A 55,074-nucleotide genomic window follows, 5' to 3' on the forward strand; every position below is an offset into this window, starting at 1 on the left:
GACCATGCCCGCCGGATGCGCCTCGGCGGCATAGGTGGCGCGGCCGGTGACCTTCAGCGGCCCTTCCAGCCGGTTCAGGGGCTGGCCCAGGACGCCCTGGGCCATCATGTCCAGCCGGTCATCGTGGTTGGGTCCATCGACCCTCAGGTGACGTGTCAGGGTCATGCCTTGGCCTCCAGTCCGGTCGCATCGCGCAGCGTCGCCACAAGACTGCGGCGCAGCAGGGGAATCTTGAAGGCATGATCGCCTTCCGCACGGGCCTGGCGCAACAGGATGTCGGCGGCCTCGTTGAACAGCGCATCCGAGGGTTCCCGGCCCAGCAGCACCGCCTCGGCCTCGCGGTCGCGCCAGGGCTTGGCCGCGACGCCGCCGAAGGCCAAGGCGGCATGGCTGATGCGCCCGCCCTCGGTGCGGATCACGGCGGCCACCGAGACCAGGGCAAAGGCATAGGACGCCCGGTCGCGCACCTTGCGATAGCGGTGCTGGCCACCGACGGGGGCGGGCAGGATCACGGCGGTGATGATCTCGCCGGGTTTCAGGACCGTCTCGATATGCGGCGTGTCGCCGGGCAGCAGGTGGAAATCGGCCAGAGGCACCTGGCGGGGCGAGGGCCCGTCGATCTGGATCACCGCGTCAAGCGCCAGAAGGCCAACCGCCATGTCGCCGGGATAGGTGGCGATGCAATGCTCGGACTGGCCCAGGATCGCATGGTGCCGGGTCACCCCGCCCTGGGCCGCGCAACTGGTGCCGGGCTCGCGCTTGTTGCAGGCCATGCGGCGGTCGTAGAAATAGGGGCAGCGCGTGCGCTGCATCAGGTTGCCGCCGGTGGTCGCCATGTTGCGCAACTGCCCGCTGGCGCCGGCCAGAAGGGCGCGCGACAGGACCGGATAATCCCGCCGGATCACCGGATCCGCCGCCAGATCGCTGTTCCTGACAAGCGCCCCGATGCGCAGCCCGCCCTCGTAGGGTTCGATCCGGTCCAGATCCAGGTGGGTGATGTCCACCAGGGCATCCGGGGCCATCACCTCGAGCTTCATCAGATCCAGCAGGTTGGTGCCGCCGGCGATGATGGTGGCGCCCGCCGGCAGGTCGGCCACCGATGCGGCGCGATGATAGGTGAACTCTCTCATGCCGCGTCCTCGCGCCGGTCGTCCGCGCGGGCGGCCTGCCGGATCGCCGCGGCGATGTGGGTATAGGCGGCGCAGCGGCACAGGTTGCCGCTCATCCGCTCGGCGATCTCGGCATGGGTCAGCTCGAAGGGGCCTTCCAGGCTGTCCGAGACGTGGCTGGGCCAGCCGGCCGCGATCTCTTCCAGCATCCCCGTGGCCGAACAGATCTGCCCCGGCGTGCAATAGCCGCACTGGAAGCCGTCATGGTCCAGGAATTGCTGCTGCAGGGGCGACAGCCGGTCGGGCGTGCCCAGGCCCTCGATGGTGGTGATCTGCGCGTCATCGGCCATGCAGGCCAGCGTCAGGCAGGCATTGATCCGGCGGCCGTCCATCAGAACCGTGCAGGCGCCGCACTGGCCGTGGTCGCAGCCCTTCTTGGTTCCGGTCAGCCGGATGTGGTGACGCAGCGCGTCCAGAAGCGTCGTGCGCGGGTCCAGGTCAAGGTCATGGACTGCGCCGTTCACGTGAAGTCTGATCTGCATGGGGTCCCCGGATGCTGGCCTTGATGCTGGCAGGTGGCAGGCATTAACCACTGGGGCGGCGCCGCGTTCCATCGGCCTGCCCCGTTTGCCCCGACGACACGGCCGGCGGAACAGGCACCGGGCCGCGGCGTTTGGCCGGGGAAACACCATCGGAGCCTGTCATGTCCCAATCCCAAACCACCCGCGATCACGACACCATCCGCGCCTGGGCCGAGGCCCGCGACGGTCATCCCGCCAAGGTCGATACCGGCGGCAAGGGCGGCATCCTGCGCATCGACTTCGGCGAGCCCGAGGAGAACCTGACCCGCATCGACTGGGACGAGTTCTTCCGGATCTTCGACGACAATGGCCTGAGTTTTCTCTATCAGGACAAGACGGCCGGTGGGGACACCAGCCGCTTCAACAAGTTCGTGTCCGGCGAATGATCCCCTGGCTAGGAAGCGCCCGGCCAAGGACCGGCTAGCGCGCGTCGATGTCCTGGCCGCCCATCTCCTGGAAGGTGGCCCGGACCGCCTCGGCCTGGTCCTGCACGGCGTCCACCGACACCCGGACCGCGCCGTTCAGGGCCGGATCGGACGGGGTGTCCCCCTTGTTCGCATCCCCGCCCGAGGGGCTGCTGCCGGCGGTATTCCGATCGCCCTGCGGCTCGGCGAAGATGTCGGCACGGTTCAGACCATGCTGCTGGACCAGATGCTCGATGGCATAATCCGCGGCCTCGCGCGTCTCGAACACGGCCGAGAGGGTCCTGGTGGCGTTATCCGACATGGTCGTTCTCCTTGGGATGGGGTTCTTGAAGAGGGGGAAGCAGCAGGTTGACCAGCCCGGCGGCGGCAAGGCCAGGCGCCGCCCCGGCCGCGACGTCGCTGGGGTACTGCCTGGCGCGCGGCACCTGAATCCCCGACATCAGGATGGCGGTGGCGATGGCGGGCGCGGCCAGCACGGGCTGGTCGCGCGCGACGATGGCCGCGCCCAGGGCCCTGACGACCGGGTGGCGGCGATGCCGGGCCGCGGATGCCGCGGCCTCGATGTCCAGGCGCTCGAGCCCCTCGGTCAGGGGGGCGGGATGGGACAGGGGATCAGCGGGTTGTGACATGCTTGGTAACGGCGGTCGGCAAGCCCGGTTCCCTGACATTCGCGGCAACGGATACCGGCCCGCCGGCCCCGGGAAGACGGCGCGCGCGCCTCAGAAACTGGGGGGCGTGCAGGCGCTCACGACCTCGCAGACGGCGGTGCCGATGTTGCGGAACCGGTGGGGCAGGCTGCTACTGAAGTAATACCCGTCCCCCGCGTTCAGCACATGCACCTCGTCCCCGATGGTGACCTCCAGCGTTCCGCGGATGACGATGCCGCATTCCTCGCCGGCATGGGACAGGACATGGCGGCCCGAAGTGGTCTGGGGCTCGTAGAACTCGTGCAGCATCTGGATGGCGCGGCCGGGACGCTGCGCGGCCAGCAGCATATACCTGATGCCCGGCGCGCCGATGTTCACGTGGTCCGCGCGCCGGAAGACCTGGGCCTGATCGGCCGTCAGATTGAAGCTGAAGAAGGTCCCCAGATCCATCGGCACCGCGTCCAGGATCCGCTTCAGCACCGAGACCGAGGCTTCAGCGACAGCGACTCGATCTGCGAGATCGTGCCGCTGCCGACGCCCGCCCGGCGCGCCAGTTCGCGCTGCGACAGGCCCACCGACCGCCGCACGACGCGCAGGCGCATCGCCACCAGCCGGTCTGCGTCCTCGTCCTGCCGGGCCATCGCTCGCCTGCTTCCGATCCGAAGCGGATGCTGCCAGAACCCTGCCGGATCAACAAGCTGGCCGTGGGGCGAAAATCACCATTGCCCAAACGGCGGGATCGCCCGACACTGGCGCCGATCTTGTCGCCATCCGCGGCCCTGGCGCCGCCTGGCCTTGCCGGAGCCTGCCCCATGTCCCTCGACCATCCCGTGAACGACCTGTCCCATGTGGTCGCCGCCGACCGCGCCCATGTCTGGCACCACCTCAGCCAGCACAAGCCCTACGAGACCGCCGATCCGCGCGTCTTCGTGGAAGGCAAGGGGATGCGGCTGTGGGACACCAACGGCCGGGAATACCTGGACGGGGTGTCGGGCGGCGTCTGGACCGTCAACGTGGGCTACGGCCGCGAAAGCATCGCCAACGCCATCCGCGACCAGCTGGTGAAGCTGAACTATTACGCGGGGGCGGCAGGCAACGTGCCGGCGGCGCTGTTTGCGGAACGGCTGATCCAGAAGATGCCGGGGATGAGCCGGGTCTATTACTCGAACTCGGGGTCCGAGGCCAACGAGAAGGTCTACAAGATGGTCCGCCAGATCGCCGCGCGCCGGCATGGCGGCCGCAAGTGGAAGATCCTCTATCGCGACCGCGACTATCACGGCACCACCATCGGCACGCTGGCGACCAGCGGCCAGGACCAGCGGGCGGCGCAATACGGACCCTATCCCGACGGCTTCGTGCGCGTGCCCCATTGCCTGGAATACCGGGCGCAGTGGGATGTCCAGAATTATGGCGAACGCGCCGCCGACGCCATCGAGGAGGTCATCCTGCGCGAAGGCCCCGACACGGTGGGCGCGATCGTTCTGGAACCCGTCACCGCCGGGGGCGGCGTCATCACGCCCCCCAAGGGATACTGGCCGCGCGTGCAGGAGATCTGCCGCAAGTACGGGATCCTGCTGCACATCGACGAGGTGGTCTGCGGCCTGGGCCGCACCGGCACCTGGTTCGGCTACCAGAACTACGGGATCGAGCCCGATTTCGTGACCATGGCCAAGGGGGTCGCCTCGGGATACGCAGCGATTTCCTGCACCGTCACGACGGAAGCCGTGTTCGAGATGTTCAAGGACGACGCCTCCGATCCGCTGGGCTATTTCCGCGACATCTCGACCTTCGGGGGCTGCACGGCGGGACCGGTGGCCGCGCTGGAAAACATGCGCATCATCGAGGACGAGGGGCTTCTGGACAACACCCTGGCCATGGGCGCGCGGCTGATGGCGAACCTGCGCGCGCTGCAGGATCGTCACGCGGTCATCGGCGACGTGCGCGGCAAGGGCCTGTTCTGCGGGGCCGAACTGGTGGCCGATCGCGCCACCCGCGAACCGCTGGACGAAAAGCGCGTGCAGGCCGTTGTGGCCGACTGCCTGAGCCAGGGTGTCATCATCGGCGCGACCAACCGCTCGCTGCCCGGGCTCAACAACACGCTCTGCCTGTCACCGGCGCTGATCGCCACGGAAGGCGACATCGACCGCCTCACCGACGCCATCGACGCCGCGCTGACGCGGGTGATGGCCTAGGCGGCCTGCGGGGGGAACGGCCGGCTGAGGCCCCTTGCCCCGGCCAGCCCGAACCGCCAGGGCAGGTCCCGCGCGCGGCTGATGCCGATGCGCGGTCCCGTCAGCAGGTCATCGCGGCTTGCGCCAAGCGCGATCGTCAGGTCGGGCCCGTCGAAAGGCGCGCCGTCGTCATCGGGGCGGATGCCAAGCGCCTGGGTCAGCCGCCCGGGGCCGTTGCACAGCAGCGGGCTGTTGCGGCGCGCTGCCATCGCCTCGATCCCCGTGGTGGGCTGCAGGGCGCGGATCAGCACCGCTTCGCCGGGGCGGGCCACGACGTTCAGGCACAGGTGGATGCCGTAGGAGCGATAGACATAGGCATGTCCCGCCGGCCCGAACATCGAGGCGTTGCGCGCTGTCGGGCCGCGAAAGCTGTGGGACGCGGGATCCTCGCGCCCGTAAGCCTCGGTCTCGATGACGATGCCGCCCGCGCCGCGCACCAGAAGGACGGCCCCGATCAGCCGGCGCGCCAGATCGACGGCATCCAGACCGGCGATCCGGTCGCGGAAGCCCGCGCCGGTCATGTCAGTGTTCCGGCCGGGTCACGAGATAGGCCCCGACCGCCGTGCAGATCATCGCCTGCGTGGTGACGACCCACAGCGGCATCCCGGCGATCAGGCTGAAGCCCACGCCGCAGGCCATCGCCAGGGTGGCCCAGATCTTGGCCAGGCGGCTGACCGCCCCGCGTTCGCGCCAGGCGCGCACCGGCGGCCCATAGGTGGGATGGTTCAGGATCCGCCGCTCCAGGCTTGGGCTGCTGCGTGCAAAGGCCGCCGCCGCCAGCAGCAGGAAGGGCACGGTGGGCACCACCGGCAGGACGACGCCGACAAGGCCGATCGCCAGCGACACAATGCCAAGGGCATACCACAGGGAACGCATCTCAGGCCGCCAGTTCGCGCAGGATGGCGTTCAAAAGGGGGCGGCCCCGGCGCGTCGTGCGCAACCGGCCGCCCTGGCGCCCGACCATGCCCAGGTCGGTCAGGCGCCGGATGGCGCCATCGTCCAGCGGCGCGCCGGCCAGCCGCGCATAGCGGGCTTCGTCCAGTCCCTCGGCCAGTCGCAGCGCCATCAGAAGATACTCGGTTGCCTGTTCATCCCCGCGCACCAACGCGCGCAGGGATTCGCCCGTTCCCGCGGTCTCGACCGCGTGAAGCCAGGCGCCGGGGGCAACGTGTGCCTCGGTCGCGAAGCGCCCGCCGGATCCCGCCGGGGATGGCGGCAGCGTGATGCGGCCATGCGCGCCCGGACCCACCGCCGCCCAGTCTCCCTGCCGCCAGTAGACCAGGTTGTGGCGGCTTTCCGCCCCCGGCCGGGCGTGGTTCGACGTCTCGTAGCCCGCCATGCCCGCCGCCTCGCAGAGATCCTGGGTGTCCAGATACATGTCCGCGGCCAGATCGTCGTCGGGCAGGTCGCGCAGCTTGCCCGCCGCCGCCCGCGCGCCGAAGGCGGTTCCGGGTTCGATGGTCAGCTGATACAGCGACAGGTGATCCACGGCCATCGACAGGGCCTCGGTCAGTTCCGCGCGCCAGGCCGCGCGCGTCTGGCCCTGCCGGGCATAGATCAGGTCGAAGCTGACGCGGTCGAAGCAGGACCGGGCCACGTCGAAGGCGGCCCGCGCCTCGGCCACGGAATGCAGGCGGCCCAGGGCGCGCAGGTCGGCGTCGTTCAGCGCCTGGATGCCCATGGACAGCCGGTTCACGCCCGCCTGGGCAAAGCCCAGGAAGCGGCCGCGTTCGACGCTGGTGGGGTTGGCCTCCAGCGTGATCTCGATGTCGTTGGCGAAACCCCAGGCGGCGCGGGCGGCGCGCAGGACCGTGTCCACCGTCTCGGGTTCCATCAGCGAAGGGGTGCCGCCGCCCAGGAAGATGCTGCCCAGGTGGCGACCCGGCAGTTCGGCGCCAAGCCGGGCGATCTCGGACGACAGCGCGGCGGCCCAGCGGGCCTGATCCACGACCGAGGCCACATGGCTGTTGAAATCGCAATAGGGGCACTTGGCCGCGCAGAAGGGCCAGTGGACGTAAAGGCCGAAACCCCCGGCCCGCCAGTCTTCCGCGAAGCTGTCCGGCCCCGGCATCATCATGCGCGCATCGCCGTGACTTCGACCTCGACCTTCATCTCGGGCCGGATCAGGCCGGCGATGACCATGGTCGCGGCCGGGCGGATGTCGCCCAGGGCCTCGACCAGGGCAGGGGCAATGGCGTCGATCAGGGCCGCCTCGGTCAGGGTGTATTGCACCCGCACGATGTCGCCCGGGGCAAAGCCCGCCTCGACCAGGGTCGCGAAGATGGTGTGAAAGCAGTTGCGCGCCTGCTGGCAGGGATCGTCGGGCATGGTCATGGTGGCATAGTCGTATCCGGTGGTGCCCGACACGAAGCACCAGTCGCCCTTCACCACCGCGCGGCTATAGGCCAGGGCCGCCTCGAAGGGCGATCCGGTCGAGATCCTATGCAAAGCTGCCCCTTATCATCTGCTCTACCGCCCGCGCGCGATGGCTGAGGCTGTTCTTAATCGCCGGCGACATTTCCCCCAGGGTCACGTCATGCCCGTCCGGCATGAAGATGGGGTCGTAGCCGTGGCCTTCAACCCCGCGCGGCGGCCAGACGACCTGGCCGGGCAGCACGCCCTCGAACACCTCGTCATGGCCGTCGGGCCACATCAGCACCAGCGTGCAGCGGAACTGGGCGGTCCGTGGGGCAGGGGCATTGCGCGATTCCAGTTCGTCCCAGGTGCGCTGCATGGCCATGCGGAAGTCGCGCCCCTGGCCGGTTTCGGCCCAGTCGGCGGTGTGGACGCCCGGCGCGCCGCCCAAGGCATCGACGCAGATGCCGCTGTCGTCGGACAGGGCGGGCAGGCCGGTGGCCTGCACGGCGGCGCGCGCCTTGATGCGGGCATTGCCGACGAAGCTGGTCTCGGTTTCCTCGGGCTCGGGCAGGCCGGCCTCGGCCGCGCCGACCACCGTAACGCCGTAGGGCGCCAGCAGGGCGCGCATCTCCTCCAGCTTGCCGGCGTTGTGGGTGGCGACCAGCAGTCGGGTGCCGTCGAAGCGCCTCATGCCAGGGCGGCCTTCTGGGCGGCGACCAGTTCGGCCATGCCTGCCTCGGCCAGATCCAGCAACTGCCCCATCTGATCGCGCGAGAAGGTCGCGCCCTCGGCCGACATCTGCACCTCGATCAGCCGGCCCGCGCCGGTCAGCACGAAATTGCCGTCCGTGCCCGCCTCGCTGTCCTCGGCATAGTCCAGATCCAGCACCGCCTGGCCGGCATAGATGCCGCAGCTGACGGCCGCCACATGGTCCATGATCGGGTCGCTGGTGATCGCGCCCGCCTTCAACAGCCTGTTCACCGCCAGCCGCAGCGCTACCCAGCCGCCGGTGATCGACGCGCAGCGGGTGCCGCCGTCGGCCTGGATCACGTCGCAGTCGATGGTGATCTGGCGTTCGCCCAGGGCGACCCGGTCCACGCCTGCGCGCAGGCTGCGGCCGATCAGGCGCTGGATTTCCTGGGTGCGGCCCGACTGCTTGCCGGTGGCGGCCTCGCGCCGGTTGCGGGTGTTGGTGGCGCGCGGCAGCATCCCGTATTCCGCCGTCACCCAGCCCAGCCCGGTGCTCTTCAGAAACCGCGGCGGCGTTTCCTCCAGCGTCGCGCTGCACAGCACATGGGTGTTGCCGACCCGGATCAGGCACGACCCCTCGGCATGGGCCATCACGCCGGTTTCGATTGAAATCGGACGCATTTGGCTTAAATTCCGGCCAGACGGGCGCATCGTTCGTTCCTTTCGCGAAGATGCCGCCCCATACCGCCCCACCGGCCCTTCACGCAACCCCGCGAGGGACATGGACCAGAAGACGCCTCTGCAGGACATGAACGACCGATCGCGCGAGATCTTCCGCCGCGTGGTCGAGATCTATCTGCAGACCGGCGAGCCGGTGGGATCGCGCACCCTGACGCGCGAGCTGTCCGAGAAGCTGAGCGCGGCGACCATCCGCAACGTCATGCAGGATCTGGAATACATGGGGCTTCTGGACAGCCCGCATGTCTCGGCCGGGCGGATGCCCTCGCAGCAGGGGCTGCGGCTGTTCGTGGACGGCATGTTGGAGGTGGACACCGTCAACGCCACCGACCGCGCCGCCATCGACCAGACGCTGGGCAACGACGATCCCGACACCGGCGTGCTGCTGGACCGGGTCAGCACGGCGCTGTCCTCGATCACCCGGGGCGCGTCGCTGGTGCTGATGCCCAAGCACGAGGCGCCGATCCGCCATATCGAGTTCATCAGCCTGGGCCCCGACCGGGCGCTGGTGGTGCTGGTCTTTGCCGACGGGCACGTGGAAAACCGCCTGTTCACCCCGCCGGCGGGGCAGACGCCCTCCTCGATGCGCGAGGCGGGGAATTTCCTGAACGCCATGGCCGAGGGCAAGACGCTGTCGGAACTGCGCGGCCAGATCGGCGGCGAGATCGCCGCGCGGCGGCAGGAACTGGACGTGCTGGCCGCCGAACTGGTCCAGTCGGGGCTGGCGCTGTGGGACGGCGGGTCCAGCGATCCGCGGCTGATCGTGCGGGGCCGGTCCAACCTTCTGGACCAGGAGGCGGCGGATCTGGACCGCATCCGGGTTCTGTTCGACGACCTGGAACGCAAGCGCGACATCGTCGAGTTCCTGGAACTGGCCGAGAAGGGCGAGGGCGTGCGGATCTTCATCGGGTCGGAAAACAAGCTTTTTTCGCTTTCGGGTTCCGCTCTGGTCGTTTCACCCTATATGAATGCCGACCGAAAGATTGTAGGCGCGGTGGGCGTCATCGGACCGACCCGGCTGAACTATGGCCGCATCGTGCCGATCGTCGACTATACCGCGCAACTGGTCGGGCGGGTGCTGTCCGGCCGGAAAGGATGAAGGACGATGAACGAGCAGAACGAACAGCCCATTGACGACATCCTGGCGGATCCCCTGGCCGATCCCTCGGAGGAGATCGCCGCCCTGAAGGCCGAGCGCGACGAACTGCGCGACAAGTGGATGCGCGCCCTGGCCGATGCCGAGAACGCGCGCAAGCGCGCCGACAAGGACCGCCGCGACGCCGAACAATACGGCGGCTCGCGCCTGGCCCGCGACCTGCTGCCGGTCCACGATGCGCTGACCCGGGCGCTGGACGCCGCCACCGACGAACAGCGCGCCGCCGCCTCGGCCCTGATCGAGGGGGTGGAACTGACGCTGCGCGAACTCTCGAACGTCTTTGCCAAGCACGGCATCGCCGTCATCACGCCCAAGCCGGGCGACAGGTTCGACCCGGCCGAACACGAGGCCATGTTCGAGGCCGCCGTTCCCGGCACCACCGCCGGAGAGATCATCCAGGTCATGGACAACGGCTTCCGCCTGCATGACCGGCTGCTTCGCCCGGCCAAGGTCGGCGTCTCGTCCACCCCGGCTAGCTGACCCGGGCCGCTGGCCGGCGGCCTGCGGGAACGCCGCGGTCGCGCCCCGGCCGCCGGGGCGCTACAACCTTCCTCCGACTTGCCGAACCTTCCCGATGGCGCGACGGTTGCAGGACGTTCGGTTCATCGGGAGGAAGAACCATGGCCAGCACTGAAGGGGTGAAGATCCACCCTGCCGTCGATCGGGGCATTGCCCCGGCCACCGCCAGTTTTTCGGGCGGGGTTCTGACCTGCCATTGCGCGACCGATCCGGTTCGGGTCCGGGTCGGGGCGCAGACGGCCCACAACCACGTCTGCGGCTGCACCAAGTGCTGGAAGCCCGACGGGGCGATCTTCAGCATGGTGGCGGTGGTGTCGCGCGACGCGGTCGAGGTTCTGGAGAACGGCGACAAGCTTGAGGTCGTCAACAGGGACGCGCCGATCCAGCGTTACGCCTGCCGGGACTGCGGCGTGCACATGTATGGCCGGATCGAGAACAAGGACCACCCGTTCTACGGCCTGGACTTCGTGCATACCGAACTGTCGGACGAGGAAGGCTGGGCGGCGCCGGAATTTGCGGCCTTCGTCAGCAGCGTCATCGAATCGGGCGTCGATCCGGCGCGGATGGACGGCATCCGGGCGCGGCTGCGCGAACTGGGTCTGGAACCCTACGACGCGCTGTCCCCGCCGCTGATGGACGCCATCGCCACCCATGTCGCCAGGCGCTCGGGCAAGCTGGCGGCTTGACGGCCCCGGCAGAGCCCACGCACAACCACGGGGCCGCGACGCGGCCCCTGTGGCTTTGAGAAGAATGCCCGAACCGAGAGGAGACAAGCGATGAGAACCCGTGCCGCCGTAGCCCTGGAGGCTGGCCGTCCGCTGGAAGTGATGGAGGTCAACCTGGAAGGCCCGAAACAGGGCGAGGTGATGATCGAGATCAAGGCCACCGGCATCTGCCACACCGACGAATTCACCCGCTCGGGCGACGACCCCGAAGGGATCTTCCCGGCGATCCTGGGCCACGAGGGTGCGGGCATCGTGGTCGAGGTCGGGCCGGGCGTGACCTCGGTCAAGCCGGGCGATCACGTCATCCCGCTCTATACGCCGGAATGCCGCCAGTGCCCGTCCTGCCTGTCGGGCAAGACCAACCTCTGCACGGCGATCCGGGGAACCCAGGGCCAGGGCCTGATGCCTGACGGGACCAGCCGGTTCTCGATGCTGGATGGCACGCCGATCCGGCACTACATGGGCTGCTCGACCTTTTCCAACTACACGGTGCTGCCGGAAATCGCCGTGGCCAAGGTCCGCGAGGACGCGCCCTTCGACAAGATCTGCTACATCGGCTGCGGCGTCACCACGGGCATCGGCGCCGTCATCAACACCGCCAAGGTGGAGATCGGCGCCAAGGCGGTGGTCTTCGGCCTGGGCGGCATCGGTCTGAACGTGATCCAGGGCCTGCGGCTGGCGGGCGCGGACATGATCATCGGCGTCGATCTGAACAACGACCGCAAGCCGATGGCCGAACGCTTCGGCATGACGCATTTCGTCAATCCGAAGGAGATCGACGGCAACATCGTCCAGCACATCGTCGAGATGACCAAGACGCCCTTCGACCAGATCGGCGGGGCGGATTACAGCTTCGACGCCACAGGCAACGTCAAGGTGATGCGCGATGCGCTGGAATGCACCCATCGCGGCTGGGGCCAGTCGATCATCATCGGCGTGGCGCCCGCCGGCGCGGAAATCAGCACCCGCCCGTTCCAGCTTGTCACCGGCCGCGTCTGGAAGGGCACCGCCTTCGGCGGCGCCCGGGGCCGCACCGACGTGCCCAGGATCGTCGACTGGTACATGGACGGCAAGATCGAGATCGACCCGATGATCACCCACACCCTGCCGCTGGACGACATCAACAGGGGCTTCGACCTGATGCACAAGGGCGAGTCGATCCGCTCGGTCGTCCTTTACTGATCCTTCATCCCTGCATAGGTAAAGAAACGGCGGGGCCATGGTCCCGCCGTCGCCATGAGGAAAAGAAGGAGCAGGCCGATGCGTCACCAGTGGCTGGACGATGACGACGACGACGAACCCGAGGAGGACGACCGGCGCCACGAGGGCGAAAAGGACGGCGGCCTGGGGCTTCCCGAAGGCGACAAGATCGGCAAGCTGTATTTCAAGTCGCGCACGGTGATCGTCGCCGGCACGATCAACGACAAGCTGGCGCAGCGCACCGTGGCCCATCTGCTGGCCCTGGCCGAGGACAGCGACAAGCCCATCAACATGCTGATCTCCTCGCCTGGGGGGCATGTGGAATCGGGCGACATGATCCACGACGTGATCAAGTTCATCCGCCCCACCGTGCGCACCATCGGCTCGGGCTGGGTGGCGTCGGCGGGCGCGCTGATCTTCGTGGCCGCCAAGAAGGAAAACCGCTTCTGCCTGCCCAACACGCGCTTCCTGATCCACCAGCCCTCGGGCGGGATCGGCGGCACCTCGTCGGACATGATGATCCAGGCCGAACAGGTGCGTCTGATGCGCGACCGGCTGAACCAGATCTTCGCCGAGGCTACCGGCCAGACGGTCGAACGCATCGAACAGGACACGCAGCGCGATTTCTGGCTGAACACGCAGGAAGCCCTGGACTATGGCCTGCTGGGCAAGGTCATCCGCAGCGTGGACGAACTGGAAATGACGGCCGGCGGGGTGGCGATCCGCCCCGCCACCGACGCCGACCGGGGCGCCATCTGGGCGATCCTGAAGCCGGTCTATCGCGCGGGCGAAACCTATTGCATCCCGCGCGACATCACCCCCGAGGACGCGCTGGGGGACTGGTTCGCCGCGCCGTTCACCGTGTTCGTGGCCGAAGCCGGGGGCCGCATCCTGGGCACCAGCCATGTCGGGCGCAACCGGCCGGGCCCGGGCGCGCATGTCGCCAATGCCAGCTTCGCCACCCATCCCGAGGCGCGGGGCCGGGGGATCGCGGCCACCTTGGTGACCCATGCAAAGTCCTGGGCAAGGGACCAGGGGTTCCGGGCGATGCAGTTCAACTTCGTCGTCTCGATCAATGCCGATGCCGTTCATTCGTGGCAGAAGGCGGGATTTGCCATTGTCGGGCGCCTTCCCGGCGCGTTTCTTCACCCCCGGCATGGCTACGTCGATGCGCTGGTCATGTTCCACGATCTGACAGGAGCAGCCGATGAGCCTTGAAACCCTTTCCGAAAACCGCAGCTTCGGCGGCACGCAGGGCGTATATCGCCACCGCTCGCAGGCGACCGGCACCGACATGACCTTCGCGGTCTTCATGCCGGAACTGGTGGCCCACGAACGCGTGCCCGTCCTGTGGTATCTGTCCGGCCTGACCTGCACGCACGAAAACGCCATGACCAAGGCCGCGGCCCAGGCATCCTGCGCCGAGGCCGGCATCGCCATCGTCTTCCCCGACACCTCGCCGCGCGGCGATGATGTCGCCGACGACGAGGCCTATGACCTGGGCCAGGGCGCGGGCTTCTATGTGGACGCCACCCAGGATCCCTGGGCGCCGCATTACCGGATGTGGCACTATGTGGTCCATGAGCTGCCCGAACTGGTGGCCGGCAGCTTCGCCATCGACCCCGAGGCGATGGGCATCACCGGCCATTCGATGGGCGGGCACGGCGCGCTGACCATCGCCATGACCCACCCCGACCGCTTCCGGTCGGTATCGGCCTTCGCGCCCATCGCCAACCCCACCGAATCCGACTGGGGCCGCAAGCAGCTGACCGCCTATCTGGGCCAGGACCGCAGCACCTGGCGCGCCCACGACGCCACCATCCTGATGGCCGAGAGGGGCTATCCCGGCGAGGTTCTGATCGACCAGGGCAGCGCCGACCAGTTCCTGGACAAGCTGCGCCCCGAGGCGCTGGCCCAGGCGATGATGGCCCGCCGCCAGCCGGGGCAGTTCCGCATGCAGCCGGGCTATGACCACAGCTACTTCTTCGTGCAGTCCTTCATGGCCGACCACGTGATGTGGCACGCCGAACGGCTGCTGTGACCCTTGCCGAACCTTCCCGGCATTTTTGGCAAATGGCCTAAGACTTTAGGGGCATTTGCCGGAAGGGCTGATTGACGCAGGGCATGGCCGGCCCAAGACTGCCTCCAGGACGGCGACGGGAGGAGGGAACCTGTCGCACGCTTCCAACAGCGGAGGAACTTTCATGAAAAGATTGCTGAACAGCACGGTCGCCGTGCTGCTTCTGACGGGCACGGCCGGCTGGGCCAACGAAAGCGTGCTGGCCGAAACCGCCAAGCCCGAACAATGGGCGATCCAGACCGGCAACTATGCCAACCATCGCTATTCCGAACTGGACCAGATCAACCGCGACAACGTGGGCGATCTGCGGGTGGCCTGGACCTTCTCGACCGGCGTGCTGCGCGGGCATGAGGGCAGCCCCCTGGTGATCGGCGACATCATGTATGTCCACACGCCGTTCCCCAACAACATCTTCGCCCTGGACCTGGCCAATGACGGCCGGATCCTGTGGCGCTACGAGCCGCAGCAGGACCCCGAGGTGATCGCGGTGATGTGCTGCGACACGGTCTATCGCGGCGTGGCCTATGCCGACGGGATGATCATCAGCCACCAGGCCGACACCACGCTGGTGGCCCTGGATGCCAAGACCGGCGAGGTGAAGTGGTCCGTCAAGACCGGCGATCCCGCCATCGGCGAGACCAACACCGCCACCGTCCTGCCGGTGAAGGACAAGGTCATCGTCGGCGTGTCGGGCGGCGAATACGGCGTGCGCGGCCGCGTCACCGCCTATAACCTGGCCGACGGCACCGAGGTCTGGAAGGCCTATTCCACCGGCCCCGACGAGGAGATGCTGGTCGATCCCGAAAACACCACCCATCTGGGCAAGCCGATCGGCGCCGACAGCAGCCTCAACAGCTGGGAAGGCGACCAGTGGAAGATCGGCGGCGGCACCACCTGGGGCTGGTATTCCTATGACCCGGACCTGAACCTGATCTATTACGGCACCGGCAACCCGTCCACCTGGAACCCCGCGCAGCGGCCGGGCGACAACAAGTGGTCGATGACCATCATGGCCCGCGATGCCGACACCGGCATGGCCAAGTGGTTCTATCAGATGACGCCCCACGACGAATGGGACTACGACGGCGTCAACGAGATGATCCTGACGGATCAGGAGATCGACGGCCAACAGCGCAAGCTGCTGACCCATTTCGACCGCAACGGCCTGGCCTACACCCTCGACCGCGAGACGGGCGAACTGCTGGTGGCCGAGAAATACGACCCTGCGGTGAACTGGACCACCGGCGTGGACATGGATCCGAATTCGGAAACCTATGGCCGCCCGCAGGTCGTGGCGGAATATTCTACCTCGCAGGGCGGCGAGGACAACAACGTCACCGGCATCTGCCCCGCGGCCCTCGGTTCCAAGGACCAGCAGCCGGCGGCCTATTCGCCCAAGACGCAGACCTTCTACGTGCCGACGAACCACGTCTGCATGGATTACGAACCCTTCCGCGTCGCCTACACGGCCGGGCAGCCCTATGTCGGCGCCACCCTGTCCATGTATCCCGCCCCCGAAAGCCACGGCGGCATGGGCAACTTCATCGCCTGGGACAACGTCAACGGCGAGATCAAGTGGTCCCTGCCCGAGCAGTTCTCGGTCTGGTCGGGCGCCCTGGCGACGGCTGGCGACGTGGTCTTCTACGGCACGCTGGAAGGCTTCCTGAAGGCGGTCGATGCGGACACCGGCGAGGAGCTTTACCGCTTCAAGACCCCGTCGGGGATCATCGGCAACGTGATGACCTATGAACACGGCGGCAAGCAGTATATCGGCATCCTGTCCGGGGTCGGCGGCTGGGCGGGCATCGGCCTTGCGGCGGGGCTGACCAACCCGAACGACGGCCTGGGCGCGGTGGGCGGCTATGCCGCGCTGTCGGATTACACCGAACTGGGCGGCCAGCTGACCGTGTTCGAACTGCCGGGCGAGGCCTCGGCCGCGGCCGAGCCCGCTGCGGAACCGGCGCCCGCCGAAGGCGGCACCAGCGGCTAATACTTTCGGCCTGACAAGGCGAGGTTGCGCTATCCAACGCTCCCCCCGAAGTTAATCTCGGGGGGAGTTTTACCTGGGGAGGACGGGTATATTGGCCTTTGGGAGGAATGACAGCATGAACGCCATCACCAGCCTTGCGTCGCTGGTTCTTGCCGCCACCGTGGCAACGACCGCCGCGGCGCAGGACGCGGAAAGCCAGACCCCGCCGCCCGCTGCGGCCGGGGCAGGCGCGGCTGCCGCGACCTCTGGCGCCACGGCGGCGGCGGAACCCGCGGCCGGGGACGCGGCGGAAGGGGGCGCCCCCGCCGAGGCCGCCGGAACCGCGACGGTCCTGCCCAACGGCATGGACATCACGCCCGTCGCGCAGGAAAACGGCCGCTGGTACAACGCCGAGGGCATCCCGACCTTCAAGGTCGAGAACGGCGTCGTCGATTTCGCGACCTTCAACGGCTTCCGCCGCTATCATGCGGAATGCCATGTCTGCCACGGCCCCGATGGCGAGGGCTCGACCTACGCCCCGGCCCTGAAGGATTCGGTGCTGCGCATGGATTATTACGACTTCCAGCAGGTCGTGGCCTCGGGGCGCCAGGGCACCAATTCCGTCATGCCGGCCTTCGGGACCAACAAGAACGTCTGGTGCTACATCGACGACATCTACGTGTATCTGCTGGCCCACGGCACCGGGGCGATCCCGCGGGGCCGTCCCGCCGAACGCGCCGACAAGTCCGAGGAATACACGGCGCAGGAAGATTCCTGCATGTCGATGTAAGATGCGCGGGTTTCGCTGGCTGATCGTCCTGCTGTCGCTGGGGGGCCTGCCTGCCGCGGCCCAGGTCGCGGATCTGCGCTCGACCACGCAGTTCCGGGTCTGCGCCGATCCGGCCAACGCCCCGATGTCGTCGCGCGACGGATCGGGGTTCGAGAACAGGCTGGCCGAGGCCTTCGGGGAATGGCTGGGCCTGCCCGTGACCTATACCTGGTTCCCCTCGGGCACGGGCTTCATCGCCAAGACGCTGCGGGCGGGGGAATGCGACGTGGTGATGGGTTACGCCCAGGGCGATGAACTGGTCCAGAACACCAACCACTACTATACCTCGGTCTTCGGCATCGTCACCCGCAAGGACAGCGATCTGGCCCGCGTCGATCGGCTGACCGATCCGGCGCTGAAGGGTCATCCGATCGGGGTGATCGCCGGATCTCCGCCCGCCACGATCATGGCGCAGGCGGGACTGGCCAAGGACATGCGGGGCGCCGACCTGTTCGTGGACCGCCGCGTGAAGGATCCGGTGGGCGACCTGATCGCGGGCGTCAAGGACGGCACGCTGGACGCGGCCGTGTTGTGGGGACCGCTGGCGGGGCCGCGGGTCAAGGACGACCCGGACCTGCAGTTCACGCCGCTGCTGAAGGAAACCGGCGGCCCCAGGATGTTCTATCGCATCACGATGGGGGTGCGGCTGCCGGAACAGGAATGGAAGCGGGAACTCAACAGCCTGATCCGCCGCAACCAGCCCGAAATCCACGCCATCCTGCGCGAGGCCGGCGTACCCTTGGTCGATGACTACGGCAAGGAACTGATCCAATGATCCGCGTGATCCTGCTGGCCCTGCTGCTGGCGGGATCTCGCCGCCGCCCAGGTTCCCGAACCCGACAGCTATCGCGGCGAACCCTACCGCGCCCCCGTTCCCGCCACCCTGCAGGGCGCGACGGTCGTCGATGCGGCCGGAGCGATCCGCCTTCATGCCGAAGGGGTGCCGTTCCTGGACGTCCTGCCCCGCAAGAAGCGGCCCGAGGGCCTGCCCGATGGCACGATCTGGCGCGAACCCCTGCACGAGACCATTCCGGGCGCGGTGTGGCTGCCGGACACCGGCTGGGAAAATCTGGCCCCCGAGGAGCAGGCCCGCCTTGAACGAGGGCTGGAACAGGCCACCGCCGGCGACCGCGCGGCGCCGGTGGTGATCTTCTGCCGCATCGATTGCTGGATGAGCTGGAACGCCGCCCGGCGCGCGGTCGCCCTGGGCTATACCGCGGTCCACTGGTTTCCCGGTGGGATCGAGGGCTGGCAGCAGGCGGGCGGCGCGCCGCTGGTCAGGGCGACGCCTGCCGACCGGTGAACTGCCCGAAGGCGCGCGGGCCGGACGGCATCGGCATCTCGGCCATGATGGTCAGGCTTCGGGCATCGACAACCACCAGAGTGTCGGAATCCCAGTTTGCGACGGCCACCGCATCGCCGTCGGGCAGGGCGCTGATGCCTTCGGGATAGTCGCCGACCGGGATCTCGTCCAGCACGGCAAGGCTTTCGGGGTCGAAGACCGTCAGCGTGCCGTCGTACTGGTTGGTCACGAAGCCGCGCCCTGCGGCGAAGGCCACGGCATAGGGGTGGCTTCCGGTCGCAACGCTGCCGGCCAGCCTGCCCGCCACCGGGTCGATCACCGATACCGTGTCGCCCTGCACATCGGCCGTCCAGAACCGCCCGTCGTGCCAGGTGATGCCGAAGGGATGCGGCCCCGCCGTGCCGACCCGGTGAAGCAGGGTCCCTGTCCCGGCGTCGAAGATGCTGACCCCATCGGCGTCGCGGTCCGCCGTCGCGACCAGCCTGCCGTCCCCGCTGACGGCGACCCCGGCCGGGGCGGCGCCGGTCGGAACCTCCCAGACCGTGCGCAGGTCGCCGTCCAGGCGCATCAGCCGCGCCCCGAACCAGTCGGTCACGAACAGCCCGCCCTGTGCTGCCACGGCCAGGCCGAAGGCGCCTTCGGCCAGATCGCGGCTGGCGGCGATCCGGCCCGTCTCGTCCAGAACATGAAGCCGGCCGGTCTGCGCGGCCACCACATAGGCCCGCCCCGAAGCCGGATCATAGGCCACGGGCGCGGGCTTGCCCGCCATCGGCGTCTGCGCCAGCACCTGCCCCGAACCCAGATCCACCAGCGTCACCATCCCGGCGTTCTGGCTGGTCACGAAGGCCAGATCCCCTGCAAGCGCAGGGGATGCCGACAGCATCACGGCAAGCGCGACGCGCCTCACTCGGCGGTGCCGAAACGCTCGGCCAGGGCGTCCAGACCCGCCTGGTAGATGCCGTTCACGGCGGCCATGGCGGCATCGTCGTTCAGCTCGGCAGGGGGATCGTTGTTGGGATAGCCCCGATAGAAGCCGCCCTTCCAGATCACCTCGGCGCGGCCGCCGCTGTCCTTGACCTGAAGGGTCGAGGAATAGTTCGTCACCGGCAGGACCTCGATCGCGACATCGGTGATCATGTACTTGTATTGCCGCTTGTCGGGGTCGATCGACATCAGCGTTTCGGTGATGGTGGGATCGCCGCTTTCCGCCTTCAGGTGCAGGACGCGGGTCGATTCCTCGGGGATGTCGGCGGGGGCGCCTTCGGGGGTCATCTCGGTGCGCGCGACGGCGGGATGCCAGCCCATGTCGTCGAACCGGCCGATGACCTGCCAGACCTCGTCGGGGGTGGCGTCAAGGACCACCGACTTCTCGGCCTTCAGTCGCGAGGGGCCATGCGCCTCGGCCCCGGCGCTCAGGGCCAGCATCGCGGCGACGGCCAGGCCCAGGATCTTGTGCATCATCTGTTGCGCTTTCCTTCCACTGCCCTGCGACCATGCGACGACCGCTCTCGGCCCGTCCATAAGACCTAAGACTGATCCGAAACTTCCCGGCCGCGCCGGGAACAAAAACCGTCTTGCCGCAACGCCGCCCAAGCCCGAACATCGGGTCAGGGAGACGGAAAATGTTCAAGGGAATCATCGGACTTTTGGCGGGTGCCGCGGTGCTGGCGGGGTCGGTTCAGGCCCAGCAGCCGCAGCCGCAGATGCAGGTGATCCGCACCGCCGTCCTGCGCGTGGACGCGGAACGGCTGCCGCCCATCTCGCGGCTGGATCTGCCGGTCGAGGACCAGGGATTCGCCGGCGCCCGGCTGGCGATCGACGACAACGACACCACCGGCCGCTTCATGGGCCAGGACTTCGAGGCGATCGAGGTCGTCGCGACCCCGGAAACCGCCGCCGCCGAACTGGACCGGATCCTGGCACAGGGCATCCAGTTCGTCGTTCTTCTGGCCGACGACCCGACGACCCTGGCCCTGGCCGACCAGGCCGGCGACCGGGCGATGCTGCTGAACGCCCGGGCGCGGGGCGACAACCTGCGCGGGGCGGACTGCCGTTTCAACACCATCCATGTCGCGCCCAGCCATGCCATGCTGGCCGATGCCCTGGCGCAGTTCCTGATGTGGAAGAACTGGCCCGACTGGCTTCTGGTCCACGGCAGCCACCCCGAGGATCTGGCCCTAGGGTCAGGACCCATTAATCGGCTTGCGGTCGCCTTGGCTGCGTGATTCACGCTCCCGAACTGATGGGGGCAATGATGAGCAATCTTTTCTGGCTGACCGACGAGCAGATGGAGCGTTTGAAGCCGTTCTTTCCGAGGAGTCATGGCAAGCCGCGGGTTGATGATCGTCGGGTCTTGAGCGGCATAATCTTCATCAATCGTAATGGGTTGAGATGGTGCGATGCGCCGCGTGAATATGGACCTCCGAAGACGCTCTACAACCGATGGAAGCGGTGGGGCGACATGGGAGTCTTCGCCAGGATGATGGAAGGACTGGCCTCCGAGGGTGCCGAGCAGAAGACCATCATGATCGATGCGACCTACCTGAAAGCGCACCGCACGGCTTCGAGCCTGCGGGCGAAAAAGGGGGCCCGACGACCAGCGCGGACGTTTGATTGGCAGAACGAAGGGCGGGCTCAATACCAAGCTACATGCCGTTACCGACGCCAAGGGACGGCCCCTGAAGTTCTTCATGACCGCGGGCCAAGTGAGTGACTACACCGGAGCCGCCGCCCTGCTGGGCAGCTTGCCCGCTGCCGAGTGGATGATCGCGGATCGCGGTTACGACGCCGACTGGTTCCGGGAAGCGTTGAAAGACAAGGGGATACGCCCTTGCATCCCGGGGCGGAAGTCGCGCGGCAAGGCGGTCCGCTACGACAAGCGGCGCTATCGCCGCCGCAACCGCATCGAGATCATGTTCGGTCGCCTGAAAGACTGGCGCAGGGTCGCAACCCGCTATGACAGATGCGCCAAGACCTTCCTGTCCGCTGTCGCACTCGCGGCAACCGTCATGTTCTGGCTTTGAAGATCAATGAGTCTGGACCCTAGCCGCGGCCTGGCGCCGTTCGGCCGCCAAGTTCGGCGCCCAGATCGTCGAGGAGCGCGTGTTCGAGGACACCGGCGGCGCCCGCAGCACTGATTCGGGCCATGTCCAGGTTCAGGCGCAGATGCCGGTCTTCACGCAGCGCGCGCCCGATTACGACGTGCTGATCGCCGCCGACGATAGCGATGTCTTCGCCCCCTACCTGCCCTATCTGACATGGGATCCGCGCCCGGTCGCCGGATCCGCCGGGCTGGTCCCGCGCAGCTGGCATCCGGCGATGGAGGCCTGGGGCGCCACGCAGTTCCAGAACCGCTTCGAGCGGCTGGCGAACCGCCCGATGCGCGAGGACGACTATCAGGCCTGGCTGGCGCTGCGCATCGTCGGCGAGGCCGCCACCCGCACCCGGTCCGCCGACCCCGCCGCGCTGCGCGAGTTCATCCTGTCGCCGGGCTTCGACGTGGCGGGCTTCAAGGGCCAGAAGCTGACCGTGCGCGACTGGGATCATCAGGTGCGCCAGCCGATCCTGCTGACCACCGGGCTTCTGACCACCTCGGTCAGCCCGCAGGGCCAGTATCTGCACCAGACCAGTGCGCTGGACACCCTGGGGATCGACCGTCCCGAAACCGAATGTTCATTCTGAGAGGTTCCATGCGCCCCATGAAGCGACTTCTGGTCCTGGCCCCGGCGATGGCCCTGCTGGCCGGACCCGCGCTTGCCAACCGCGTCTTCGTCACCAACGAGAAGGGCAACGACGTCACCGTGCTGGACAGCGAGACGCTGGAGGTGATCGGCAGCTATCCGGTCGGCAACCGCCCCCGCGGCATCACCATTTCCCCCGACGGCACCGAACTTTACGTCTGCGCGTCCGACGACAACCTGGTGCGGGTCTTCGATCCCGCCACGATGGAGGAGATGCACACCCTGCCGTCGGGCCCCGACCCGGAACTGTTCGTGCTGCACCCCTCGGGCAATCCGCTCTACATCGCCAACGAGGACGACAACCTGGTGACCGTGGTCGACGTCAAGACCCATCAGGTTCTGGCCGAGATCCCAGTGGGGGTGGAACCCGAAGGCATGGGCGTCAGCCCCGACGGGCAGATCGTCATCAACACCTCCGAAACCACGAACATGGCGCATTTCATCGACACCGACAGCTTCGAGATCGTCGCCAACGTCCTGGTCGATTCCCGCCCCCGCTTCGCCGAGTTCAACCACGACGGCACCAAGCTGTATGTCAGCGCCGAGATCGGCGGCACGGTCAGCGTGATCGACCCCGCCACGCAGGAGATCATCAGGAAGATCACCTTCGAGGTGCCGGGCGTCCTGCCCGAGGCGATCCAGCCCGTCGGCGTGCGGGTGACGAACGACGGCAAGAAGGTGTTCGTGGCGCTCGGGCCGTCGAACCGGGTGGCCGTGATCGACGGCGAGACCGACGAGGTCAAGGACTACCTGCTGGTCGGCCAGCGGGTCTGGCAGATGGCCTTCACCCCGGACGAACGATACCTGTTCACCACCAACGGCAACTCGAACGACGTGTCGGTGATCGATGTCGCCGCCGAGGAGGTCATCAAGTCCGTCCCGGTGGGCCAGCAGCCCTGGGGCGTGGTGGTGGCGCCGGACTGACGCCAAGCACACCGAAGAATCAAGAAAGGACAATCCATGTTCCGTTTGCCGACCGTTCTGATGATCCTGGCCGCCCTGGCCCTTCCCGCCGCAGCCCAGGACGCCGCGGCCCCGGCCGAAGGCGCCGCCGCGACCGGCGCCGCGCCCGACGATGCCGCGGCCGCCGCCGAGGACGAGGACGACGAGGAGGAGGATACGGAGGGCGAAGCCGCCGTCTATGACGCGCAGGGCAAGTTCGACTACGGCTTTTCCGGTATCATGGCGCGCGACAACCGCACCGATCTGGCGCCGCTGACGCTGGCATCGGGGCAGCCGGTCGCGGGGGGCGAATACAGCCTCAAGTCGGGCGGCTTCTACCGCATCGCCATCAACGCCGACGGCAGCCAGGAACTGGCGCTGTCGGGCGGCGACTTCTTCCGCGCCATCTGGATCAACGAAATCGTCATCAACGACATCGAGATCCGCCCGATGGGCGTCCACAGCATCGAATTCGACAACGCCGGAACGGCCGTCATCAGCTTCGTGGCGATCACGCCGGGCCGCTATGCGCTGTCGATCCCCGGATCCGCGGGCGAAAGCCAGCAGGCCGTCTTCACCATCCAGTAGGGGGCAAGGCGCGGCTTGACAGCGCGCCGCCCGGCTGTCGAGGTGCAGAAAAAGGGGCAAAGGCCGGATCCGTCCGGCCGCAGCAATGCAGGATCCTCATGGACGCGCTTCGCATCACCGCCCTGTCGCACAATTTCGGCAGCGTCCAGGCCCTGTCGGATGTCTCGCTCAGCGTGCCGCGCGGCAGCTTCACCGCGCTACTGGGCGTCAACGGCGCGGGCAAGACGACGCTGTTCTCGCTGGTGACGCGGCTCTACAGCAACGTCTCGGGGGTGATCGAGGTGGCGGGCCATGACCTGCGGCGCCAGCCCGCGCAGGCGATGGCGCGGCTTGGCGTGGTGTTCCAGAGCCGCGCGCTGGACACGGATCTGACCGTGGCGCAGAACCTGGACTATCATGCGGCGCTGCACGGGATCGGCCGCCGCGCCGCGCGGGACCGCACCCGGCAGGTGCTGGCCCAGGTCGGGCTGGAAAGCCGGGCGGGGGACCGCGTGTCGGCGCTGTCGGGGGGCCAGCAGCGCCGCGCCGAGATTGCCCGCGCCCTGATCCACCGCCCCGATCTTCTGCTTCTGGACGAAGCGACGGTCGGCCTGGACGTGAAGGCGCGGGCCGAGGTCCTGGCCCTGACCCGGCGCCTGATCGCGGCCGAGGGGGTTTCGGCGCTGTGGGCCACGCACATCCTGGACGAGATCCAGCCCGACGACGACCTGGTGATCCTGCACCGGGGCCGCGTGCTGCAGGCGGGCAAGGCTGCGGCGATCGCCGGAACCGAAGGGCTGACCCGCACCTTCCTGAGCCTGACCGGTGCCGCCGCATGACCGAACGGACCTTTCCGGCCCGCGCCTGGGCCACCGCCTTCGCCGGCATCGCCCGCCGCGAGACGCTGCGCTTCGTCCAGCAGCGCGGGCGCTTTCTGGCGGCGCTGGTGCGACCGCTGGTCTGGCTGTTCATCTTCGCCGCGGGCTTTCGCGCCGTGCTGGGCCTGTCGATCACGCCGCCCTACCAGACCTATGTCCTCTACGAGGTCTACGTGACCCCCGGCCTGGTGGCGATGATCCAGCTGTTCAACGGGATGCAGTCGTCGCTGTCGATGGTCTATGACCGGGAAACCGGCGCCATGCGCACGCTGCTGGTCAGCCCCTTTCCCCGCTGGTTCCTGCTGGGATCCAAGCTGATGGCCGGCGTGATCGTGTCGATCATCCAGGCCTATGCCTTCCTGGCGATCGCGTGGTTCTGGGACATCCGCCCGCCCGCCTGGGGCTATGTCGCGGTGCTGCCCGCGCTGGTCCTGTCGGGGCTGATGCTGGGCGCCTTGGGGCTGTTCCTGTCATCGGCGATCCGGCAGCTTGAAAACTTCGCCGGGGTCATGAACTTCGTGATCTTCCCGATGTTCTTCGCCTCGTCGGCGCTCTATCCGCTGTGGCGGATGCGCGAAAGCTCGCCCCTGCTGCACGACATCTGCGCGGCGAACCCCTTTACCTACGCGGTCGAACTGATCCGCTTCGCGCTTTACCTGGAAATGAACTGGCAGGCCCTGGGCATCGTCGCGGGCTGCCTGGCGGCCTTCTTCGGGGCGGCCGTCTTCATGTATGATCCCGCCAAGGGCCTGTGGGCCAGAAGGAAGGAGAGGGGATGAAACACCTTGTCGTCGCACTGGCGGCCCTTGCCGCGGCGCCCGCTTTCGCGGCCACCGGGACCGACCCCGACTGGCCCTGCATCCAGCGCAAGCAGCCGCATCTGTCGCTGGGACAGGTCTGGACGGGGCCGGTGCCGGACGACAGCATCGCCGAACTGGCCCGCGACCCGCAGATCGAGGCCCTGGCCGCCCGGCTGGAGCAGCGCCGCCTGCCCATCGAGGAGGCCGAGGCCGCCATCGCCGAGTTTGCCGCCGGGGCCGACAACGCCCGGCTGACCGCGCTGATGGTCGCGATCTTCAACAAGATCGAGCCCGACCGGTCCGCCCTGATCGACGGGATCGCCCGCTACGGCCGCAGCCAGGTGACCCTTGCCGAACGGATCGAGGAACGGCGGGCGCAGATGGCCGCCCTGGAAGCCGCCGCCGATCCCGACTTCGACGCCATCGACGCGGCCGAGGAGGCGCTGGACTGGGATGAGCGCGTCTTTACCGAACGCCAGCAGTCGCTGACCTATGTCTGCGAGACGCCGGTGATCCTAGAACAGCGCGCCTTCGCGCTGGGCCGGGCGATCGCCGGGCATCTGGATGCCGACTAGCGCGGCTTCGGCGCCTGCCAAGGACGCAGTTCTGCCTCCATCCAGGTGCCGTGGGCGGCGTTCGGAAAGACGATCCAATCCTCGCCGAAGCGGTCGGCATGGTGGTTGGCCAGCCGGTGCTGTTCCTCGAGCGGGACGCCCGCGAAGCAGCCGTGGAAATCGTGCAGCGTGTCGCCCAGTTGCAGGATGATGCGGTGGTCGCGTTCCACGGTGGCGCGGCGTTCGGCCTTGGGCGGGCCGAACAGCAGCACCTGCGAGGCCTGGACCTGCGGCAGGCCAAGCCGCGACAGCGTGGCGATGGTGGCCAGCTTGTTTTCCTCGAACCGGTCCGAGACATAGAAGATCGTCACCCCCAGCCTGTCGGCCAGGTGGAAGAAGTCGGCCGCGCCGGGCAGAAGATGCGGCGTGCCCTCGCGTTCCCACAGCTTCCAGGTCTCGAAGGCGTCCAGATGTTCGTCCAGGGTCATGGCGTGGGCCATGACCGCGGTGTTGTCCAGGATCGTCTCGTCGATGTCGCTGACCACGGCCAGGCCCTTGCCCGTGCCGTTGGCCTCGACCGCCGCCTTCAGCCGCAGCGTCGCCAGGGCATAGCATTGCCGCTGCAGCGCCTTCACCTCGGCAGACATCTGCTGGTAGCGGATCGCGATGGCGCGTTCCGAGGGGTGGTGGCGGGGCGGGCTGGTCATGGGCGAATCCTGTCAGGGGCGGGCCGGACCCTAGAACCCCCGATGCGCCCCGTCAAACCGCCGCGGCCGCGGCGGGCAGGCGCGAGGGCGCCTCGCGCACCGGAAGGTGGATCAGCGCGCTGAGCGCGCCCACCCCCACGCCCACCCACCAGACCACCGTGTAGTCGCCGTGAAGGTCATAGAGCCTGCCGCCCAGCCAGACGCCCAGGAAGGATCCGATCTGGTGGGACAGGAACACGAAGCCGTAAAGCGTGCCCATGTAGCGCAGCCCGTAGATATAGGCGATCAGCCCCGAGGTCAGCGGCACCGTGGCCAGCCACAGCGCCCCCATCACCAGCGAAAAGACCACCACGCTGGCCGGCGTGATCGGCAGCAGGATGAAGGCGGCCGCGGCGATGGTGCGCAGGGTATAGATGCCGGCCAGCAGGTACTTCCGGGTATAGCGCTTGCCCAGCCAGCCCGACAGGATCGAGCCCGCGATGTTGGCCAGCCCGATCAGGCTAATGGCCGCCGCCCCCAGGGCCGAGGTGGTGGTGATCCCCAGGCTGGCCAGGGTGCCCACCGGGCTGATCGGGCCGCACATCTCGGTGACCATCGCGGGAAAATGGGCGGTGATGAAGCCAAGCTGGTAGCCGCAGGAAAAGAAGCCCGCGAAGATCATCAGATAGGACGGATCGCGGAAGGCCCGGCCCAGGACGCTGCCCAGGCTTTCTTCCAGCTGGCTGCGGCTGGCGGGCCTGCCCTCGCCCAGCATCGGCAGGAAGGCCATGCAGGCCAGCACGATCACGCCGAAGATGATGAACACCGTCTGCCAGCTGTAGGCGGCCAGCAGCAGTTCGGCCAGGGGGGCGCCGAAGACCTGCCCCGCCGATCCGGCGGCGGTCGCGATCCCCAGGGCAAGGCTGCGGTTGTCGTCGCTGGCGGCGCGGCCGACGACGGCCAGGATCACGCCAAAGCCCGTGCCGGCGATCCCGAAGCCGACCATCACCTCCAGCAGTTGCACGGCCGCCGGGGTGGTGGCGAAGGCGGTCAGGATCAGCCCGGCGGAATAGAGGATCGCGCCCAGGATGATCGCCCAGCGGTCGCCCCAGCGTTCGGCCAGGGCGCCGAAGACCGGCTGCCCGATCCCCCAGGCCAGGTTCTGGATGGCGATCGCCAGGGAAAACTCGGCCCGCGGCCAGCCGAACTCGGCGGCGACGGGGATCTGGAACACGCCAAAGCTGGCCCGCAGGGCGAAGTTGATCAGCAGGATCAGCGATCCGCCGATCAGGATCGGCGTGAAAAGGCGGCTAGAGGGCATGACGGGATCCGCGCGGCCATGTGTCGCGGAAAGCCTTGGCCCCCCGACGCCGCAAGATCAAGCCTTGCCTGCGTGATCGGACCCATCAGGACGGTTGATGCGCTGCCCGGGCCCCCGGGTCAGTCGCGCCGCGCCACCTCGTTGTTGATCGAGAACTGCGAGGCGGGGATCGAGCCCCCTCGCGCATCTCGCCCAGGATGACGGTGGTCTTCTGGCCGGTGTCGTCGGTCACGACCCACTGGCGCAGCTGCGTGGGGTTGGCCGTGAACACCATCTGGATGTTGCCGTATTGGGGGTTCTGCGGATCCTGCGCGGTCACCACGGTGGCGTTCTTGGCCTCGGTGTGGGCGGTGACCATGTTGGCCCGGCCCAGGTTCACGTTGGCGTCCAGGATGATCGACAGCGGCGTTTGCGACAGCGGGTATTGCTGCGGACCGCTGGATTTCGGGTCGAAGATCGCCACGGTCCCGCCGGACGCCAGAACCAGCGTGTCGTCGTTGTTGTATTCGAAGCGCACGCGCCCGGGGCGCTGGATATACACCGTCCCGGTCGAGATCGAGCCGTCGGGATTGACCTGGGTGAACTCGGATGTCGCCGTGGTCAGCCGGTTCAGATAGCGCGACAATTCGTTCAGCGGGATCTTCTCGGCCAGGGCCGGGACGGCCAGGGCAAGGACAAGGGCGGGTGCCAGGGCAAGCGATCTGATATTCATGCGCCGATCATATCCTTCCTGATGCCGGTTGCACATCACGTCTGGCGGATGCGCAGGCGGCGAACGCTCGCACGGATGTGAGGGTTCCTGCCAGAGAACCGTTGAACGGAACACATCGGGAACATATAGTCGGGGCATGGCACAGCGCACCCTTCAGCAAAAGCTGGCGATCCTGTCGGACGCGGCGAAATACGACGCCTCCTGCGCCAGCAGCGGGACCAGCCGGCGCGATCTCGCGTGCGGGCGGCATCGGCTCGGCGGGGGGTCCGGGATCTGCCACGCCTATACGCCGGACGGGCGCTGCATCAGCCTGCTGAAGATCCTGATGACGAACTTCTGCATCTATGACTGCGCCTACTGCATCAACCGCGTCAGCAGCAACGTCGAACGCGCCCGCTTTTCCCCCGAGGAGGTGGTCACCCTGACGCTGGAATTCTATCGGCGCAACATGATCGAGGGTCTGTTCCTGTCGTCGGGGATCATCCGCAGCCCGGACCAGACGATGGGCGACATGGTTCGGATCGCGCGGATGCTGCGCGTGGATCACGGCTTCAAGGGCTATATCCACCTCAAGACCATTCCCGACGCCTCGCCCGAACTGGTGGCCGAGGCCGGGCTTCACGCCGACCGCCTGTCGGTCAACATCGAGCTGCCGCAGGACGCAAGCCTGCGCGCCCTGGCCCCCGAGAAACGCCCCGAGACGATCCGCGCGGCGATGGCCGACGTGCGCCTGTCGCGCGAGGCGGCGCGGGAACGGACCCACACCGGGCGGCGTCCGCCGCGCTTCGCGCCCGCGGGCCAGTCCACGCAGATGATCGTGGGCGCGGACGCGGCGACGGATCGCGACATCCTGCGGACCGCGGCCAATCTCTATTCGGGCTATGACCTGAAGCGGGTCTATTATTCGGCCTTCAGCCCGATTCCCGATTCCTCGGCGGCGCTGCCGCTGATCAAGCCGCCCCTGATGCGCGAACACCGGCTGTATCAGGCTGACTGGCTGATGCGCTTCTATGGCTTCGACGCGGACGAGATCGGCGCCGCGCATCCTTCGGGCAACCTCGATCTGGCGATCGACCCCAAGCTGGCCTGGGCGCTTGCGAACCGGGGGCGGTTTCCCATGGACGTGGCCCGGGCACCGCGAGAGATGCTGCTGCGCGTCCCGGGCTTCGGCACCAGGACGGTGCAGCGGATCCTGGCCGCGCGGCGCAACGGGCCGCTGCGCTATGGCGACCTGCTGCGCATGGGCGCGGTCATGTCGAAGGCGCGGCCCTTCGTGACGCTGCCCGACTGGCATCCCGGCGCACTGACCGACAGCGCGTCGCTGCGCGCCCGCTTCGCCCCGCGGCCCGAACAGTTGCAGCTTCTGTGATCGGCGTCGATCTGCCCCGCTTCGGGCGGTTTCAGGCCTGGCGCGTCGCCGCACGGCAGCTTGCCTCGAACCGCGTCGCCCCGGCCGAGGCAAGCTGGGACGGCGCCGGCGGCCTGTTCGGGGCCGATCCGCTGCCGCCGGCGGGATCCCATCCGGTGACCGCCAGCAAGGACTTCCTGGACCTGGCCCGCACGGTCGCCAGCCATGCCGACCCCGGACGCTGGGCCCTGCTCTACACCGCGCTGATGCGCCTGCAGGACGACCGCCGCTTCATCGCCAACCCGGCCGATCCGCTGACCGACCGGCTGTCGCGCATGGCCAAGGCGGTGCGGCGCGACATCCACAAGATGCACGCCTTCGTGCGCTTCCACGAACTGCCCTCGGACGGCCCGCGCCGCGCCTTCGGCGCCTGGTTCGAACCCGACCACCCCATTCTCGAGACCGCGACGCCCTTCTTTGCAAGACGCTTCGCCGACATGGACTGGCTGATCGCCACGCCCGAGGGAACCGCCCGCTTCGACGGCAGCCTGCATTATGATCCCCCCGCGGATCGGCCGAACCTGCCGCAGGATGCCAGCCATGCGCTGTGGCAGACCTATTTCGCCAACATCTTCAACCCGGCCCGCATCAAGACCCAGGCCATGCGGTCCGAGATGCCGCGCAAGTACTGGAAGAACCTCCCCGAGACGGGTCTCATCCCCGACATGCTGGCCGACGCCCCCCGCCGCGTCCAGGCCATGCGCGAGGCCGGCGCATCCATCAGTGCCCCGGCCTTCGCCGCCCGCGTCACGGCGCGCGTCCGGCAGAACCCCGACGACCGCCCGCCCGAAACGCTTGCGGCCGCGCGCGAACAGGCGCTGCGCTGCACCCGCTGCGATCTCTGCCACGCCGCGACCCGGACCGTCTGGGGAGAGGGCGATCCCCTGGCGCCCCTGATGATCGTGGGCGAGGCGCCGGGCGATCACGAGGATCTGCAGGGCAGGCCCTTCGTCGGCCCGGCGGGGCAGTTGTTGCGGCAGGTGATGGCGGGGGCGGGGCTGGATCCGTCGCGGGCCTGGATGACCAATGCCGTCAAGCATTTCAAGTTCACCCCCCGCGGCAAGCGCCGCATCCACCAGACCCCCAACGCCGCCGAAACGGACCGCTGCCGCTGGTGGCTGGATCTGGAACGCGGCTTCGTCCGGCCCCGTCTGACGCTGGCCCTGGGCGCCACCGCCGCCGCCGCGCTGACCGGCGACCGCAGCCCGCTCACCCCGCGCCGGGGGCGGATCGAACGGGCGCGTGACGGCGGGGCGCTGCTGCCGACTTGGCATCCCAGCCTGATCCTGCGGCTGGAGGGCGAGCGGGCCGCCGAAGCGCGCCTGCAATTCGCGGCGGATCTGGCCCTGGCGGCCCGAATGATCGCCGCCTGACGGCCGTTCATTTTTGTCCAAGTACCCCGGGGGTCCCGAAGGGACGGGGGCAAGTCCCCCTACAGCGCCTGCCCCTTCAGCAGCCTCGGCATCGGATGGACCGCCAGCCCGGCTGCCTGGCGCATGAAGCCGCGCCGCAGGACCGGGACCGCGCTGACCAGTCCCATGCCGATCCCGCGCGCCGCCGACAGCAGCGGATTGTCGCTGCCGAACAGCCTGTTCACCCCGTCCATGCCCAGCGCCAGCAGGGTCGCGTCAAAGCGCCGCCAGCCCTGATAGCGTTCCAGGACCAAGGCCGATCCGATGTCCTCGCCGCGCCGGGCGGCCTCGACCAGCACCTCGGCCAGGGCTGCCACGTCGCGCAGGCCCAGGTTCAGCCCCTGCCCGGCGATGGGATGCACCCCATGCGCCGCATCCCCCACCAGGGCTACCCGCGCAGCCGCGTAGCGGTCGGCCAGCGACAGGCTGAGCGGATAGGTGAAGCGCGCCCCCGCCAGCGAGATCGCGCCCAGATAATCGCCAAAGCGCGGGCGCAGCACCTCGAGGAAGTCGGCGTCCGGCAGCCCGGCGATGGCGCGGGCATGGGCATGGCTCTCGGACCAGACCACGCTGCTGCGGTTGCCGGGCAGCGGCAGGATCGCCAGCGGCCCGGTGGCCATGAAATACTGCTGCGCGATGCCGTCATGGGGGCGGTCGTGCGCGATGGCCGCGACCAGTGCCGTCTGGCCATAGTCCCACCCCTGCCGGCGGATCCCCGCGCGGCGCGCCACGCCCGATCCGCGCCCGTCGGCACCCACCAGCAGCCGCGCACGGATGCGGCGTCCGTCCGACAGCACCGCCTCGACGCCGCTTTCCTTGGCCTGATGATCGGCGACCGACAGGCCCGGCATGTGCTGCACCCGCCCCCCATCGCCGCCAGAAGCGCGCGATACAGGAACCGGTCCTCGAGCATGTAGCCCACCGGGCCTTCCTCAATCTCGGCGCTGTCGAAATGCAGGAAGAACCGCCCGGCCCCTTCGCCCGGCCGCCCCTGCGAGGCCTTGACCTGCCGGATCGGCTGGCTGTCCCCGGCCAGCCCGTCCCACAGCCCCAGCGCCTTCAGCAACCGCTGCGAGGCCACCGCCAGCGCGTAGGCCCGGCCGTCGAAGTTGTCGCCCGCCCGCGCATCCGCCGGGCGCGGATCGACCACCGCCACGCGCAGCCCGGCCTGCGCCAGGGCCAGGGCCAGGGCCGGGCCGTTCAGCCCGCCGCCGGCGATCAGGACATCCACATCACTCATGGCCGCGATCATGCACGGGGGCGGCGGGAAGTCCATGCGGCGATCCGCCCCCGCCCGTCTCGGCCGCCAGGATCGCGGCCAGTCCGCTGCGGTAATCGGGATAAAGCAGCCTCACGCCCAGATCCTCCTTGATGCGCCGGTTCGAGACGCGCTTGTTGTCGTCATAGAAGGACCGCGCCATCGGCGTCATCCGGGCCTCCTCGAAGGCAACCTCGGGCGGGGGCGGCAGGCCCAGCAGGTCGGCCGCATGGGCCAGCACGTCCTGCGGCGGCGCCGGGTCGTCGTCGCACAGGTTGTAGGCGGTGCCGGGCGCGGGCCGGTCGATCGAGGCGAGAAGCACCCGGGCCACGTCCTCGGCATGGATGCGCGAAAAGACCTGCCCCGGCTTGACGATCCGCCGGGCGGTGCCGTTGCGCACCTTCTCGAAGGGGCCGCGGCCCGGGCCATAGATGCCCGCCAGGCGGAAGATGTGCAAGGCAAGCCCGGCCCGGCCCGCCAGATCGCGCCAGTCGCGCTCGGCCCGGATGCGGGCCTGGCCGCGCGGGCCGGTCGCGTCCAGCGCACTGTCCTCGGTAACCCAGCCGCCGCCGCGGTCTCCATAGACCCCGGTGGTCGAGAGATAGCCCAGCCAGCGCGGCCGCGCCTGCGCCAGCCGGTCGGCGAATCCGGCCAGCACCGGATCGCCCTGCGGGCCGGGGGCGGCCGACACCAGGATCGCATCCGCCGCGCCGATCTCGTCGCGCAGGCGGTCCTCCTCGCCCGGCCACAGGACCGGCTCGGCCCCCGCCCGGGCGACGCGCCCGGGATCGCCGCGCGTGGTGCCCAGGACCCGCCAGCCCCGCGCCCGCAGCAGCGGCGTAAGGAAGCCTGCGCAATAGCCGTGACCGAAAACCAGCATCTTCATGACGGCAGCGTAACGGCCCCGCCCGCCGGGCGCCAGACGCTTGCCTGCGGCAGGCCGGACTGGCAGGGTCGATGCGAACGCAAGGACAAGACCAATGGACACCGATCCCCGCTATCTTCCGGTTGACACGCCCCCGGCGCCCGAGCGCCAGCAGTTCACCGATGCCGCCGAGGCCGTGGCCCATCTGCAGGCGCTTTACGCGCAGGCCACGGGCTTCCTGCTGGACCGCTTCACCCGGGCGCTGAACGGCGAAAGGCCCGTGGCGCGCTATCGGGCCTATTACCCGGAACTGCGCCTGACGGTGACCTCGCATCCCTCTGTGGATTCCCGGCTGTCCTTCGGTCATGTCGTCTCGCCGGGAAGCTATTCGGCCACCGTCACGCGCCCCGACCTGTTCGCCAACTACCTGCGCGAACAGATCGGGCTTCTGATGCGCAACCACCGCGTCCCCGTGACCGTGGGCGTCAGCGAGACGCCGATGCCGGTCCATTTTGCCGTGGCCCATCAAAGCGATCTTGCCATCCCGCAAGAGGGGGTGCTGGACTTCTCGCTTCGCGACGTGTTCGACGTCCCGGATCTCAACACCATGAACGACGACATCGTGAACGGGATCGCCGGCCCGATGCCCGACGGCTCGCAGCACCTGGCGGCCTTCACGGCGCAGCGGATCGACTATTCGCTGGCGCGCCTGCAGCACTATACCGCGACCGCGGCCGAGCATTTCCAGAACTTCATCCTGTTCACCAACTACCAGTTCTACGTGGACGAGTTCGAGGCCTTCGCCCGCCGCGTGCTGGGCGACCCCGCGCTGGGCTATGACAGCTTCGTGGCGCCCGGCAACCAGCAGATCACCGATCCGCAGGGCCCCGTGGCCACCCTCTCCAAGCTGCCGCAGATGCCGGCCTATCACCTCAAGCGCGCGAACGGCCAGGGGATCACGCTGGTCAACATCGGCGTCGGCCCGTCGAACGCCAAGACGGCCACCGACCATATCGCCGTCCTGCGCCCCCATGCCTGGCTGATGGTCGGTCATTGCGCCGGGCTGCGCAACAGCCAGCGGCTGGGCGATTTCGTGCTGGCCCATGCTTATCTGCGCGAGGATCACGTCCTCGACGCCGACCTGCCGGTCTGGGTCCCGCTGCCCACCCTGTCCGAGGTGCAGGTGGCCCTGCAGGAAGCGGTGGCCGAGGTCACGCGCCTCGAGGGCTACGAGCTGAAGCGCATCATGCGCACCGGAACCGTCGCCACCATCGACAACCGCAACTGGGAACTGCGCGACACGCCGATCCACCGGCTGTCGCTGGCCCGGGCCGTCGCGCTGGACATGGAAAGCGCCACCATCGCCGCCAACGGCTTCCGGTTCCGGGTGCCTTACGGCACGCTGCTGTGCGTCAGCGACAAGCCGCTGCACGGCGAACTGAAGCTGCCGGGCATGGCCACCGACTTCTATCGCACGCAGGTCGCCAACCACCTGCTGATCGGCATCCGCGCCATGGAAAAGCTGCGCGAGATGCCCCTGGAACGGATCCATTCGCGCAAACTGCGTTCTTTCCACGAGTCGGCGTTCCTGTGATCTTGCGCCAACCACACAGCCTCTGCCCCCTTTCGCAGGAAGCGGCGAAAAACGCTTGATCTGTTGGGCAAAACCGTGTGTAGCAGGCGATATGCCGCAAAAGGCGCTATTCGCAGCCCCCGCAGAACCGGGCAAGAGGAGACAGATTCATGGCTACGCCATCCGCGAAACCGATGACCAAGACCCAGCTTGTCGCCACGCTGGCCGAAGAGATGGGTTCGGACAAGAAGTCGGCCTCGGCCGCCCTGGACGCAATCGCGGCCGTCGTCGCCCGTGAAGTCGCCGCCGGCGGCTCGGTCACCATCCCCGGCATCGGCAAGATCGCCTGCCGCGCCCGCCCTGAACGCCAGGTCCGCAACCCGCAGACGCAGGAAATGATGACCAAGCCGGCCGACAAGCAGGTGAAGGTGACGGTCGCCAAGTCGCTGAAGGACAGCGTGAACAGCTGATCGTTCCGCATCGCCGGATGACGGGATGCCCGGATGACGGGGCCGTGCCGCAGGGCGCGGCCTTCTTGCGTTTTGACCTTCCTGCGCCATCCCGTCTCTGCTAGCCCTGCTGCATCATCTGCAAGCGGGGCCGGGATGGACATACGTGCAATCCTCATGGGAGTGGTCTTCGCGGTGATGTGGGCCTCGGCCTTCACCTCGACGCGGATGATCGTGACCGAGGCGCCGCCGCTGTTCGCCCTGGCCCTGCGATTCCTGCTGTCGGGGGCGATCGGCGTCGTCATCGCGCTGCTGATGGGCGAGACCGCCCGGACGCTGACGCGCGCGCAATGGCGGGCCGTGGTGATCCTGGGGCTGTGCCAGAACGCGCTCTATCTGGGGCTGAACTGGGTGGCGATGCAGTGGATCGAGGCGGGCCTGGCCTCGATCATCGCGGCGACCATGCCGCTGATTGTGGCGCTGCTGGGCTGGACCCTGATGGGCGAAAGGCTGCGGCCCCTGGGCATCCTGGGGCTGGCGCTGGGGCTGGCGGGCGTCGCGATCATCATGGGCGCGCGGCTGCAGGGCGGGGGCAGCGACCCGGTGGGGATCGTGATGTGCTTCGCGGCCGCCCTGGCGCTGGCCATCGCCACGCTGACGGTGCGCGGGGCCAGTTCGGGCGGCAACGTGATGATGATCGTCGGCCTGCAGATGCTGGTCGGATCCGGGACGCTGTGGATCGTGGCGCCGCTGTTCGAGGATCTGGGCGCGGATCTTCATCCGCGGATGGTCTGGGCCTTTCTCTACACGGTGATCGTGCCCGGCCTGCTGGCGACCTGGATCTGGTTCAAGCTGGTGGGCCGGATCGGCGCGGTGCGCGCGGCGACCTTCCATTTCCTGACCCCCTTCTTCGGCGTGGCGGCGGGCGCCCTGGTGCTTGACGAGGATCTGGCGGCGGGGGACGTGATCGGCGTCGGCGTCATCATGGCCGGCATCCTGGCGGTGCAACTGTCCAAGGCTCCGGCGCCGGTGGTGCCCGTCAGGCGCCCGCCTCCGGCCTGAGCCCGGGCGCGGGCCGCGACGGGAACCAGGCATCGGCTGTGCCATTGATCTTCATGGAATGTTCACCATCTTGGACCCATGCGCGCCGATCAGATCCTGCACCCCACGCCGGCCGGTCTTTACTGCCCCCCCGGTGACTTCCACATCGACCCGATCCGTCCGGTGCCCCGCGCGCTGATCACCCACGGTCATGGCGACCACGCCCGGTCGGGCCACGGCGCCGTCCTGGCGACCCGCCAGACGCTGGAGATCATGGCGATCCGCTATGGCGAGGATTTCGCCGGCCAGCGGCAGGCGGCCGATGGCCCCCTCCGCGTCGGCGCCACCACCGTCAGCTTCCATCCGGCGGGCCATATCCTGGGATCGGCGCAGATCGCCGTGCAGCCCGATCACGGCCCGAAGATCGTCGTCTCGGGCGATTACTGCCGCCACCCGAACCCGGTCAGCGCGCCCTGGGAGCCCGTCCCCTGCGACATCTTCGTGACCGAGGCCACCTTCGGCCTGCCGGTGTTCCGCCACCCCGACCCGGCCGGTGAGATGACCCGCCTGCTGGCCAGCATGGCGGAATTTCCCGAACGCCCCCACCTGATCGGCGCCTATGCCCTGGGCAAGGCGCAGCGGCTGATCATGCTGGCCCGCGCGGCGGGGATCGACGGACCCATCGCCATTCACGGCGCCCTGCAGCGGTTGTGCGACTACCACGTCGAACAGGGCATCGACCTGGGCCCGCTGGTCCCCGCCACCGCGAAACAGGTCGATGCGCAACTGGTGATCGCGCCGCCATCCGCCTTCGCCTCGGCCTGGGTGCAGCGGTTCCGCGATCCGGTGATCGGCTTCGCCTCGGGCTGGATGGCCGTCCGGGCGCGGGCCCGGCAGCGCGGCGTGGAACTGCCCCTGGTCATCAGCGACCATGTGGACTGGCCGCAGGTCACGCAGACCATCGCCGAACTGGCCCCCGAGGAGGTCTGGATCACCCACGGCGCCGAGGATGGGCTGATGCGCTGGTGCGAATTGCAGGGCGTGCCGGCCCGCCCGCTGCGGCTGATCGGCTACGAGGACGAGCCGGAATGAAGGCTTTCGCCACCCTGCTGGAGCGTCTGGCCTTCACGCCCGCGCGCAACGCCAAGCTGCGCATTCTGCGCCATTACCTGCAATCCACCCCCGACCCCGACCGCGGCTTCGCCCTGGCCGCGCTGACCGGCGATCTGAAGCTGCGCACCGTCACCCCGGGCCTGCTGCGCGGGTTGATGGTGGAACGCGTGGACGAACGGCTTTTCGCACTGTCCTATGACTTCGTGGGCGATCTGGCCGAAACCATCGCGCTGCTGTGGGACAGCGGCGGGAACGAGGACGTGCCCCTGCATCAGGCGGTGGCGCTGCTGTCGGACACCGGCAAGGCCGCCTTGCCCGCCGCCATCGCCGGGATGCTGGACCGGCTTGGCCCGTCGCAGCGGCTGGCCTTCCTGAAGCTGGCGACCGGCAACATGCGCGTCGGCCTGTCGGCCCGCATGGCGCGCATGGCCCTGGCCGAGATGGGCGAGCCCGACCTGGCCCGGATCGAGGAGATCTGGCACGGGCTGACGCCCCCTATCGGCCGCTGTTCGACTGGATCGCCGGCGGCCCGCGCCCCGAACGGGCCGCCCGCGCCCCCTTCCGCCCGGTGATGCTGTCCACCCCCGTCGATCTGGACCAGCTTCGCACCTTCGATCCCGCCGACTACGTCGCCGAATGGAAATGGGACGGCATCCGCGTGCAGGCCATCAACGACGGCGGCGTGCGCAGGCTCTATTCCCGCACCGGCGAGGACATCAGCGCCAGCTTTCCCGACCTGATCGAGTCGCTGAACTTCGAGGGCGTCGTGGACGGCGAATTGCTGGTCCGCCGGGGCGAGGATGTGGCGGTCTTCGCCGACCTTCAGAAGCGCCTGGGCCGCAAGCAGGTGGGGCGGGGGATGCTGGACAGCCACCCTGCCGGGCTGCGCGCCTATGACCTGCTGATCTGGCAGGGCCGCGATCTTCGGGACCTGCCGCTGTCGGACCGCCGCGCGGTGCTGGAAGGCGCCGATTTCGGCAGCGACCGGATCGACCTGTCGCCGCTGCTGGATTTCGGCTCGTGGGAAGAACTGGCCGCCCTGCGCGCCGATCCCCCGGCTGCCGTGATCGAGGGGGTGATGATCAAGCGCCGCGATTCCGCCTATGTCGGCGGCCGCCCGCGCGGACCGTGGTTCAAGTGGAAGCGCGATCCGCATGTGGTCGATGCGGTGCTGCTTTACGCGCAGCGCGGGCATGGCAAGCGGTCGGGCTTCTACAGCGACTTCACCTTCGGGCTGTGGGACGCGGACCAGCTTGTGCCGGTCGGCAAGGCCTATTTCGGCTTTACCGACGAGGAACTGCGCGAACTGGACCGCTTCGTCAGGAACAACACCATCGAACGCTTCGGCCCGGTCCGGTCGGTGGCGCCGAAACTGGTGCTGGAGGTCGCCTTCGAGGGGCTGAACGCATCCGGCCGGCACAAGTCGGGCGTGGCCATGCGCTTTCCCCGCATCAGCCGGATCCGCTGGGACAAGCCGGTGTCCGAGGCCGACCACCTGTCCACCCTGAAGGCGATGATCCCGTGACCTTGCCGCCCGCGTTCCAGGACTGGTTCGCCCGCCAGGGCTGGCAGCCGCATCCGCATCAGCTTGACCTGCTGGCGGCGCGGGGCGACACGCTGCTGATCGCGCCCACCGGGGGCGGCAAGACGCTGGCGGGCTTCCTGCCGTCGCTGGTTGACCTTCAGGACGGCCACAAGGGGCTGCACACGCTTTACGTCTCGCCGCTGAAGGCGCTAACGGCGGACATCGCCCGCAACCTGGCGCGGCCGGTGGCGGACCTGAACCTGCCCGTCCGGGTCGAGGATCGGACCGGCGACACCCGTGCCTCGCAGCGTGCGCGGCAAAGGGTCGATCCGCCGCAGATCCTGCTGACCACGCCGGAGTCGCTGGCCTTGATGCTGTCCTATGAACAGGCCCCGCAGATCTTCGGCAGCCTGCGGCGCGTGGTCCTGGACGAACTGCACGCGCTGGCGGAAAACAAGCGCGGCGATCAGCTGATGCTGTGTCTGGCGCGGTTGCGGACCCTGGCGCCGGGCCTGGTCGCCACCGGCCTGTCGGCCACGGTCGAGGATCCGGGCGCCTTGGCCGACTTCATGGGCGGCGCGGCGATCATCCGTGCCGATCCCGGTCCCGAACCCGACATCGCCATGCTGGCCACCGCCCGCCCCGCCCCCTGGTCGGGCGGCGGCGGCCATTACGCCATCCCCGAGGTTCTGGCCGAGATCCGCCAGGCCCGCACCACCATCATCTTCATCAACACCCGCGCCCAGGCGGAACTGTTCTTCCAGGCGCTGTGGGCCGCAAACGACGACAACCTGCCCATCGGCCTGCACCACGGAAGCCTGGCGCGCGAGGCCCGCCAGCGGGTCGAAGCCGCGATGGCCGCGGGCGAACTGCGCGCCGTGGTGGCGACCGGCAGCCTGGATCTGGGCATCGACTGGGGCGCGGTCGATCTGGTCATCCAAGTCGGCGCGCCCAAGAACGTCAAGCGGCTGGTCCAGCGGATCGGCCGCGCCAATCACCGCTACAACGCGCCCTCTCGCGCGCGCATCGTGCCCGCCAACCGCTTCGAGGTGGTCGAATGCATCGCCGCGCTGGAAGCCGTCCATGAACACGACCTGGACGGCGATCCGCGCGGTCCCGGGCCGCTGGACGTGCTGTGCCAGCACATCCTGCTGACCGCCTGCGCCGGACCCTTCGACGCCGACGCCCTGTTTGCCGAACTGCGCAGCGCCGGCCCCTATCGCGGCCTGACCCGCGCGCAGTTCGACGACTGCCTGGATTTCGCGGCGACCGGGGGATACGCGCTGCGGGCCTATGACCGCTGGCAGCGGCTGATGCTGAAGGACGGCCTGTGGCGGCTGCGCGACCCCCGCGCGGCCCGCGACCTGCGCATGAACGTGGGCACCATCGTCGAGGCCGAGATGCTGAAGGTCCGCTTCCGCCGCGGCGGCGGCCTGCTGGGCGAGGTCGAGGAGGGATTCGCCGCGACCCTGGTGCCCGGCGACACCTTCCTGATCGGCGGGCAGACGGTGCGATACGACGCCCTGCGCGAGATGGTGGTCGAGGTGACGAAGCAGCCCACCCGGCAGCCGCGCATCGCGCTGTATTCGGGGATGAAGCTGGCGACCTCGACGCAGCTTTCCCATCGCGTGCAGGCGCTGATCGGCGACCCGTCCCGCCACTGGGTGCTGCCCCCCGACACCGCCGACTGGCTGCGGCTGCAAGCCCAGATCAGCACCCTGCCGCAGCCGGGCGTGCTGCTGAGCGAGAGCTTCCCCTTCCAGGGCAAGTGGCACTTCGCGCTTTACGGGTTCGCGGGGCGCAACGCCTTGCAGACGCTGGGGCTGCTGATGACCAGGACGATGGAGGAAGCGGGCCTTGGCCCCCTGGGCTTCATCGCCACGGATTATGCCCTGCTGATCTGGTCGCTGGATCCGGTCGCCGATCCCGCGCCGCTGCTGGACCGCAAGGCGCTGCGCGCGGGGCTGGGCGACTGGCTGGCGGGCAACGCGGTGATGAAGCGGACCTTCCGCAACGTCGCCGTGATCTCGGGGCTGATCCAGCGGAACATGCCGGGGCAGCGCAAGTCGGGCAAGCAGGCCACCTTTTCCAGCGACATCCTTTACGATACCCTGCGCCGCTACGACCCCGACCACCTGCTGCTGCGCATCACCGCGGACGAGGCGCGGCGGGGTCTTGTCGATTTCGACCGGATCGAGGAGATGCTGGACCATTCCCCCCGTCTTGACCACCACATGACCGGCCGCGTGACGCCGCTGGCCGCGCCGCTGCTTCTGGAATACGGCCGCGTCCCGATCGCCGGGGCCGGTCGCGAACGCATGGCCGAGGCCGAGGCCGCGGCCCTGATGGCCGAGGCGGGGCTGGCGTGACCTACGCCTTCGACTTTGCCGGCCAGGCGCTGCAGGCGCGGCCCTCGGGCGCGCTGTACTGGCCCGACCGCCGCTGGCTGATCGTGGCCGACCTGCACCTGGGCAAGTCCGAACGCATGGCGCGGCGCGGCGGGCCGCTGCTGCCGCCCTACGAGGTGCTGGCGACGCTGGACCGGCTGGAGGCCGAGATCGCGGCCACCGATCCCGCCTGCGTGGTCAGCCTGGGCGACGGCTTCGACGACGATGCCGCGGCGCTTGCCCTGCCCGACATGCTGTGCGATCGGCTGCGCGGCATGGCCTGGAACCGCGGCTGGATCTGGGTCAGCGGCAACCACGACCCCTCGCCGGGCTGCCCGCGCCTGCCCGGCAGCGCCGCGGCGGAACTGGCCCAGGGGCTGGTGCTGCGCCACCAGGCGGGGCAGGGGCCGGACGTGTCGGGCCATTTCCATCCCTGCCTGCGGCTGGCAAGGGAACGCCGGCGCTGCTTTCTGGTGGGGCGCGATCACCTGATCCTGCCGGCCTTCGGCGCCTATACCGGCGGTCTTGCCATCGACGACCCGGTTCTGGCGCGGCTTGTGCCGCAGGGCTTGGCCATCGCCTGCGGCGCCCGCGCGATCCCCGTGCCGGTGGGCCACCCGTCGCGCAACGGCCCGTCCCGCCGGCGGGCCTGACGGCCTCGCCGGCAAGACCGGCCGCCAAGGGGGCGCGTCCCGCCCCTGATGGCGGGCTCAGGTGTCCAGGTTCTCGACGCTCAGCGCGTTCTGCTGGATGAACTCGCGGCGCGGCTCGACCACGTCGCCCATCAGCTTGGTGAACAGATCCTCGGCCTCGGCCACGTCCTCGACGCGGACCTGCAGCATGGTGCGCGCCGCCGGATCCAGCGTGGTTTCCCACAGCTGCTCCGGGTTCATCTCGCCCAGACCCTTGTAGCGCTGCAGCGACAGGCCCTTCTCGCCTTCCAGGAAGATCGCCTGCAACAGCCCCAGCGGCCCGAAGATCGGCTGGTCGCGGTCCTTGCGGACCAGCCGGGCGGGCTGGCCATAGATGTCCTGCAGCGACTGCGTCATCTCGCCCAGGCGGCGGCTTTCGGCGCTGCGCAGCATCTGGCCGTCCAGCGTCCGGCTTTCCTCGACCCCGCGCAGGGTGCGCGACAGGCGGATGCCGGCGTCCTGCGTGGGCCGGCCCGACCAGCCGCGCTCGTATTCCTCGGCGATCATGTCCAGCCGCGCGGCGATGGCATCGGCCACGCCCTGCGCGTCCCGGTCGATCCGGCCCGGCGTCAGCGCCCCGGCGATGGCCGCCTGTTCGGTGATGTGGGGCGGGTAATGGGTCGGATAGGCGCGCAGCAGGCGGCGGACGACGCGCGCCTCGCCCACGACGCGGGCCAGGTCGGCGCCGACGATCTCCTCGCCCGAGCCCAGCTTCAGCGCCGCCCCCTCGACCCCCTGCTGGATCAGGTAATCCTCAAGCGCGGCCTCGTCCTTGAGATAGACCTCGGACCGCCCGCGCGACACCTTGTAGAGCGGCGGCTGCGCGATATACAGGTGGCCCGCGTCGATCAGTTGCGGCATCTGCCGGAAGAAGAAGGTCAGCAGCAGCGTGCGGATATGCGCGCCGTCCACGTCGGCATCGGTCATGATGACGATCTTGTGGTAGCGCAGCTTGGACAGGTTGAACTCGTCCCGGCCGATGCCGGTGCCAAGCGCGGTGATCAGCGTGCCGATCATCTCGGACGACAGCATCCGGTCGAAGCGCGCCCGTTCGACGTTCAGGATCTTGCCGCGCAGGGGCAGGACCGCCTGGTTCTGGCGCGACCGGCCCTGCTTGGCCGATCCGCCGGCGCTGTCGCCCTCGACGATGAACAGTTCCGACAGCGCCGGATCCTTTTCCTGGCAGTCGGCCAGCTTGCCGGGCAGCGAGGCCACGTCCATCGCCGTCTTGCGGCGGGTCAGTTCGCGCGCCTTGCGGGCGGCCTCGCGGGCCAGGGCGGCCTCGATGATCTTGCCGACGATGGACCGGGCCTCGGTGGGGTTTTCCTCGAACCACTCGGCCAGCTTCTCGCCCACCAGGTTCTCGACCGCCGGGCGGACCTCGCTGGACACCAGCTTGTCCTTGGTCTGGCTGGAGAACTTGGGATCGGGCACCTTCACCGACAGCACGCAGGTCAGCCCCTCGCGGGCGTCGTCGCCGGTGAAATCCACCTTTTCCCTTTTGGCGATGCCGCTGTCCTGGGCGTATTTGGTGATGACGCGGGTCAGCGCGCCGCGGAAGCCCGCCAGATGGGTGCCGCCGTCGCGCTGCGGGATGTTGTTGGTGAAGGGCAGCACCGTTTCGTGATAGCTGTCGTTCCACCACATCGCCACCTCGACGCCGATGCCGTTGCGCTCGCCGGTCATGAAGATCGGCTCGGGCATGACGGGCGTCTTGGACCGGTCGAGGTACTTGACGAATTCGCGCACCCCGCCCTCGTAGAACAGTTCGGTCTTCTGAACCTCGGCATGGCGCTCGTCCTCAAGGATGATGCGGACGCCGCTGTTGAGGAAGGCCAGTTCACGCAGCCGGTTTTCCAGCGTCTTGTAGACGTAGTCCAGGTTGCTGAAGGTGCCGTCCGGGTGGTTGGTCTTGGCAGAGGCCAGGAACCGCACCTCGGTGCCCTTCTCGCCGGGCGCGGCATCGCCCACGACGCGCAGGTGTTCCACCGTGTCGCCATGCTCGAAGCGCGCGTAGTGTTCCTTGCCGTTCCGCCAGATGCGCAGTTCCAGCCAGTCCGACAGCGCGTTCACCACCGACACGCCGACGCCGTGCAGCCCGCCCGAGACCTTGTAGCTGTTCTGGTCGAACTTGCCGCCCGCGTGAAGCTGGGTCATGATGACCTCGGCCGCCGAGACGCCTTCGCTGGCGTGGATGTCGGTCGGGATGCCGCGGCCGTTGTCGCGCACCGACACGCTGTTGTCGGCGTGGATCTTGACCTTCACGTAGTCGGCATGACCGGCCAGGGCCTCGTCGATGCCGTTGTCCACGACCTCGTAGACCATGTGATGCAGGCCCGACCCGTCGTCGGTGTCGCCGATATACATGCCGGGCCGCTTCCTGACGGCCTCCAGTCCCTTGAGAACCTTGATCGAATCGGCGCCGTATTCGGCGATGTGGGGGGCTGTGTCGTTCATGCCTGGAAATGTCCTGCCTGTTCGGGTCAGATATAGGCATTCCCGGGGGTAAAGTCACGGCATTGCAGGGCTTTTCCTGCCGCCACCGGCAGATTTCATCCACCTTGCGGCATCCGCCGATCCGACCCAATCTGGCCGCTTCTGCGGCAGCACCGAAAGGTACCCGAATGCGGCTGGGCAAGGTTCTGATGATGACGGTGATCGTGGCGGGGGCCGCCTGGGCCGCGGGGCGGCTGGCCTTTCCCATGCCCGGCACCGAGGGGCGTGCGGCCGAGACCACCATTCCCTTCGATCCGGGGACCGAACTGGGACTGCGCGCGGTCGAGGCGATGGACCGCCATCCCGGCCTGACGGGCGTGGTGCCGCTGGTCGATCCCGAGCAGGCCCTGGAAAGCCGCCTGTATCTGGCGCGGCGCGCGCTCGCCTCGCTCGACGTGATGTATTACATCTGGCACGCGGATCTGTCGGGGCTGCTGCTGCTGGAGGAATTGCGCGCGGCGGCCGACCGGGGCGTGCGGGTGCGGCTGCTGCTGGACGACAACGGCATCGACGGCATGGACGCCATGCTGGCGGCGCTGAACAGGCATCCCAACATCAGCGTCAGGCTGTTCAACCCGTCCACCGTCCGCAACCCGAAGATCCTCGGCTACCTGCTCCATCCGCTGCGCATGAACCGCCGGATGCACAACAAGGCCTTCCTCGTGGACGGCGCGGTGGCGATCGTGGGCGGCCGCAACATCGGGGACGAATATTTCGCCGTGGGGGATGCGCCGGCCTACCTGGATCTGGATGTCGTCGGGGTGGGCGACGTGGTGCCCCGGACCGCCGCGGTCTTCGACGACTACTGGAACAGCACGCCGGTGATCGAACTGGAGCGGCTGGTCGAGGGGCCGGGCGATCCGGCCGCGCTGGACAATGGCCTGGCCCGGGTGCGCAGCGAGACCGCGGCCGGGCGCTTCGCGCCCGATGACGCCACCCCCTCGGCCCGGGTGGCGCGGGGCGCGGCCGAGGACATGGAGTGGACCACGGTCGAGGTCGTGGCCGACGACCCCGCCAAGGGGGCCGGCGACATTCCGATCAGCGACCTGATGATCTCGCGCCTGACGCGGGTGCTGGACGGCGTGGACAGCCGGCTGACCATGATCTCGGCCTATTTCGTGCCGGGCCGCCGGGGGACCGAGGTCTTTTCGGAGCTTGCCCGGCAGGGGCGCGAGGTCGTCATCATCACGAATGCCTGGACCGCCACCGATGTGCCGATGGTCCATGCCGGCTATGTGAAATACCGGCGCGACTTGCTGGAGGCGGGGGTCACGCTTCATGAACTGCGCCGCGTCGAGGGCGATCTGCAGGGAACGGGAGAGCTGGGCTTTCTGGGGGTGTCGGGGTCGTCGATCCATGCCAAGACCTTCTCCATCGACGACGACCGGCTGTTCATCGGGTCGTTCAACTTCGATCCGCGCTCGATGTATCTCAACTGCGAGATGGGCTTCCTGATCGCCAGCGACAGCCTGGCGCGCAACGGGCGCCTTGCGGTCGAGAACCTGTCCCGGCGCAGCTATCAGCCGATGCTGAATGACGAAGGCCGGATGGTCTGGCGGGACACCGCCGCCGACGGCAGCGTCATCATCCACAAGCACGAGCCGGGGCTGGGATTGATGGACCGGGTGGCGGTCTATGTGCTGAACGTGCTGCCGATCGAATGGCTGCTATGACGGCCGGGCCTGCGACACGCCGTTGTCCCGGACCACCATCAGCCGACCGGCCCGGTCGCCCAGGGCCGCGAACAGGTCGGGCCCGGTCCCCGTCAGCAGGCTTTGTGCGGGCAGCGCGGTGATGCGGTCATAGAGCGCCGCGCGTCGGTCGGCGTCCAGATGCGCCGCCACCTCGTCCAGCAGCAGGACCACCGGCTGGCCGGCAAGGGCGCGGGCATTGGCCAGGATCAGCGACAGCAGCAGCGCCTTCTGCTCTCCGGTCGAGGACAGGGCTGCGGGCATGTCCTGCGGTCCCCAATGCGCCCCCAGATCGGCCCGGTGCGGGCCGCTCAGCGTGCGCCCGGCGGCCATGTCGCGCGGGCGCATCGCGGCCAGCCGTTCGGCGATCGAGCCCGCGTCGGCGTCGTCGGCCTGGCCTTCGCCGGGCAGCAGCGCCAGGGTCGCGGCGGGGAAATCCCCGCCTTCCTGCGCGGCCATGATCGCCGCCAGGGCCGCGCCCCGGTTGCGGGTCAGGGCCGCGCCGGCTTCGGCCATCTGCGCTTCCAGGGCGCGATACCAACCCGGATCGGCGACCTGGTCCCTCAGCAGGCGGTTGCGTTCCCGCATCCCCTTGTCATAGGTCAGCGCCAGATCGGCATGGTCGGGAAACAGCGACAGCGTCACGCGGTCCAGGAAGCGGCGCCGCGCCTCGGGCGGGTCGGACCACAGCCGGTCCATCGCGGGCACCAGCCAGAGGATCCGCAACAGCCGTCCAAGCGCCGTCTGCGCCACCGGCTTGTCGTCGATCAGGACCATGCGCGGCTGGCCGGGCAGGGCCTGGGTGTCGATCGCATGGCCGTCGATCAGCGCCCGGATCCGCCAGCCCGCCTCAGGCCCTTGGCGCGCCTGTTCCGGCGCGGGCGCCGCGCGCAGCCCGCGCCCCGGCGCCAGCATGGACACCGCCTCGAGGATATTGGTCTTGCCCGCTCCGTTCGGGCCGAAGATCGCCAGCGGCCGCTGGTCCAGGTCCAGATCCAGCCGCGACCAGGACCGGAACTGCGCCAGCGAAACCTGCCTCAGCGTCACACGCGCATCGGCATGACGACATAGACCGCGCTCTGGTCGCCGCCCTCGCGGATCAGGGCGGCATCGCCCGAGCCGTTGAACAGGAACACCGCGTTGTCGCGGTCCACCTGGCTGGCGATCTCCTGCAGGTACTTGGCGTTGAAGCCGATCTCCAGCGGGTCGTCGGCATAGGCGACGATCAGTTCCTCCTCGGCCGCGCCGGCGTCGGGGGCGTTGACCGACAGGATCAGCCGGTCCTGGTCCAAGGACAGCTTGACCGCGCGCGAGCGTTCGCTGCTGACGGTCGCCACCCGGTCCACCGCGCGGGCGAAGTCGCTGGCGTCCACCTCAAGCTTGCGGGCGTTGTGCTGGGGGATGACGCGCGAATAGTCGGGAAAGGTGCCGTCGATCACCTTCGAGGTCAGCGTCAGCGTGGGGGTGGCGAAGCGCACCTTGGTCTCGCTGACCGACACCGCGATGTCGGTGTCGTCGTCGTCCAGCAGCTTGCGCAGTTCCGCCACCGTCTTGCGCGGCACGATCACGCCCGGCATGTCGTCGGCGCCCACCGGCAGCGGCGCGTCGATGCGCGCCAGCCGGTGCCCGTCGGTGGCCACGCAGCGCAGCATCGGCTGGCCGTCCACCTGCGCCACATGCATGTAGACGCCGTTCAGGTAATAGCGCGTCTCCTCGGTCGAGATCGCGAACTTGGCCTTGTCGAACAGCCGCCGCAGCATGTCGGCCTTGGCCTTGAAGTTGGCGCTGTATTCGCTGGACGCCATGACCGGGAAATCCTCGCGCGGCAGCGTGGCCAGGCTGAAGGACGACCGCCCCGCCTGCACCGAAAGCCGCCCCGTGGCGTCGTCCGAACTGATCTGCACCAGGGCGCCGTCGGGCAGCTTGCGGGCGATCTCGTTCAGCATGACGGCGCTGACGGTGGTGGCGCCGGGGCGTTCGACCTGGGCGGGGGCACGGTCCACCACCTCGGTGTCCAGGTCGGTGGCGCGGAAGCTGACGCCGTCGGGCGTGGCCTCGATCAGCACGTTGGCCAGGATCGGGATGGTGTTGCGGCGTTCCACGACCGACTGGGCCTGAGAGACGGCCTTGACCAGAACCGCGCGCTCGATCGAGAACTTCATTGCATGTCCCTGTGGCTGTGGCCTTCCCGGCCCGTGAACGGACCTGTTTTGTAGCCAGCCGGGCGCAGGCCCACAAGCGTTTCCTGTCTCAGGCCTCCAGCAGGCGCTTCAGCATCGCCACGTCCTCGGCCAGGGCGTGATCCTGGGCGACCAGTTCCTCGACCTTGCGGATGCCGTGCATGATGGTGGTGTGGTCGCGCCCGCCGAAGCGGCGGCCGATTTCCGGCAGGGACCGGCTGGTGAGCTGCTTGGACAGATACATGGCGATCTGGCGCGGCCGGGCGACGTTGCGGGCGCGCTTCGGCCCGACCATGTCGGCCAGCCGGATGTTGTAATGCTCGGCCACCTTGCGCTGGATGTCGTCGATCGAGATCTTGCGGTCGTTGGTGCGCAGGATGTCGGCCAGGCATTCCTGCGCCACCTCCAGCGTGATCTCGCGGCGCAGCAGGCTGGCATGGGCGAACAGGCGCTGCAGCGCGCCTTCCAGCACGCGCACGTTGGTGGTGATGCGGTGGGCCAGGAATTCCAGCACGCCCGCGCCGATCTCCAGATCCGGCTGCTGGGCGCGGAAGGCCTCGGTCTTGGACTGCAGGATGCCCAGGCGCAGCTCGTAGGTCGTGGGATGCACGTCCACGATCAGCCCCGAGGACAGGCGCGACTTGATGCGTTCCTCGAGGCCCTTGATCTCGGCCGGGGCGCGGTCGGCGGAGATCACGATCTGCTTGCCCTGATCGACCAGGGCGTTGAAGGTATGGAAGAATTCCTCTTGGGTGCTGTCCTTGCCGGCGATGAACTGCACGTCGTCCACCATCAGCATGTTCACGTTGCGGAACATGCCCTTGAAGTCCATGATCGTGCTTTCGCGCAAGGCCTGCACGAACCGGTACATGAACTGTTCGGCCGACAGATACAGCACCTGCGCCATCGGATAGCGGCGGTGGTATTCATGGGCGATGGCGTGCATCAGGTGGGTCTTGCCCAGGCCCACGCCGCCATAGAGAAACAGCGGGTTGAAGCCGACCGGACCGCCCTCGGCCACGCGGCGCGCGGCGGCATGGGCCAGTTCGTTGGGCTTGCCCACCACGAAATTGCCGAAGGTATAGCGCGGGTCCAGCGGCGCGCCCAGATCGGTGCGCCCGGCGCGGGCGGTTGCCGGGGCCGCGGCCGCGGCGGTCGAGCGCGCGGGCCTGGCGGGGGCGGCGGGGGCGGGGCGCGCCCGGCCGGGGGCGGCCTGCGGCACCACCTCGAAGCGGAGCCGTTCGACGGGGGTGCCGTGGCGGCTGAGTTCGCCCAGGATGTCCTTGGCGAAATGGCGGTTCACCCAGTCCGAGATGAAGCGCGTCGGGCTGGCGAAATGGGCGATCCCCTCGTCCACGCCCGTCAGGCGCAGCGGCTTGATCCAGTGGTTGAAGTTGTTCGGCCCCACGCTCGTCTCAAGCGCGGCGCATGCCTGTCCCCAGATCTCGTCCATGTCTTGCCCTACCTGTCCTGTCCCCAGCCTTCGCCGGACCTACCGGCGAAACAGGATCCGCGACGTGCATCGGAACGGCGGAACAGCGGCAACACCCCACCCTGCGGCCCAGGAAAGGCCGCATGACGGGGCTTTCGCCCGAAGATTCCATCCAAGACACGGGCATCCGCGCAGCCGGTGGCAGCCGTCTGCAAGAAACCCGAGGGCCATGAAAGGCGCCTGTCGCCTTCCGGCCCGACCGGAGCGGCGATCCCTTCCGGAATCGCCGGCAGCCGGCCCGTCCCCCAATGCCGCGACGTGAATCGCCCCGTGAGGTTAGCAACCCCGTCCGGCGCGCTGCAACCGAACTATCTGCTTGACAGAAGCTTTGCCAAAGCGAATCTGCGAGGTCCTTGACTCCTAAGGAAAGAATCCTGAAGGCCTTGATTTGTAGGCATTTTTGCAACATTCGCAGATGCAGAACGGAAAGCGGGCGCGGATTTCCATCCACGCCCGCCCAGGTCGGACACCAGCCGCGACTTGCGATTCCACAGCGGCTGGACATGCCCCGCCGCCGCGATCAGACCGCCGAAAGGGCCTTCACGCGAGCCGCGAGACGCGAGATTTTCCGCGATGCAGTATTCTTGTGGACGACCCCCTTGGTCACGCCGCGCATCAGTTCGGGCTGGGCCGCCTGAAGCGCAGCGCGCGCCGCATCCGCGTTGCCCGAGGCGATGGCTTCCTCGACCTTGCGGATGAAGGTGCGGATGCGCGAGCGGCGGGCCTTGTTGATGTCGGTGCGACGCTCGATCTGGCGGGCGCGTTTCTTGGACTGGGGCGTATTGGCCATGGGCTTATCCTGTTTCGGTCTGTCAGCGTTTCGATCGCGCAAAGACCCCAGGGGACCGCCCCCGTCGGAAGCGGTCATGATTCTTGCCTAAGCGGGCCCACGCGCATGTAAGCCGGGGCATATAGGGCATGGCGCCCGAAAAGGAAAGCCCGAAACGACGCGGGGACGTCAGCGGTCGCGGAACTGCGGCTCGCGCTTTTCCAGGAAGGCGGCCATGCCTTCCTTCTGGTCCTCGGTCGAGAACAGCGACTGGAAGCTGCGGCGTTCGAACAGGATGCCTTCCGTCATGGTCGTCTCGTAGGCGCGGTTGACGGCCTCCTTGGCGGCCTTGACCGAGACCTGCGACTTCTCGGCGATCTTGCGGGCCGCGGCCAGGGCCTCGGGGATCAGCTTGGCGGCGGGCACCACGCGGCTGACCAGGCCCGACCGCTCTGCCTCGGCGGCGTCCATGAAGCGGCCGGTCAGGTGCATGTCCATGGCCTTGGACTTGCCCACGAAGCGGGTCAGGCGCTGCGTGCCGCCGATGCCGGCGATGACGCCCAGGTTGATCTCGGGCTGGCCGAACTTGGCGGTGTCGGCCGCGATGATGAAATCGCAGATCATCGCCAGTTCGCATCCCCCGCCCAGGGCATAGCCGCTGACGGCGGCGATGATCGGCTTGCGGATGCGGGTGATCGCGTCGATCTTGGCACCGAAGAGGTCTTCGTCATAAGCCTCGACGAAGGTCTTGGTAGACATCTCGCGGATGTCGGCGCCGGCGGCGAAGGCCTTTTCGCTGCCGGTCAGCACCACGCAGCGGATCTTGTCGTTGCGATCGGCCTCTGCCAGCGCCTGTCCCAGTTCGGTGATGAGCGCGGTGTTCAGCGCGTTCAGCGCCTCGGGGCGGTTCAGCCGGATCAGGGCGACATTGTCCTCGATCTCGACGATGATGGTTTCGTAGGCCATGGGCAGCGTCCCGTTGCAAGGAAGTTTCGCCGGACCCTATCAAAAGCCGCGCGGAAAAGCCAAGCGCGCTACCGCTGGCAGGACGGGCAGAAGAAGCTGGAGCGCCCGCCCTGAACGACGCGGCGGATGGCGCCCGTGCAGCCGGGGCGGGGGCAGGCCGCCCCTCGCGGTCATAGACGCGGAAGCTGTGCTGGAAATAGCCCAGTTCGCCGCTGGCCTGCCGGTGGTCGCGCAGGCTGGATCCGCCTGCCGCGATGGCATCGGTCAGCACCGCGCGGATATGGCCGACAAGCGCGGCCAGCCGGGTGGCGCCGATGCGGCCCGCCGCCCGGCGCGGGTCGATGCGCGCCCGGTGCAGCGCCTCGGAGACGTAGATGTTGCCCAGGCCCGCGACGATGCGCTGATCCAGCAGCGCCTGCTTGACGGGGACGCGGCGGTTCGCGAAGGCCGCGGCCAGATGGGCGGGCCCGAAAGCCTCGTCGAAAGGCTCCGGCCCCAGGTGGTCCAGCAGGGGATGGGCGGTGCCCTCGCGGATCAGATCGACCATCCCGAACCGGCGGGCATCGTTGAAGGTGATGGTGCTGCCGCTCTCGGTGACCAGCACCACGTGATCGTGGCGCGGCAGGATCGCCGGATCGCGGTGGAACTCGCCCAGCGATCCGCCCTCGACCAGCATCCGGCCGGACATGCCCAGATGCATCAGCAGGGTGCCGCCGCGGTCCAGATCCGCCAGCAGGTATTTCGACCGCCGCCGCAGCGCCGTCACCCGGGCGCCGGTCAGGACCTGCACCAGATCGGCCGGCAGCGGCCAGCGCAGGTCGGGGCGCCGCACCTCGGCCCGGGCGATGCGCTGGCCTTCCAGGTGCGGCAACAGGCCGCGGCGAACGGTTTCGACTTCGGGAAGTTCTGGCAAACGCGGCCTGCCCATGCATTGTGTGTCGGGGACTTCAGGCTTATCTGGCGATGAAACAGCGGATCGGCAAGCGGATGAGCGACAAGAAGCAGACCCATTTCGGTTTCCGGACCGTGGACGAGGATGCCAAGGCCGGGATGGTCCACGGGGTCTTTTCATCGGTTGCATCCCGTTACGACCTGATGAACGACCTGATGAGCGCGGGCATCCACCGCGTCTGGAAGAATGCCATGATGGACTGGCTGGTCCCGCGCAACGGCCAGCACCTGCTGGACGTGGCCGGGGGCACGGGCGACATCGCCTTCCGGTTCCTGGACCGGGCGCCGGGCGCCCGCGCCACGGTCTGCGACATGACCGAATCCATGCTGATCGAAGGTCGCAAGCGTGCCGATGCGGTGGAAAAGGGCGACCGGCTGGCCTGGGTCACGGGGGACGCGATGGCGCTGCCCTTCGCCGATGCCAGCTTCGACCGCTACACGATCAGCTTCGGCATCCGCAACGTCACCCGCATCCCCGACGCCCTGGCCGAAGCCTTCCGGGTGCTGAAGCCGGGCGGGCGGCTGATGGTGCTGGAGTTCAGCCAGCTGCCCGTCCCCGCGATGCAATGGGCCTATGACCGCTATTCCTTCAACGTCATCCCGGCGCTGGGCCAGGCGGTGACGGGGGATCGCGACAGCTATCAGTATCTGGTCGAATCGATCCGCAGGTTCCCCGATCAGGACAGCTTCGCCGACATGATCCGCGCGGCGGGCTTCGGCCGCGTGCAATACCGCAACCTGTCGATGGGCATCGCGGCGCTTCATTCGGGCTGGAAGCTGTAATGCGCGGCCCGCACAACCTGCTGCGCCTGATCCGCACGGGCGCCACCTTCGAACGCACCGGCGCCATGCGCGCGGTGCTGGACGCGGTCGAGGCGCCGCCGCGGCTGCGCGTCGCCGCCCGCGTGCTGGGCTGGCCGTTCCGCTGGATGGGCTACAGGGGCGACCCGAACCTGCCGCCGATCACCCGCGCGATCACCGCGCTGGGGCCCGCCTACATCAAGTTCGGGCAGATCCTCTCGACCCGCGCGGACGTGGTGGGCATCGGCATGGCGAACCAGTTGCGGATGCTGCAGGACCGCCTGCCGCCCTTTCCGACCGAGATCGCCAAGGACATCATCCAGGCCGAACTGCGCCAGCCGGTGGATCTTCTGTTCTCGGAGTTCTCGGAACCCGTCGCGGCCGCCTCGATCGCCCAGGTCCACCGCGCCCGGATTCGCGCCACCGGCCGCGAGGTCGCCGTCAAGGTGCTGCGCCCCGGCATCGGCGCGGCCTTCCGCCGCGACATCGACGCCTTTCATTTCGCCGCCGGCATCATCGAGGCCCTTGCCCCCGGCAGCCGCCGGCTGCGGCCGCGCGACGTGGTGCGCCACTTCGAGGCCACCGTGACCGCCGAACAGGACATGCGGCTGGAGGCGGCCAATGCCTCGGAATTCGCGGAAAACACCAAGGGCGACGCGGGCTTTTCGGTTCCCCATCCGCACTGGAACCTGTCCTCGCGCCGGGTGCTGACCTCGGACTGGGCCGAGGGGCTGCCGATGGGCGACCGCGCGGCGCTGGTGGCGGCGGGACACGACACCGCCCGCATCGCCACGCGGGTGATCCAGCTGTTCCTGCAGCACGCCCTGCGCGACGGGTTCTTTCACGCCGACATGCACCACGGCAACCTGAAGGTCGCGGCCAACGGCGACGTGCTGGCCTACGACTTCGGCATCATGGGCGAGATCGACGAATACACCCGCCGCATCTATGCCGAGATCCTGTATGGCTTCATCCGCCGCGATTACCGCCGCGTCGCCCGCGTCCATTTCGAGGCGGGCTACGTCCCGCGCGACCGCGACGAGGCGCAGTTCGCCCGCGCCCTGCGCGCCGTGGGCGAACCCATCTTCGGCGCCACGGCCAGCCAGATCTCGATGGCGAACCTGCTGGCCTACCTGTTCGAGGTCACCGAACGCTTCGGGATGCGGACCCAGACCCAGCTGATCCTGCTGCAACGCACCATGGTCGTGGTCGAGGGCGTGGCCCGGTCGGTCGATCCGCAGCTGA

General features: G+C 68.6%; 51 protein-coding genes and 8 pseudogenes (2 of these 59 running past the window's edge). 32 read left to right on the forward strand and 27 right to left on the reverse strand.

Annotated features, from left to right (window positions below):
• The 3 genes in view from ACZ1HC_RS06040 to ACZ1HC_RS06050 are tightly spaced (at most 2 nt apart) and all read right to left on the reverse strand, a layout consistent with a single transcriptional unit that may run on beyond the window.
• A protein-coding gene (locus ACZ1HC_RS06040; protein WP_472700793.1) for a xanthine dehydrogenase family protein molybdopterin-binding subunit crosses the window boundary here: on the reverse strand, positions 1-159 show its beginning. 2,013 nt of this gene lie to the left of the window's left edge; only the first 159 of its 2,172 coding nucleotides appear in the window; the start codon lies at positions 157-159; its stop codon lies beyond the left edge, outside the window.
• 2 nt (positions 160-161) lie between these two features.
• On the reverse strand, positions 162-1,130 hold the full coding sequence (locus tag ACZ1HC_RS06045; RefSeq protein ID WP_472699179.1) for an FAD binding domain-containing protein: 969 nt from the start codon (positions 1,128-1,130) through the stop codon (positions 162-164).
• Positions 1,127-1,651, reverse strand: a complete 525-nt coding sequence (locus ACZ1HC_RS06050) for a 2Fe-2S iron-sulfur cluster-binding protein (protein WP_472699180.1) — start codon at positions 1,649-1,651, stop codon at positions 1,127-1,129. The genes ACZ1HC_RS06045 and ACZ1HC_RS06050 overlap by 4 nt, the downstream gene beginning before the upstream one ends.
• A gap of 161 nt (positions 1,652-1,812) precedes the next feature.
• Here ACZ1HC_RS06050 and ACZ1HC_RS06055 point away from each other — a divergent pair, with 161 nt between their 5' ends.
• The gene (locus ACZ1HC_RS06055) at positions 1,813-2,076 is read left to right on the forward strand and encodes a hypothetical protein (RefSeq protein WP_472699181.1); all 264 of its coding nucleotides are present in this window, start codon (positions 1,813-1,815) and stop codon (positions 2,074-2,076) included.
• Positions 2,077-2,110: 34 nt separating this feature from the next.
• Here ACZ1HC_RS06055 and ACZ1HC_RS06060 read toward each other — a convergent pair whose 3' ends face one another.
• The 4 genes from ACZ1HC_RS06060 to ACZ1HC_RS06075 form a co-directional block, all read right to left on the reverse strand.
• Positions 2,111-2,416 (reverse strand): hypothetical protein, encoded by a 306-nt coding sequence (locus tag ACZ1HC_RS06060; protein ID WP_472699182.1) that lies wholly within the window; start codon positions 2,414-2,416, stop codon positions 2,111-2,113.
• Positions 2,406-2,744, reverse strand: coding sequence for a hypothetical protein (locus ACZ1HC_RS06065; protein WP_472699183.1), 339 nt, complete (start codon positions 2,742-2,744; stop codon positions 2,406-2,408). Before ACZ1HC_RS06065 ends, ACZ1HC_RS06060 begins: the two co-directional genes overlap by 11 nt.
• A gap of 90 nt (positions 2,745-2,834) precedes the next feature.
• Entirely contained in the window at positions 2,835-3,242 is a 408-nt protein-coding gene (locus ACZ1HC_RS06070; protein WP_472699184.1) for a cupin domain-containing protein, read from the reverse strand.
• Positions 3,236-3,403, reverse strand: a complete 168-nt coding sequence (locus tag ACZ1HC_RS06075; RefSeq protein ID WP_472699185.1) for a helix-turn-helix domain-containing protein — start codon at positions 3,401-3,403, stop codon at positions 3,236-3,238. The genes ACZ1HC_RS06070 and ACZ1HC_RS06075 overlap by 7 nt, the downstream gene beginning before the upstream one ends.
• Positions 3,404-3,574: 171 nt before the next feature.
• On the opposite strand from ACZ1HC_RS06075, the gene tpa reads away from it, so the two are divergent.
• Positions 3,575-4,954: a hypotaurine--pyruvate aminotransferase Tpa gene (gene tpa, locus ACZ1HC_RS06080; RefSeq protein WP_472699186.1), complete on the forward strand. Its 1,380-nt coding sequence runs from the start codon at positions 3,575-3,577 to the stop codon at positions 4,952-4,954.
• On the opposite strand, the gene ACZ1HC_RS06085 is transcribed toward tpa, so the two are convergent.
• From ACZ1HC_RS06085 to rph, 6 genes are read right to left on the reverse strand one after another with little or no spacing between them, the layout of a single operon-like run.
• Positions 4,951-5,514 (reverse strand): DNA-3-methyladenine glycosylase, encoded by a 564-nt coding sequence (locus ACZ1HC_RS06085; RefSeq protein ID WP_472699187.1) that lies wholly within the window; start codon positions 5,512-5,514, stop codon positions 4,951-4,953. The genes tpa and ACZ1HC_RS06085 overlap by 4 nt on opposite strands.
• A 1-nt stretch (position 5,515) precedes the next feature.
• Positions 5,516-5,869: a YbaN family protein gene (locus tag ACZ1HC_RS06090; RefSeq protein ID WP_472699188.1), complete on the reverse strand. Its 354-nt coding sequence runs from the start codon at positions 5,867-5,869 to the stop codon at positions 5,516-5,518.
• Between the two features lies 1 nt (position 5,870).
• On the reverse strand, positions 5,871-7,064 hold the full coding sequence (hemW, locus tag ACZ1HC_RS06095; protein ID WP_472700794.1) for a radical SAM family heme chaperone HemW: 1,194 nt from the start codon (positions 7,062-7,064) through the stop codon (positions 5,871-5,873).
• A 2-nt stretch (positions 7,065-7,066) separates the two neighbouring features.
• Positions 7,067-7,441, reverse strand: a complete 375-nt coding sequence (locus ACZ1HC_RS06100) for a RidA family protein (RefSeq protein ID WP_472699189.1) — start codon at positions 7,439-7,441, stop codon at positions 7,067-7,069.
• Positions 7,434-8,042, reverse strand: a complete 609-nt coding sequence (rdgB, locus tag ACZ1HC_RS06105; protein WP_472699190.1) for an RdgB/HAM1 family non-canonical purine NTP pyrophosphatase — start codon at positions 8,040-8,042, stop codon at positions 7,434-7,436. The genes ACZ1HC_RS06100 and rdgB overlap by 8 nt, the downstream gene beginning before the upstream one ends.
• Positions 8,039-8,752, reverse strand: a complete 714-nt coding sequence (gene rph / locus ACZ1HC_RS06110) for a ribonuclease PH (RefSeq protein WP_472699191.1) — start codon at positions 8,750-8,752, stop codon at positions 8,039-8,041. Before rph ends, rdgB begins: the two co-directional genes overlap by 4 nt.
• Positions 8,753-8,822: 70 nt before the next feature.
• On the opposite strand from rph, the gene hrcA reads away from it, so the two are divergent.
• The 10 genes and pseudogenes from hrcA to ACZ1HC_RS06160 form a co-directional block, all read left to right on the forward strand.
• A complete protein-coding gene (gene hrcA / locus ACZ1HC_RS06115) occupies positions 8,823-9,878 on the forward strand; it encodes a heat-inducible transcriptional repressor HrcA (protein ID WP_472699192.1) in 1,056 nt (351 codons plus the stop codon).
• A 6-nt stretch (positions 9,879-9,884) separates the two neighbouring features.
• Positions 9,885-10,415, forward strand: coding sequence for a nucleotide exchange factor GrpE (locus ACZ1HC_RS06120; RefSeq protein ID WP_472699193.1), 531 nt, complete (start codon positions 9,885-9,887; stop codon positions 10,413-10,415).
• Between the two features lie 140 nt (positions 10,416-10,555).
• The gene (gfa, locus tag ACZ1HC_RS06125) at positions 10,556-11,140 is read left to right on the forward strand and encodes an S-(hydroxymethyl)glutathione synthase (protein WP_472699194.1); all 585 of its coding nucleotides are present in this window, start codon (positions 10,556-10,558) and stop codon (positions 11,138-11,140) included.
• A 90-nt stretch (positions 11,141-11,230) separates the two neighbouring features.
• Positions 11,231-12,361, forward strand: coding sequence for an S-(hydroxymethyl)glutathione dehydrogenase/class III alcohol dehydrogenase (locus ACZ1HC_RS06130; RefSeq protein WP_472699195.1), 1,131 nt, complete (start codon positions 11,231-11,233; stop codon positions 12,359-12,361).
• Between the two features lie 78 nt (positions 12,362-12,439).
• A complete protein-coding gene (locus ACZ1HC_RS06135; protein WP_472699196.1) occupies positions 12,440-13,597 on the forward strand; it encodes an ATP-dependent Clp protease proteolytic subunit in 1,158 nt (385 codons plus the stop codon).
• Entirely contained in the window at positions 13,587-14,420 is an 834-nt protein-coding gene (fghA, locus tag ACZ1HC_RS06140; RefSeq protein WP_472699197.1) for an S-formylglutathione hydrolase, read from the forward strand. The genes ACZ1HC_RS06135 and fghA overlap by 11 nt, the downstream gene beginning before the upstream one ends.
• A 163-nt stretch (positions 14,421-14,583) precedes the next feature.
• Positions 14,584-16,380 (forward strand): annotated as a pseudogene (locus ACZ1HC_RS06145) (methanol/ethanol family PQQ-dependent dehydrogenase); the annotation flags it as partial.
• 184 nt (positions 16,381-16,564) lie between these two features.
• Positions 16,565-17,218, forward strand: a complete 654-nt coding sequence (locus tag ACZ1HC_RS06150; protein WP_472699198.1) for a c-type cytochrome, methanol metabolism-related — start codon at positions 16,565-16,567, stop codon at positions 17,216-17,218.
• Position 17,219: 1 nt separating this feature from the next.
• Positions 17,220-18,032 carry a substrate-binding domain-containing protein gene (locus ACZ1HC_RS06155; RefSeq protein WP_472699199.1) on the forward strand — a complete coding sequence of 271 codons (813 nt, stop codon included), beginning with the start codon at positions 17,220-17,222 and terminating at the stop codon, positions 18,030-18,032.
• Positions 18,033-18,131: 99 nt separating this feature from the next.
• A pseudogene (locus ACZ1HC_RS06160) lies at positions 18,132-18,560 on the forward strand (rhodanese-like domain-containing protein); the annotation flags it as partial.
• Here the strand turns inward: ACZ1HC_RS06160 and ACZ1HC_RS06165 are convergent.
• Both ACZ1HC_RS06165 and ACZ1HC_RS06170 read right to left on the reverse strand, forming a co-directional pair.
• On the reverse strand, positions 18,535-19,467 hold the full coding sequence (locus ACZ1HC_RS06165; protein WP_472699200.1) for a Vgb family protein: 933 nt from the start codon (positions 19,465-19,467) through the stop codon (positions 18,535-18,537). The pseudogene ACZ1HC_RS06160 and the gene ACZ1HC_RS06165 overlap by 26 nt on opposite strands.
• Positions 19,464-20,018, reverse strand: coding sequence for an SRPBCC family protein (locus ACZ1HC_RS06170; protein ID WP_472700795.1), 555 nt, complete (start codon positions 20,016-20,018; stop codon positions 19,464-19,466). Before ACZ1HC_RS06170 ends, ACZ1HC_RS06165 begins: the two co-directional genes overlap by 4 nt.
• A 245-nt stretch (positions 20,019-20,263) precedes the next feature.
• Here ACZ1HC_RS06170 and ACZ1HC_RS06175 point away from each other — a divergent pair.
• The 8 genes and pseudogenes from ACZ1HC_RS06175 to ACZ1HC_RS06210 form a co-directional block, all read left to right on the forward strand.
• A pseudogene (locus tag ACZ1HC_RS06175) lies at positions 20,264-20,746 on the forward strand (ABC transporter substrate-binding protein); the annotation flags it as partial.
• 68 nt (positions 20,747-20,814) lie between these two features.
• Positions 20,815-21,583 (forward strand): IS5 family transposase gene (locus ACZ1HC_RS06180; RefSeq protein WP_472698742.1). Its coding sequence is split into 2 segments (ribosomal slippage): positions 20,815-21,152 and positions 21,151-21,583, totalling 771 coding nucleotides; the frame shifts between segments, so codons are not numbered across the junction.
• A gap of 19 nt (positions 21,584-21,602) precedes the next feature.
• Positions 21,603-22,241: pseudogene (locus ACZ1HC_RS06185) on the forward strand (type 1 periplasmic-binding domain-containing protein); the annotation flags it as partial.
• Between the two features lie 17 nt (positions 22,242-22,258).
• Positions 22,259-23,224: a YVTN family beta-propeller repeat protein gene (locus tag ACZ1HC_RS06190; protein ID WP_472699201.1), complete on the forward strand. Its 966-nt coding sequence runs from the start codon at positions 22,259-22,261 to the stop codon at positions 23,222-23,224.
• Between the two features lie 36 nt (positions 23,225-23,260).
• Complete coding sequence (locus ACZ1HC_RS06195) at positions 23,261-23,830, forward strand: cupredoxin domain-containing protein (RefSeq protein ID WP_472699202.1); 570 nt, start codon at positions 23,261-23,263, stop codon at positions 23,828-23,830.
• Between the two features lie 98 nt (positions 23,831-23,928).
• Positions 23,929-24,648: an ABC transporter ATP-binding protein gene (locus tag ACZ1HC_RS06200; RefSeq protein WP_472699203.1), complete on the forward strand. Its 720-nt coding sequence runs from the start codon at positions 23,929-23,931 to the stop codon at positions 24,646-24,648.
• Positions 24,645-25,466 (forward strand): ABC transporter permease, encoded by an 822-nt coding sequence (locus tag ACZ1HC_RS06205; protein WP_472699204.1) that lies wholly within the window; start codon positions 24,645-24,647, stop codon positions 25,464-25,466. The genes ACZ1HC_RS06200 and ACZ1HC_RS06205 overlap by 4 nt, the downstream gene beginning before the upstream one ends.
• Complete coding sequence (locus ACZ1HC_RS06210) at positions 25,463-26,062, forward strand: hypothetical protein (RefSeq protein ID WP_472699205.1); 600 nt, start codon at positions 25,463-25,465, stop codon at positions 26,060-26,062. Before ACZ1HC_RS06205 ends, ACZ1HC_RS06210 begins: the two co-directional genes overlap by 4 nt.
• Here the strand turns inward: ACZ1HC_RS06210 and ACZ1HC_RS06215 are convergent.
• From ACZ1HC_RS06215 to ACZ1HC_RS06225, 3 genes and pseudogenes are all read right to left on the reverse strand, one after another.
• Positions 26,059-26,748, reverse strand: a complete 690-nt coding sequence (locus ACZ1HC_RS06215; RefSeq protein WP_472699206.1) for a 5'-nucleotidase, lipoprotein e(P4) family — start codon at positions 26,746-26,748, stop codon at positions 26,059-26,061. The two genes, ACZ1HC_RS06210 and ACZ1HC_RS06215, sit on opposite strands and share 4 nt — an antisense overlap.
• 52 nt (positions 26,749-26,800) lie before the next feature.
• The gene (locus tag ACZ1HC_RS06220) at positions 26,801-28,048 is read right to left on the reverse strand and encodes an MFS transporter (RefSeq protein WP_472699207.1); all 1,248 of its coding nucleotides are present in this window, start codon (positions 28,046-28,048) and stop codon (positions 26,801-26,803) included.
• A 119-nt stretch (positions 28,049-28,167) separates the two neighbouring features.
• Positions 28,168-28,760: pseudogene (locus ACZ1HC_RS06225) on the reverse strand (LolA family protein).
• A 136-nt stretch (positions 28,761-28,896) separates the two neighbouring features.
• On the opposite strand from ACZ1HC_RS06225, the gene ACZ1HC_RS06230 reads away from it, so the two are divergent.
• Together ACZ1HC_RS06230 and ACZ1HC_RS06235 are read left to right on the forward strand one after the other, a co-directional pair.
• Positions 28,897-30,129 carry a putative DNA modification/repair radical SAM protein gene (locus ACZ1HC_RS06230; protein ID WP_472699208.1) on the forward strand — a complete coding sequence of 411 codons (1,233 nt, stop codon included), beginning with the start codon at positions 28,897-28,899 and terminating at the stop codon, positions 30,127-30,129.
• The gene (locus tag ACZ1HC_RS06235; protein ID WP_472699209.1) at positions 30,126-31,541 is read left to right on the forward strand and encodes a UdgX family uracil-DNA binding protein; all 1,416 of its coding nucleotides are present in this window, start codon (positions 30,126-30,128) and stop codon (positions 31,539-31,541) included. Before ACZ1HC_RS06230 ends, ACZ1HC_RS06235 begins: the two co-directional genes overlap by 4 nt.
• Before the next feature lie 59 nt (positions 31,542-31,600).
• On the opposite strand, the pseudogene ACZ1HC_RS06240 reads toward ACZ1HC_RS06235, so the two are convergent.
• Positions 31,601-32,856 (reverse strand): annotated as a pseudogene (locus ACZ1HC_RS06240) (UbiH/UbiF/VisC/COQ6 family ubiquinone biosynthesis hydroxylase).
• Positions 32,813-33,724, reverse strand: a complete 912-nt coding sequence (locus ACZ1HC_RS06245; RefSeq protein ID WP_472699210.1) for an SDR family oxidoreductase — start codon at positions 33,722-33,724, stop codon at positions 32,813-32,815. Before ACZ1HC_RS06245 ends, ACZ1HC_RS06240 begins: the two are co-directional and overlap by 44 nt.
• 94 nt (positions 33,725-33,818) lie before the next feature.
• Between ACZ1HC_RS06245 and ACZ1HC_RS06250 the strand changes: the two genes are divergently transcribed.
• The 7 genes and pseudogenes from ACZ1HC_RS06250 to pdeM all read left to right on the forward strand — a co-directional run bounded on the left by ACZ1HC_RS06250 (position 33,819) and on the right by pdeM (position 42,444).
• Positions 33,819-35,297 carry an AMP nucleosidase gene (locus tag ACZ1HC_RS06250; protein WP_472699211.1) on the forward strand — a complete coding sequence of 493 codons (1,479 nt, stop codon included), beginning with the start codon at positions 33,819-33,821 and terminating at the stop codon, positions 35,295-35,297.
• A gap of 149 nt (positions 35,298-35,446) precedes the next feature.
• On the forward strand, positions 35,447-35,746 hold the full coding sequence (locus ACZ1HC_RS06255) for an HU family DNA-binding protein (protein ID WP_472699212.1): 300 nt from the start codon (positions 35,447-35,449) through the stop codon (positions 35,744-35,746).
• A gap of 135 nt (positions 35,747-35,881) precedes the next feature.
• Positions 35,882-36,787, forward strand: a complete 906-nt coding sequence (locus tag ACZ1HC_RS06260; protein WP_472699213.1) for a DMT family transporter — start codon at positions 35,882-35,884, stop codon at positions 36,785-36,787.
• 78 nt (positions 36,788-36,865) lie between these two features.
• Positions 36,866-37,858: a ligase-associated DNA damage response exonuclease gene (locus tag ACZ1HC_RS06265; RefSeq protein WP_472699214.1), complete on the forward strand. Its 993-nt coding sequence runs from the start codon at positions 36,866-36,868 to the stop codon at positions 37,856-37,858.
• Positions 37,855-39,404 (forward strand): annotated as a pseudogene (locus tag ACZ1HC_RS06270) (cisplatin damage response ATP-dependent DNA ligase). Before ACZ1HC_RS06265 ends, ACZ1HC_RS06270 begins: the two are co-directional and overlap by 4 nt.
• A complete protein-coding gene (locus tag ACZ1HC_RS06275) occupies positions 39,401-41,773 on the forward strand; it encodes a ligase-associated DNA damage response DEXH box helicase (protein WP_472699215.1) in 2,373 nt (790 codons plus the stop codon). Before ACZ1HC_RS06270 ends, ACZ1HC_RS06275 begins: the two are co-directional and overlap by 4 nt.
• Entirely contained in the window at positions 41,770-42,444 is a 675-nt protein-coding gene (pdeM, locus tag ACZ1HC_RS06280) for a ligase-associated DNA damage response endonuclease PdeM (RefSeq protein ID WP_472699216.1), read from the forward strand. The genes ACZ1HC_RS06275 and pdeM overlap by 4 nt, the downstream gene beginning before the upstream one ends.
• Positions 42,445-42,501: 57 nt before the next feature.
• Here pdeM and gyrB read toward each other — a convergent pair whose 3' ends face one another.
• Positions 42,502-44,940, reverse strand: coding sequence for a DNA topoisomerase (ATP-hydrolyzing) subunit B (gyrB, locus tag ACZ1HC_RS06285; RefSeq protein WP_472699217.1), 2,439 nt, complete (start codon positions 44,938-44,940; stop codon positions 42,502-42,504).
• Between the two features lie 167 nt (positions 44,941-45,107).
• Between gyrB and ACZ1HC_RS06290 the strand changes: the two genes are divergently transcribed.
• Positions 45,108-46,652 (forward strand): phospholipase D-like domain-containing protein, encoded by a 1,545-nt coding sequence (locus tag ACZ1HC_RS06290; RefSeq protein WP_472699218.1) that lies wholly within the window; start codon positions 45,108-45,110, stop codon positions 46,650-46,652.
• On the opposite strand, the gene recF is transcribed toward ACZ1HC_RS06290, so the two are convergent.
• The 6 genes and pseudogenes from recF to mutM form a co-directional block, all read right to left on the reverse strand.
• Positions 46,647-47,717, reverse strand: coding sequence for a DNA replication/repair protein RecF (gene recF, locus ACZ1HC_RS06295; protein ID WP_472699219.1), 1,071 nt, complete (start codon positions 47,715-47,717; stop codon positions 46,647-46,649). The two genes, ACZ1HC_RS06290 and recF, sit on opposite strands and share 6 nt — an antisense overlap.
• The gene (dnaN, locus tag ACZ1HC_RS06300) at positions 47,714-48,832 is read right to left on the reverse strand and encodes a DNA polymerase III subunit beta (RefSeq protein ID WP_472699220.1); all 1,119 of its coding nucleotides are present in this window, start codon (positions 48,830-48,832) and stop codon (positions 47,714-47,716) included. Before dnaN ends, recF begins: the two co-directional genes overlap by 4 nt.
• A gap of 88 nt (positions 48,833-48,920) precedes the next feature.
• Entirely contained in the window at positions 48,921-50,303 is a 1,383-nt protein-coding gene (gene dnaA, locus ACZ1HC_RS06305; protein ID WP_472699221.1) for a chromosomal replication initiator protein DnaA, read from the reverse strand.
• 559 nt (positions 50,304-50,862) lie between these two features.
• Positions 50,863-51,132 (reverse strand): 30S ribosomal protein S20, encoded by a 270-nt coding sequence (rpsT, locus tag ACZ1HC_RS06310; protein ID WP_472699222.1) that lies wholly within the window; start codon positions 51,130-51,132, stop codon positions 50,863-50,865.
• A gap of 168 nt (positions 51,133-51,300) precedes the next feature.
• Positions 51,301-52,077: an enoyl-CoA hydratase gene (locus ACZ1HC_RS06315; protein WP_472699223.1), complete on the reverse strand. Its 777-nt coding sequence runs from the start codon at positions 52,075-52,077 to the stop codon at positions 51,301-51,303.
• A 68-nt stretch (positions 52,078-52,145) separates the two neighbouring features.
• Positions 52,146-52,990 (reverse strand): annotated as a pseudogene (gene mutM, locus ACZ1HC_RS06320) (bifunctional DNA-formamidopyrimidine glycosylase/DNA-(apurinic or apyrimidinic site) lyase).
• Between the two features lie 74 nt (positions 52,991-53,064).
• Here mutM and ubiE point away from each other — a divergent pair.
• Both ubiE and ubiB read left to right on the forward strand, forming a co-directional pair.
• Complete coding sequence (ubiE, locus tag ACZ1HC_RS06325) at positions 53,065-53,811, forward strand: bifunctional demethylmenaquinone methyltransferase/2-methoxy-6-polyprenyl-1,4-benzoquinol methylase UbiE (RefSeq protein WP_472700796.1); 747 nt, start codon at positions 53,065-53,067, stop codon at positions 53,809-53,811.
• Positions 53,811-55,074, forward strand: the 5' portion of a protein-coding gene (gene ubiB / locus ACZ1HC_RS06330) for a 2-polyprenylphenol 6-hydroxylase (protein WP_472699224.1). 275 nt of this gene lie beyond the right edge of the window; the window shows 1,264 of its 1,539 coding nt (coding positions 1-1,264); its start codon is at positions 53,811-53,813; its stop codon lies off the right edge, out of view. Before ubiE ends, ubiB begins: the two co-directional genes overlap by 1 nt.

This window comes from Paracoccus sp. BR5-17 (assembly GCF_055693925.1).

Bases quoted from the DNA above. Each gene is read 5' to 3' on its own strand.
- ACZ1HC_RS06215 (WP_472699206.1), bottom strand. From the start codon at position 26,748: ATGACCAGCCCGCCCCGCCACCACCCCTCGGAACGCGCCATCGCGATC.
- gyrB (WP_472699217.1), bottom strand. From the start codon at position 44,940: ATGAACGACACAGCCCCCCACATCGCCGAATACGGCGCCGATTCGATC.
- ACZ1HC_RS06075 (WP_472699185.1), bottom strand. From the start codon at position 3,403: ATGGCCCGGCAGGACGAGGACGCAGACCGGCTGGTGGCGATGCGCCTG.
- ACZ1HC_RS06120 (WP_472699193.1), top strand. From the start codon at position 9,885: ATGAACGAGCAGAACGAACAGCCCATTGACGACATCCTGGCGGATCCC.
- rph (WP_472699191.1), bottom strand. From the start codon at position 8,752: ATGCGCCCGTCTGGCCGGAATTTAAGCCAAATGCGTCCGATTTCAATC.
- ACZ1HC_RS06245 (WP_472699210.1), bottom strand. From the start codon at position 33,724: ATGAAGATGCTGGTTTTCGGTCACGGCTATTGCGCAGGCTTCCTTACG.
- rdgB (WP_472699190.1), bottom strand. From the start codon at position 8,042: ATGAGGCGCTTCGACGGCACCCGACTGCTGGTCGCCACCCACAACGCC.
- ubiE (WP_472700796.1), top strand. From the start codon at position 53,065: ATGAGCGACAAGAAGCAGACCCATTTCGGTTTCCGGACCGTGGACGAG.
- tpa (WP_472699186.1), top strand. From the start codon at position 3,575: ATGTCCCTCGACCATCCCGTGAACGACCTGTCCCATGTGGTCGCCGCC.
- ACZ1HC_RS06045 (WP_472699179.1), bottom strand. From the start codon at position 1,130: ATGAGAGAGTTCACCTATCATCGCGCCGCATCGGTGGCCGACCTGCCG.
- ACZ1HC_RS06090 (WP_472699188.1), bottom strand. From the start codon at position 5,869: ATGCGTTCCCTGTGGTATGCCCTTGGCATTGTGTCGCTGGCGATCGGC.
- fghA (WP_472699197.1), top strand. From the start codon at position 13,587: ATGAGCCTTGAAACCCTTTCCGAAAACCGCAGCTTCGGCGGCACGCAG.
- ACZ1HC_RS06260 (WP_472699213.1), top strand. From the start codon at position 35,882: ATGGACATACGTGCAATCCTCATGGGAGTGGTCTTCGCGGTGATGTGG.
- ACZ1HC_RS06085 (WP_472699187.1), bottom strand. From the start codon at position 5,514: ATGACCGGCGCGGGCTTCCGCGACCGGATCGCCGGTCTGGATGCCGTC.
- ACZ1HC_RS06170 (WP_472700795.1), bottom strand. From the start codon at position 20,018: ATGCACAAGATCCTGGGCCTGGCCGTCGCCGCGATGCTGGCCCTGAGC.
- ACZ1HC_RS06155 (WP_472699199.1), top strand. From the start codon at position 17,220: ATGCGCGGGTTTCGCTGGCTGATCGTCCTGCTGTCGCTGGGGGGCCTG.
- ACZ1HC_RS06210 (WP_472699205.1), top strand. From the start codon at position 25,463: ATGAAACACCTTGTCGTCGCACTGGCGGCCCTTGCCGCGGCGCCCGCT.
- ACZ1HC_RS06265 (WP_472699214.1), top strand. From the start codon at position 36,866: ATGCGCGCCGATCAGATCCTGCACCCCACGCCGGCCGGTCTTTACTGC.
- ACZ1HC_RS06050 (WP_472699180.1), bottom strand. From the start codon at position 1,651: ATGCAGATCAGACTTCACGTGAACGGCGCAGTCCATGACCTTGACCTG.
- ACZ1HC_RS06290 (WP_472699218.1), top strand. From the start codon at position 45,108: ATGCGGCTGGGCAAGGTTCTGATGATGACGGTGATCGTGGCGGGGGCC.
- ACZ1HC_RS06250 (WP_472699211.1), top strand. From the start codon at position 33,819: ATGGACACCGATCCCCGCTATCTTCCGGTTGACACGCCCCCGGCGCCC.
- ACZ1HC_RS06205 (WP_472699204.1), top strand. From the start codon at position 24,645: ATGACCGAACGGACCTTTCCGGCCCGCGCCTGGGCCACCGCCTTCGCC.
- ACZ1HC_RS06190 (WP_472699201.1), top strand. From the start codon at position 22,259: ATGAAGCGACTTCTGGTCCTGGCCCCGGCGATGGCCCTGCTGGCCGGA.
- dnaN (WP_472699220.1), bottom strand. From the start codon at position 48,832: ATGAAGTTCTCGATCGAGCGCGCGGTTCTGGTCAAGGCCGTCTCTCAG.
- gfa (WP_472699194.1), top strand. From the start codon at position 10,556: ATGGCCAGCACTGAAGGGGTGAAGATCCACCCTGCCGTCGATCGGGGC.
- ACZ1HC_RS06200 (WP_472699203.1), top strand. From the start codon at position 23,929: ATGGACGCGCTTCGCATCACCGCCCTGTCGCACAATTTCGGCAGCGTC.
- hemW (WP_472700794.1), bottom strand. From the start codon at position 7,064: ATGCCGGGGCCGGACAGCTTCGCGGAAGACTGGCGGGCCGGGGGTTTC.
- ACZ1HC_RS06315 (WP_472699223.1), bottom strand. From the start codon at position 52,077: ATGGCCTACGAAACCATCATCGTCGAGATCGAGGACAATGTCGCCCTG.
- ACZ1HC_RS06195 (WP_472699202.1), top strand. From the start codon at position 23,261: ATGTTCCGTTTGCCGACCGTTCTGATGATCCTGGCCGCCCTGGCCCTT.
- ACZ1HC_RS06255 (WP_472699212.1), top strand. From the start codon at position 35,447: ATGGCTACGCCATCCGCGAAACCGATGACCAAGACCCAGCTTGTCGCC.
- rpsT (WP_472699222.1), bottom strand. From the start codon at position 51,132: ATGGCCAATACGCCCCAGTCCAAGAAACGCGCCCGCCAGATCGAGCGT.
- ACZ1HC_RS06065 (WP_472699183.1), bottom strand. From the start codon at position 2,744: ATGTCACAACCCGCTGATCCCCTGTCCCATCCCGCCCCCCTGACCGAG.
- ACZ1HC_RS06135 (WP_472699196.1), top strand. From the start codon at position 12,440: ATGCGTCACCAGTGGCTGGACGATGACGACGACGACGAACCCGAGGAG.
- hrcA (WP_472699192.1), top strand. From the start codon at position 8,823: ATGGACCAGAAGACGCCTCTGCAGGACATGAACGACCGATCGCGCGAG.
- ACZ1HC_RS06150 (WP_472699198.1), top strand. From the start codon at position 16,565: ATGAACGCCATCACCAGCCTTGCGTCGCTGGTTCTTGCCGCCACCGTG.
- ACZ1HC_RS06220 (WP_472699207.1), bottom strand. From the start codon at position 28,048: ATGCCCTCTAGCCGCCTTTTCACGCCGATCCTGATCGGCGGATCGCTG.
- ACZ1HC_RS06130 (WP_472699195.1), top strand. From the start codon at position 11,231: ATGAGAACCCGTGCCGCCGTAGCCCTGGAGGCTGGCCGTCCGCTGGAA.
- ACZ1HC_RS06060 (WP_472699182.1), bottom strand. From the start codon at position 2,416: ATGTCGGATAACGCCACCAGGACCCTCTCGGCCGTGTTCGAGACGCGC.
- dnaA (WP_472699221.1), bottom strand. From the start codon at position 50,303: ATGGACGAGATCTGGGGACAGGCATGCGCCGCGCTTGAGACGAGCGTG.
- ACZ1HC_RS06055 (WP_472699181.1), top strand. From the start codon at position 1,813: ATGTCCCAATCCCAAACCACCCGCGATCACGACACCATCCGCGCCTGG.
- ACZ1HC_RS06230 (WP_472699208.1), top strand. From the start codon at position 28,897: ATGGCACAGCGCACCCTTCAGCAAAAGCTGGCGATCCTGTCGGACGCG.